This is a genomic window from Streptomyces fumanus (genome assembly GCF_014655295.1).
Taxonomy (GTDB): Bacteria; Actinomycetota; Actinomycetes; order Streptomycetales; family Streptomycetaceae; genus Streptomyces; species Streptomyces fumanus.
In genome coordinates this window covers 399,973-457,643 of record NZ_BNBI01000008.1, presented here as the reverse complement: position 1 = coordinate 457,643, position 57,671 = coordinate 399,973, and the positions used below count along the sequence as shown (strand labels likewise).

General features: G+C 73.9%; 38 protein-coding genes (2 of these 38 only partly in view). 17 read left to right on the top strand and 21 right to left on the bottom strand.

From position 1 onward, the window contains the following. A protein-coding gene (locus tag IE316_RS20010) for an AAA family ATPase (protein WP_190205782.1) crosses the window boundary here: on the top strand, positions 1-1,800 show its 3' portion. The gene continues 810 nt to the left of window position 1, outside the view; the window shows 1,800 of its 2,610 coding nt (coding positions 811-2,610); the start codon falls outside the window, past its left edge; its stop codon occupies positions 1,798-1,800. Between the two features lie 227 nt (positions 1,801-2,027). Here the strand turns inward: IE316_RS20010 and IE316_RS20005 are convergent, their stop codons facing one another. Together IE316_RS20005 and IE316_RS20000 are read right to left on the bottom strand one after the other, a co-directional pair. Next, positions 2,028-2,837 (bottom strand): class I SAM-dependent methyltransferase, encoded by an 810-nt coding sequence (locus IE316_RS20005; protein ID WP_190205781.1) that lies wholly within the window; start codon positions 2,835-2,837, stop codon positions 2,028-2,030. A gap of 127 nt (positions 2,838-2,964) precedes the next feature. Continuing rightward, positions 2,965-3,639 (bottom strand): TetR/AcrR family transcriptional regulator, encoded by a 675-nt coding sequence (locus tag IE316_RS20000; RefSeq protein WP_190205780.1) that lies wholly within the window; start codon positions 3,637-3,639, stop codon positions 2,965-2,967. Between the two features lie 64 nt (positions 3,640-3,703). Here IE316_RS20000 and IE316_RS19995 point away from each other — a divergent pair, with 64 nt between their 5' ends. Both IE316_RS19995 and IE316_RS19990 read left to right on the top strand, forming a co-directional pair. Next, entirely contained in the window at positions 3,704-5,143 is a 1,440-nt protein-coding gene (locus IE316_RS19995) for an aldehyde dehydrogenase (protein WP_190205779.1), read from the top strand. Between the two features lie 85 nt (positions 5,144-5,228). After that, complete coding sequence (locus IE316_RS19990; protein ID WP_190205778.1) at positions 5,229-6,242, top strand: aldo/keto reductase; 1,014 nt, start codon at positions 5,229-5,231, stop codon at positions 6,240-6,242. Between the two features lie 20 nt (positions 6,243-6,262). Here IE316_RS19990 and IE316_RS19985 read toward each other — a convergent pair whose 3' ends face one another. From IE316_RS19985 to IE316_RS36270, 6 genes are read right to left on the bottom strand one after another with little or no spacing between them, the layout of a single operon-like run. Further along, positions 6,263-7,351: a HoxN/HupN/NixA family nickel/cobalt transporter gene (locus IE316_RS19985; RefSeq protein ID WP_190205777.1), complete on the bottom strand. Its 1,089-nt coding sequence runs from the start codon at positions 7,349-7,351 to the stop codon at positions 6,263-6,265. Next, on the bottom strand, positions 7,338-7,763 hold the full coding sequence (locus IE316_RS19980) for a hypothetical protein (RefSeq protein ID WP_190205776.1): 426 nt from the start codon (positions 7,761-7,763) through the stop codon (positions 7,338-7,340). Before IE316_RS19980 ends, IE316_RS19985 begins: the two co-directional genes overlap by 14 nt. 4 nt (positions 7,764-7,767) lie before the next feature. After that, a complete protein-coding gene (locus IE316_RS19975; RefSeq protein WP_190205775.1) occupies positions 7,768-8,634 on the bottom strand; it encodes an MIP/aquaporin family protein in 867 nt (288 codons plus the stop codon). Further along, positions 8,631-9,305 carry a nitrile hydratase subunit alpha gene (gene nthA / locus IE316_RS19970; protein WP_190205774.1) on the bottom strand — a complete coding sequence of 225 codons (675 nt, stop codon included), beginning with the start codon at positions 9,303-9,305 and terminating at the stop codon, positions 8,631-8,633. Before nthA ends, IE316_RS19975 begins: the two co-directional genes overlap by 4 nt. A gap of 5 nt (positions 9,306-9,310) precedes the next feature. Continuing rightward, the gene (locus tag IE316_RS36275) at positions 9,311-9,622 is read right to left on the bottom strand and encodes an SH3-like domain-containing protein (protein WP_190205773.1); all 312 of its coding nucleotides are present in this window, start codon (positions 9,620-9,622) and stop codon (positions 9,311-9,313) included. Beyond that, entirely contained in the window at positions 9,619-9,954 is a 336-nt protein-coding gene (locus tag IE316_RS36270) for an SH3-like domain-containing protein (RefSeq protein ID WP_190205772.1), read from the bottom strand. The genes IE316_RS36275 and IE316_RS36270 overlap by 4 nt, the downstream gene beginning before the upstream one ends. A 291-nt stretch (positions 9,955-10,245) precedes the next feature. Here IE316_RS36270 and IE316_RS19955 point away from each other — a divergent pair, with 291 nt between their 5' ends. Next, entirely contained in the window at positions 10,246-10,566 is a 321-nt protein-coding gene (locus IE316_RS19955) for a MoaF-related domain-containing protein (protein WP_190205771.1), read from the top strand. A 199-nt stretch (positions 10,567-10,765) separates the two neighbouring features. On the opposite strand, the gene IE316_RS19950 is transcribed toward IE316_RS19955, so the two are convergent. The 4 genes from IE316_RS19950 to IE316_RS19935 form a co-directional block, all read right to left on the bottom strand. Continuing rightward, complete coding sequence (locus IE316_RS19950) at positions 10,766-11,959, bottom strand: L-dopachrome tautomerase-related protein (RefSeq protein WP_190205770.1); 1,194 nt, start codon at positions 11,957-11,959, stop codon at positions 10,766-10,768. A 164-nt stretch (positions 11,960-12,123) separates the two neighbouring features. Further along, positions 12,124-12,435 (bottom strand): putative quinol monooxygenase, encoded by a 312-nt coding sequence (locus tag IE316_RS19945; RefSeq protein WP_190205769.1) that lies wholly within the window; start codon positions 12,433-12,435, stop codon positions 12,124-12,126. Between the two features lie 48 nt (positions 12,436-12,483). Next, entirely contained in the window at positions 12,484-13,236 is a 753-nt protein-coding gene (locus tag IE316_RS19940) for an SDR family oxidoreductase (RefSeq protein WP_229910473.1), read from the bottom strand. A 163-nt stretch (positions 13,237-13,399) separates the two neighbouring features. After that, on the bottom strand, positions 13,400-14,332 hold the full coding sequence (locus IE316_RS19935) for an NAD(P)-dependent oxidoreductase (RefSeq protein ID WP_229910472.1): 933 nt from the start codon (positions 14,330-14,332) through the stop codon (positions 13,400-13,402). A gap of 282 nt (positions 14,333-14,614) precedes the next feature. Between IE316_RS19935 and IE316_RS19930 the strand changes: the two genes are divergently transcribed. From IE316_RS19930 to IE316_RS19900, 7 genes are all read left to right on the top strand, one after another. After that, positions 14,615-15,451, top strand: coding sequence for an alpha/beta fold hydrolase (locus tag IE316_RS19930; RefSeq protein WP_106411677.1), 837 nt, complete (start codon positions 14,615-14,617; stop codon positions 15,449-15,451). A 327-nt stretch (positions 15,452-15,778) separates the two neighbouring features. Further along, positions 15,779-16,258 (top strand): SsgA family sporulation/cell division regulator, encoded by a 480-nt coding sequence (locus IE316_RS19925; protein ID WP_190205767.1) that lies wholly within the window; start codon positions 15,779-15,781, stop codon positions 16,256-16,258. Between the two features lie 258 nt (positions 16,259-16,516). After that, positions 16,517-16,795 carry a hypothetical protein gene (locus IE316_RS19920; RefSeq protein WP_190205766.1) on the top strand — a complete coding sequence of 93 codons (279 nt, stop codon included), beginning with the start codon at positions 16,517-16,519 and terminating at the stop codon, positions 16,793-16,795. Between the two features lie 80 nt (positions 16,796-16,875). Continuing rightward, on the top strand, positions 16,876-17,487 hold the full coding sequence (locus IE316_RS19915; RefSeq protein WP_190205765.1) for a cysteine hydrolase family protein: 612 nt from the start codon (positions 16,876-16,878) through the stop codon (positions 17,485-17,487). A gap of 86 nt (positions 17,488-17,573) precedes the next feature. Continuing rightward, complete coding sequence (locus tag IE316_RS19910) at positions 17,574-19,259, top strand: FAD-dependent oxidoreductase (RefSeq protein WP_190205764.1); 1,686 nt, start codon at positions 17,574-17,576, stop codon at positions 19,257-19,259. 234 nt (positions 19,260-19,493) lie between these two features. After that, positions 19,494-20,258, top strand: coding sequence for an MBL fold metallo-hydrolase (locus IE316_RS19905; RefSeq protein WP_190205763.1), 765 nt, complete (start codon positions 19,494-19,496; stop codon positions 20,256-20,258). 171 nt (positions 20,259-20,429) lie between these two features. Beyond that, on the top strand, positions 20,430-21,266 hold the full coding sequence (locus IE316_RS19900) for an alpha/beta fold hydrolase (protein ID WP_190205762.1): 837 nt from the start codon (positions 20,430-20,432) through the stop codon (positions 21,264-21,266). 33 nt (positions 21,267-21,299) lie between these two features. On the opposite strand, the gene IE316_RS19895 is transcribed toward IE316_RS19900, so the two are convergent. Continuing rightward, a complete protein-coding gene (locus IE316_RS19895; protein WP_190205761.1) occupies positions 21,300-21,656 on the bottom strand; it encodes a winged helix-turn-helix transcriptional regulator in 357 nt (118 codons plus the stop codon). Between the two features lie 139 nt (positions 21,657-21,795). On the opposite strand from IE316_RS19895, the gene IE316_RS19890 reads away from it, so the two are divergent. Both IE316_RS19890 and IE316_RS19885 read left to right on the top strand, forming a co-directional pair. Further along, a complete protein-coding gene (locus IE316_RS19890) occupies positions 21,796-22,827 on the top strand; it encodes a zinc-binding alcohol dehydrogenase family protein (protein ID WP_190205760.1) in 1,032 nt (343 codons plus the stop codon). A 225-nt stretch (positions 22,828-23,052) separates the two neighbouring features. Next, positions 23,053-23,904: an MBL fold metallo-hydrolase gene (locus IE316_RS19885; RefSeq protein ID WP_190205759.1), complete on the top strand. Its 852-nt coding sequence runs from the start codon at positions 23,053-23,055 to the stop codon at positions 23,902-23,904. Positions 23,905-23,918: 14 nt separating this feature from the next. On the opposite strand, the gene IE316_RS19880 is transcribed toward IE316_RS19885, so the two are convergent. After that, positions 23,919-26,708, bottom strand: a complete 2,790-nt coding sequence (locus IE316_RS19880; RefSeq protein ID WP_190205758.1) for an ATP-binding protein — start codon at positions 26,706-26,708, stop codon at positions 23,919-23,921. Between the two features lie 458 nt (positions 26,709-27,166). On the opposite strand from IE316_RS19880, the gene IE316_RS19875 reads away from it, so the two are divergent. Next, positions 27,167-30,076, top strand: coding sequence for an AfsR/SARP family transcriptional regulator (locus IE316_RS19875; RefSeq protein WP_229910471.1), 2,910 nt, complete (start codon positions 27,167-27,169; stop codon positions 30,074-30,076). A 70-nt stretch (positions 30,077-30,146) separates the two neighbouring features. Here IE316_RS19875 and IE316_RS19870 read toward each other — a convergent pair whose 3' ends face one another. Further along, positions 30,147-31,568 carry a sugar porter family MFS transporter gene (locus IE316_RS19870; protein WP_190205757.1) on the bottom strand — a complete coding sequence of 474 codons (1,422 nt, stop codon included), beginning with the start codon at positions 31,566-31,568 and terminating at the stop codon, positions 30,147-30,149. A gap of 287 nt (positions 31,569-31,855) precedes the next feature. Here IE316_RS19870 and IE316_RS19865 point away from each other — a divergent pair, with 287 nt between their 5' ends. Both IE316_RS19865 and IE316_RS19860 read left to right on the top strand, forming a co-directional pair. After that, complete coding sequence (locus IE316_RS19865) at positions 31,856-32,320, top strand: SsgA family sporulation/cell division regulator (protein WP_190205756.1); 465 nt, start codon at positions 31,856-31,858, stop codon at positions 32,318-32,320. 489 nt (positions 32,321-32,809) lie between these two features. Next, entirely contained in the window at positions 32,810-33,373 is a 564-nt protein-coding gene (locus tag IE316_RS19860; RefSeq protein WP_190205755.1) for a GNAT family N-acetyltransferase, read from the top strand. Between the two features lie 17 nt (positions 33,374-33,390). Here the strand turns inward: IE316_RS19860 and IE316_RS19855 are convergent, their stop codons facing one another. Together IE316_RS19855 and IE316_RS19850 are read right to left on the bottom strand one after the other, a co-directional pair. Continuing rightward, positions 33,391-36,150, bottom strand: a complete 2,760-nt coding sequence (locus tag IE316_RS19855; RefSeq protein ID WP_190205754.1) for a helix-turn-helix transcriptional regulator — start codon at positions 36,148-36,150, stop codon at positions 33,391-33,393. A 211-nt stretch (positions 36,151-36,361) separates the two neighbouring features. Next, positions 36,362-36,937, bottom strand: a complete 576-nt coding sequence (locus IE316_RS19850) for a TetR/AcrR family transcriptional regulator (protein WP_229910470.1) — start codon at positions 36,935-36,937, stop codon at positions 36,362-36,364. Between the two features lie 399 nt (positions 36,938-37,336). Here IE316_RS19850 and IE316_RS19845 point away from each other — a divergent pair, with 399 nt between their 5' ends. Continuing rightward, positions 37,337-37,888: a hypothetical protein gene (locus IE316_RS19845; protein WP_190205753.1), complete on the top strand. Its 552-nt coding sequence runs from the start codon at positions 37,337-37,339 to the stop codon at positions 37,886-37,888. A 102-nt stretch (positions 37,889-37,990) separates the two neighbouring features. Here IE316_RS19845 and IE316_RS19840 read toward each other — a convergent pair whose 3' ends face one another. The 4 genes from IE316_RS19840 to IE316_RS19825 all read right to left on the bottom strand — a co-directional run. Beyond that, a complete protein-coding gene (locus IE316_RS19840; RefSeq protein ID WP_190205752.1) occupies positions 37,991-47,488 on the bottom strand; it encodes a Tc toxin subunit A-related protein in 9,498 nt (3,165 codons plus the stop codon). Positions 47,489-47,543: 55 nt separating this feature from the next. Continuing rightward, positions 47,544-55,166 carry a SpvB/TcaC N-terminal domain-containing protein gene (locus tag IE316_RS19835; RefSeq protein ID WP_190205751.1) on the bottom strand — a complete coding sequence of 2,541 codons (7,623 nt, stop codon included), beginning with the start codon at positions 55,164-55,166 and terminating at the stop codon, positions 47,544-47,546. A gap of 310 nt (positions 55,167-55,476) precedes the next feature. Next, positions 55,477-56,961 carry a cellulose-binding domain-containing protein gene (locus tag IE316_RS19830; protein ID WP_190205750.1) on the bottom strand — a complete coding sequence of 495 codons (1,485 nt, stop codon included), beginning with the start codon at positions 56,959-56,961 and terminating at the stop codon, positions 55,477-55,479. Positions 56,962-57,120: 159 nt separating this feature from the next. Continuing rightward, positions 57,121-57,671, bottom strand: the final stretch of a protein-coding gene (locus IE316_RS19825) for a radical SAM protein (RefSeq protein WP_190205749.1). Its footprint extends 769 nt past the window's final position; only the last 551 of its 1,320 coding nucleotides appear in the window; its start codon lies off the right edge, out of view; its stop codon occupies positions 57,121-57,123.

Below are 57,671 nucleotides of genomic sequence, written 5' to 3'. Positions count from 1 at the left end.
CGCGCCGTGGACCCGGCGGACCGCGCCCTGGACGCGGCCGAGGATCGTGGCCTGCTCCGGACGGAGTCCGCAACGGTCCGCTTCGGCCATCCGCTGCTGCGCTCGGCGGTGTACTGGGAGGCGTCCCGGGCCCGGCGGCGGCGTGCGCACCTGGCGCTGGCCGGACGCGACGGGCCGGGCTCGTACCGGCGAGCGCTGCACCGGGCCCTCGCCTCCACCGCCCCGGACGAGGCCACGGCCCGCGAGCTGGAGGACAGTGTGCCCGAGGACCTGCCCGAGGCCGCCGCCGTGCACGAACTGGCCGCCGATCTGAGCCCGCGGCCCGCGGACCGGGCCCGGGGACTGGTCCGGGCCGCGTGGGCGGCCCAGGTGCGGGACCAGACGGGGGAGGTGCGGCGGCTCGTGGCCCGTATCACCGCCCTGTCCGCCGGCCGGTGCCCCGAGACCGCCGCGGCCGTCGCCGCGCTCGGCTCGCCGGGGCCCGCCGGTGGGCCGGTCCTGCCGTGGCCGCCGTTCCCGCCGCCGGCCGCCGGACCCGCCCGCGGCGGGCCGTCCGCCCCGCGCGCGTCGGACGCCCGGCCGCCGGACCCGCGCACCGACCGGCACCCCGCCCTGCTGTCCGCGCTGTGCTGGACCGACCGGACGGCCCACGCCGACCGGGGCAGGGCCCTGCTGGCGACGGCCGGTGCCGCGCTCGCGCGGGGGCGGTTCCCGTTGGAGCCGCTCCGTGACGCCGCGCTGGTCTCGGTGGCGACGGCGCTGGACGACCCGCTCGCCGCCGAACGCCTGGGCGGGGCCGTGCTGGACTCGCTGACCGGCCCCGGGTACTTCGGTACCGCACGGGCGGTCCTGGCCCACCGCCAGCTCGCCCGGCTGCACCTCGGTGACCGGGAGGGCGTGCTGCGGGACGGCGACACCGGCGAGCGCTGGAGCCGGGCGGCGGACGATCCGCACGCCGCCGCCGTCTTCCGGTGCGGTGTGGCGCAGGTGCGGGCGTGGGAGGGCGCTGAGGAAGGGCATACGGCGCTCACCGACGGCATCCTGGCCTTCGCCCTGCCCCGCGGCCTGCCCCTGCTGGCGTCCAGGGCCCGCTGGGCGAGGGGCTCGATGGCGCTCGCGCACGGCCGGCCGGAGGACGCGTACGAGGAGCTGCGGATGCTGTCGGACCCGGGCGGTGACGCGCGGCACCCGGTGGTGGCGGCCTGGGCGCTGGGCGATCTGGTCGCCGCCGCGGTCGCCTCCCGCAGGGAGGACGCCGTACGGGACCGGGTGCGGTGGGCGGCCGAGGTCAACCGGTCGCTGCGGTCGGCTGCGCTGGAGCACCTGCTGGCCCGGTCGCTGGCACTGCTCGGCGAGGGCGACGCGCCCGAGGAGCACTTCACCCGGGCGCTGGCCGTACCGGGGACCGGTGCGCTGCGGTACGAACGGGCCCGTACGCGACTGGCGTTCGGGGAGTGGCTGCGGCGACGGCGGCGGGTGCTGGAGGCGCGGGACCAGTTGCAGCGGGCCCGGGACGCCTTCGCGTCGGCCGGTGCGGCGGTGTGGGTACGACGGGCCGACTCCGAGCTGCTGGCCGCCGGTGACGCGACGGCGGCGGACCCGCTGCGGGGCGCGGCCGGGCTGGGGCTGACGCCGCGTGAGGCGGAGGTCGCCCGGCTGGCCGCGCAAGGGCTGAGCAACCAGGGCATCGGGTGGCAGCTCGGGCTGACCCACCGGACGGTCGCCAGTCACCTGTCGCGCGTCTTCGCGAAAGCCGGGGTGACCTCCCGCAAACAGCTTCCGGCGGTCCTGGGGAGGTGACGTGCGCGGACCGGTGCGGGGCGGGCACGCGCGAGCCGGCGGCGGCCCTGGGGGGGGCGGGCCACCGCCGGCGGGACGCTCACCACCCGGCGTCACTCCGGCTCCACGGGCCGGGACGGATCCCGGTGAGGGCCGGGAGCCAGGTGGTCGCGGGGACTACTCCTTCCAGTCGGGGAACATCATGCCGATCACCTCCTTGCGGTCGACGTGCCTTCGGCAGGTGTCCGTCACGCGTCCGCGTGACCGGCCGAAGGAAGCGCGCGGGCCAGCACGAAGTACTTGCGGTGCAGGTCCTGGTCGGCCCACTGCGTCAGCTCTCCGTCGTACAGGCCGTAGACGTGCTCCACGGCGAAACCGTGGGCGGTGAGCAGTTCCGTCACCCGCTGCGGCGCGAACCAGTGCAGCCGGGCCCGCTCCTGGACGCGGGACCACGGGCCCGCCCGCCCGGTGGCCGTGAAGAGGTCGACGGTCAGCTCGGTCGTGTGCGCGGCCGGGTCGGCGGACCGGCCCCGCGTGAGGACCACCATCGCGTCCGTCTCGTCGATGGTCTGCCGTGCCGCCGCGCGGTCCTGGAACCCCGCGGTGGGCAGGTCGAACAGGAACAGGCCACCGGCCCGCAGGGAGCGCCGTACGCCCGGGAAGACGCGCGCCAGTTCGTCCTCACCGGGCAGGTAGGTCAGCGGTTCGCCCATGGTGACGACCGCGTCGAAGGTGCCGAGCGCGGGCAGCGAACGGGCGTCGGCCGTCACGAAGACCACCTGGTCGGCGCCGTCCTTGCGCCGCGCGGCCGCGATCATCTCCGGCGACAGGTCCACCCCGGTGACGGTGAAGCCCAGCCGGGCCAGTTCGAGCGCGGACCTGCCCGTCCCGCACCCCACGTCGAGCAGCCGGCGGCCCGGCACGCCGTGTTTCTCCAGGAGGTCTCGGTAGAGCCGGGCCCACCTCGTGTAGTCCTGGACCCGGGTGATCGCGTCGTAGTGCGCGCCGAGTCCCCGGTAGAAACTCTGGGCCGAGTCGTTGGAAGCGTCCGGGTGCACGGCGTCCCTCGCACATCTGTCGTTCGGTGGGTGTCCCCTCGTCCGGGACACCACTGTGCCGTGGCTCTGTGGAACGTCAGTGGAACGTGTGTGGAAGGACCCGGCGCGGGAGCGGACGCCGACGGGTTCAGCCGAGGCCGGCGCGGGCGGCCAGGCCGGCGGCCATGGTGCGGGCGGTCTGGGTGAGGCGGGGCAGGAAGTCGACCACCGCGTGGGCCAGGCGCGGCTCCTCGGCGTACAGCCGGGCGAGGGCCTCGGGCGGGGTGGAGATCTGCCAGAGGGAACCGGCGAGCAGGCTGACCGTGCTGACGAGGTCCCGGGTGGCGGCCTCGTCCAGGACCGGCTGGAAGGCGGAGCCGGTCCGTGCCATGTCGTCCAGGGCGCCGAGGGCGGCCAGCTTGTAGGTCAGGACCGCGTCGGCCGAGACATGCCGTTCCAGGTGGAGCGGGGCGTGGGCCAGGAGGTCGCAGAGCAGGGGCTGCTCCACGACCGTACGGGCCAGGGTCGCGGCCAGTTCGTCGGGGGTGCCGTCGGTGCGCCCGCCGAGCGCGCCCGCCAGCGCGGCGGCCCACCGGGTCCAGCACTCGGCGGTCAGGCGCAGGTAGATCTCCTCGCGGGTCTCGACGTAGCGCAGGACCGCGGATTTGTTGATGCCGGCCCGCGCGGCGATGTCGGTGAGCGTCACCTCGCGGACGCCCTTCTCCAGGGCCAGCGAGCGTGCCGCGTCGACGATCGAGGCAAGCCGCAGTTCCTTGTGCTCCGGCCTGCGGGCGCGCCGTACGTGAGGAGGCAGCCTGTCCATGCGCCCACTTTAACAGAACGGCGTTCTCTTGACTTAGAGAACGCTGTTGTCTTAAGTTCTCGGCATGCCTGATTACGAGAAGCTGTACATCGGCGGTCGCTGGACCGAGCCCGCCAAGAAGGAACTGCTGGAGGTCCGCTCCCCGCACGACCGGTCCCTGGTCGGCCGGGCCGCCGAAGCCACCGAACCCGACGTGGACCTCGCCGTGGCCACCGCCCGCAACGCCTTCGACCACGGCCCCTGGCCCCGGCTGGCCCCGGCCGCCCGGCAGGAGGTCATCGCCCGCTTCAACACCCTGTACGCCGAGCGCGCCGAGGAGATAGCGGACCTCACCACCGCGGAGAACGGCAGCGCCCGCTGGTTCACCGGCTGGACCGCCGCCGCCCTGCCCGAGCAGACCGACGCCTATCTGCGCGCCGCCGCGGCCCTGCCGTGGGAGGAGGAGCTGCCGCGGACCGAGGGCAGCACGGCCCGCACCCTGGTGCACCGCGAGCCGGTGGGCGTGGTCGCGGCCGTCATCCCCTGGAACGCCCCGCACCAGTCGGCGCTCACCAAGCTCGTCCCCGCACTGCTGGCGGGCTGCACCGTGGTCCTGAAGACCTCACCCGAGAACGCGCTGGTCACCTTGTTGCTGGGGGAGATCTTCAGCGCGGCGGGCGTCCCGGAGGGCGTGGTCAGCATCCTGCCGGCCGACCGCAGCACCAGCGAGTACCTCATCTCGCACCCCGGCATCGACAAGATCGCCTTCACCGGTTCGACCGGCGCCGGACGCACCATCGCGGCGATCGCCGGACGTCAGCTCAAGCGGGTCAGCCTCGAACTCGGCGGCAAGTCCGCCGCCATCGTCCTGGAGGACGCCGACCTGGACGCGATGGCGGAAGGGCTGAAGTTCCTCTCCTTCGCCAACAACGGGGAGGCATGCGTCGCGCACACCAGGATCCTGGTGCACCGCAGCCGCTACGACGAGGCGGTGGCCCGGTTGAAGGACCTGGTCGAGTCGCTGACCGTCGGCGACCCGGCCGACCCGGACACCTTCATCGGGCCGATGGTCCGGGCCGACCAGCAAGAGCGCGTCCGGTCCTACATCGAGACCGGCATCCGCGAGGGCGCCCGGCTGGTCACCGGCGGCCCCGGGGTACCGGCCGGTCTGGAGGGCGGCTACTACGTCACCCCGACCCTCTTCGCCGACGTCGACAACTCCATGCGCATCGCCCAGGAGGAGATCTTCGGCCCGGTTCTGGTGGTCATCCCGTTCGAGGACGACGAGGACGCCGTCCGCATCGCCAACGACTCCCCGTACGGCCTCGGCGGCGGGGTCTGGACGGCCGACGAGACCCGGGCCCTGGCCATCGCCCGGCGCATCCGCACCGGCACCTTCTCCGTCAACGGGGCGCCGCCCTCCCTCGACGGGCCCTTCGGCGGGTTCAAGGACAGCGGCATCGGCCGGGAGTTCGGCACGGCCGGGCTCACCCAGTACATCGAGTACAAGACGATCTCCGTCTGACCGGTCCCCCATACACACAGCGCGGTGGGGCAGGGCGTGCCCGAGCGGGCACGCCCTGCTCCACCGCGCGGACGGGAGCAACACCGTGCGCACCTCACACGTCACCCTCGGCGCCGGCGGCCTGCGCGTCGGCCCCATCGGCCTGGGCTGCATGGGCATGTCCCAGTTCTACGGCCCCGCCGACCGCGCGGAATCGATCGCCACCGTGCGGCTCGCCCTCGACCTCGGCGTGACCCTCCTCGACACCGCCGACGTCTACGGTGCCGTCGGGGCGGCGGCGGACACCAACGGGTTCGGCCACAACGAGACACTGCTCGGCGAGGCGGTCCGGGGCCGCCGGGACCGGGCCGTGATCGCCACCAAGTTCGGCGCACGGCCCTCGGGCGACGGCCGGGTGGTCTACGACGGCACCCCCGCGTACGTCCGCTCGGCCTGCGAGGCCAGCCTGCGCCGCCTCGGCACCGACCACATCGACCTGTACTACTGCCACCGGCTCGACCCGGCCGTCCCGGTCGAGGAGACCGTCGGCGCCATGGCCGAACTGCTCGCGGAGGGAAAGGTCACGGCGCTCGGGCTGAGCAACGCGGGCCCCGACGAGCTGCGCCGGGCGGCCCGTACCGCGCCCGTCTCCGCGCTGCAGAGCGAGTACTCCCTGTGGGAGAGGGGCGTGGAGGACGAGATCCTGCCGCTCTGCCGGGAACTGGGCATCGCACTGGTGCCGTACAGCCCGCTCGGCCGGGCCGCGCTGACCGGCCGGGTCGGTCCCGGCACCCGCCTGGACGGTGACGACTTCCGCAGCACCCTGCCGAAGTTCTCGGCCGCCAACCTGCCGCACAACCTGCGGCTGGTGGACGGACTGAAGCGGTTCGCCCGGGAGCGGGGGGCCACCCCGGGCCAGGTCGCCCTGGCCTGGCTGCTGGCCCAGCCGCACACCGTCGTCCCGGTCCCGGGCACGAAACGGGCGGAGTTCCTGAGGGAGAACGCCGCGGCGGCGGACCTCGCCCTGGACGCCGGCGAGGTCGCCGCGCTCGGCGCGCTGTTCGCGCCGGAGCGCGTGCGCGGCGGCCAGTACGGCGAACTGCCCGTGTCCGGGCGGTAGGCCGGCCGGGCGGACGCGGCTCATGCCTCCGGGTCCGGCGACGGGGTCAGGGCCCGCCCCCCGACGGTCCTCCAGTGCAGGAAGGAACCGAGCCAGGCCGTGAGGAAGAGGGCGCCGATCAGGTAGCCGACGGTGTTGAGGTCGATGCCGACCAGCCAGGGCAGGGCCCGGCCGAGGGAGGGGACGCCGTCGGCCAGCAGCGTCACCAGGTTCACGGCGGCGACCAGGAGGGCCGCGGCGGCCGAGAGGCCGGTGATGGTGAGGTTGTAGTGGATGCGGCGCAGCGGGTGGACGAACGCCCACCGGTACGCGGCCGACATGAAGGCTCCGTCGAGGGTGTCGAAGAGCGTCATCCCGCAAGTGAACAGGAGCGGGAGGAGCATCAGCGCCCACCAGGGGACGCCGGAGGCGGCACCCGCGCCGGACAGGACCAGCAGGGACACCTCGGTGGCCGTGTCGAAGCCCAGGCCGAAGAGCAGGCCGAGCGGGAAGAGGTGCCAGCCACGCGTGGTCGACGCGGTCAGCCGGCGCAGCAGGCGCGAGAGCAGTCCCCGGCCGTCCAGGACCTCGTCCAGGCGCGCCTCGTCGTGCTCGCCCCGGCGCGCGGACCGGTACAGGGCCGCTATGCGGCGCAGGGCCAGCAGGTTGAGGACGCCCAGCAGCAGCAGGAAGGCCGTGGAGACGGACGTGCCGAGCACGCCGAGGGCCTGGTGGGCGGCGGAGGAGTCGTCGGTCAGCCGGGAGGCCAGGCGGGCCCCCAGGGCGGTCAGCAGGCTGAGCAGCACGACCACCGAGGAGTGGCCCAGGGCGAACCAGAAGCCGAGGTGGGCCGAGGGCCGCCCCTCGGCCAGAAACCGGCGGGTGGTGTTGTCGATGGCCGCGATGTGGTCGGCGTCGAAGGCGTGCCGCACGCCCAGCATGTACGCCGTCAGGCCGAGGCCGGTGCCGAAGACCTGGGCGCCGACGGAGAAGCGGTGCCCGGACACGGCGCCGGCCAACCCGGCGAAGGCGGCGACGGTGACGGCGACGATCGCGCAGACCAGCAGGATCGTGCTCCGGTGGGTCGCGGGCGACCGGGCGGACCGGACGGCCGTCTCAGTCCGTGGCACCGGACCCCCAGGGCTGGACCTGGACCGAGTAGGAGGCGCCCAGCCGTTTGGCCCGGAAGCCCAGGGCCCGCACGCTGTCCAGCAGCGCGCACGTCATGAGGCCCTCGACGTGGGTGACGCGCGGGTCCAGCGGGGTGTACGCCATCTCGTGCGGGGCCCAGCTCACGAGGAGGGACCCCGGCCCGTAGTGTTCGGGGCAGGAACGGATCTCCACTCCTCCGGTCAGGGCGCCTCCGGTGGGGGTGTCGGCCTGGATGCCGAAGCCCGCGCGCAGCAGGGCGTGGACGAGGTCGGGTGCCAGTTCCACGTCGTGGAGGTCGAGGGTGGTGACGATGTGGCGCGCCTGCCGGCGCAGCGCGTCGTCGGTGTGGTCGGATACGGCCGTCGCGGGGCCGTGGTGGGTGTGGGGCATGGGATCACCGGGAGGAAGTGGGTAGGCGGTGCCGCGAGCGCGGCGGGCGCAGGTGGTAGCGGTGGATGTCGTGGGCGCAGCAGACCCGGTGGGTCCAGGCCCGGCGGGCACCGAGCAGGGCCGGTACGGAGGCGGCCACCGCGGCTCCGGCCAGGGGTGCCAGCATGTAGGCCCAGAACAGGTGGTAGTCGCCCGAGACGAGGTGCGGGCCGAAGTTGCGCGCCGGGTTGAAGGCGGCCCCGGTCCGGGAGCCGGTGGACGTGATCAGCGCCGCGACGACGGCGCCGAGCACCCAGGGTGTGGAGCGCGGCCGGGGCCGGCTGGTCATGGCGGCCAGGACTCCTAGCAGGACGGCGGTGCTGAGGGATTCGCCGAGGGCCACCGCCACGGGGTCGTCCCAGCCGGCGCCGGGCTGGATCAGCCCGTAGCGCACCTCGGCGACCCGCTCTCCCCACAGCGTCCGGGCGAGCAGCACCCCGAGGACGGAACCGGCCATCTGGAAGACGCCGTAGGCGATCAGGTCGGCGGCGCCGAGAGCGCCGCGCAGGGCCATGAAGAGGCTGATCGCCGGGTTGAGGTGGGCGCCGGACTCCTTGCCGGGCGGGGTGAGGGCGAACACCGCCACCGCGCCGCCCACCGAGACGCCGACGACGGCCAGGCGCGGCAGGAGCGGCCACGAGGAGAGGTAGGCGCCGTCGGTCCGCATGGTGAGGGAGACCGCGGTGAGCGCGGCCAGCACGAGCCAGGCCGAGCCCAGCGCCTCCGCGAGGTACGAGGACAGCGGCCGGCCCCGGACCGCCCACCGCGCGGTGGGCGGGCCGTGGGTGTCCGCCGCCGTGGGGCCGTCCGGCCGCCGGCGGAACCCGGTCACGGCGACCTGGGCGTGGTGACGCCGATCATCGTGTCCCGGGTGACGAGGGCGGCGAGTTCCTCCTCGCTCAGGCCCTCGGTCCCGGCGGGGCGCATCGGCAGGACCAGGTAGCGCATGTTGGCGTTGCTGTCGTGCACGCGGATGGTCACGTCCTGGGGCACGTCCGTGCCGAACTCCCGCAGCAGCGCACGCGGTTCACGGACCGCGCGGGCCCGGTAGGGGCGGCTCTTGTACCAGTCCGGGGGCAGGCCGAGCACGGGACGCGGGTAGCACGAGCAGAGGGTGCACACCACGAGGTTGTGCACCTCGGGTGTCTGCTCCAGCACGATCAGCCTGGTGCCGTCGTAGTTGTCGATGCCGAACTCCTCGATGGCGGCGGTGCCGTCGGCGAGCAGGCGTTCCTTGAAGTCGGGGTCGGTCCAGGCGCGGGCGACCAGGGCGGAGCCGAGGGCGGGCCGGTGCGCGTCGAGCGTCTCGACCATGGCGCGTACCTCGTCCGCGGTGATCAGGCCCTTGTCGACGAGGAGTTCGCGGATGGCCTGGTGCAGGACGTCGAAGTAGTCGGGTTCCTCGGCGGCCGTCTCGATGGGGGCGTGCGGGTCCGGGGCGCCCGGGGTGCCGTGCGTGTGGTCACCGTGGTCGACGGTGCCGGTCTCGTGGGCGTTCGTCATCGACGTCATCGTCCTTCCGCGCCGGAGCGGTCGTCGACCTGTTCCAGCCAGTGCTCGTAGATCTCCAGTTCCAGGACGTCGTCGGCCGGCCCGTCGTAGTCGGGCCAGAGGGCCGACTGCTCGATGCGGACCCGGTACAGGCGGACCTCGCCGCCCTCGTTGACGCCGTACGCCTCCCGCTCGGGGTTGAGGAAGCGGGGCAGGACGCGCTCGATCCGGCCCTCCTTGCCGCGCACGTAGACCGGGGTGCGGACATGGCCCGGAGCGTCGCGGTCGGCGATGCGGACCCTCTGGTCCGGTACGAAGCGGGTGCTCATGCGGCGGCCTTTGTGAGCCGGTCCCGGATCTCGTTCATCCTGGCGCCCAGTTCCTCCGAGGTGATGACGCCCTTCTCGATCAGCACCTTGGAGGCGGAGACGGCCCACCGCTCGTAGTAGGTGAGTTCGCCGATGATCTCGGCCCCGAGGTCCTCCACTCCCCGGCGCTTCTCCTCGGTGTTGACGAGCTTGTGCGCGGCGAGGACGTTGAGCAGCGCGTGGCAGCTCTTCTCGAAGGGCGTCATCTCGTGGTCGGACGGGACGACCGGTCCGGCCGGCAGCCCGCCCAGATCGTGTGCGGGGCGCACGATCATGTCGCGTTTGGTGGCCACTGCTCCTCCTTGGCGGGGTTCGCTTCTGTCGTGTTTGCCGGGAATAGCTTGCGAGCGGCGGGTGTTGCCGGGCATCCGTCAAACGACTACCGGTCCGGGCGGGACATGTGTGAGCGGGAAAGGTGTGCCGATGCGCCGTCCTCGGACCACCCGCCGCCGCCCGCCCGGTGGTGTCAGGCGGAGGGCGCGGACACCGGCCCGCGAGGCCGTACGTCGGATGACGGATGGTCCCGCCGCCGGGCGGCGTGATCCTGGCGGGGACCCGCTCGGGTCCCTACGGAAAGGCATGTCATGACACAGGATCAGGTGGCCGGCCGGCACATCTTCGTCGATCTGGGACGGCTCACCCTGGAGATGCGGTTCCAGGCCGGCGGGCGGATGACCTTCACCGTCGTCGAGGGCGGGGACCTGGTACCGAACGGCCACACGGAGACCGTGGACATCACCTCCGCGGAGATCCGTCCCGAGGTGTTCCTGACCTCGTGGAAGGAGGAGTCCGGTGCCACCATCACGCACCTGGAGGACTTCGAACGCGGCCGGGTCCACTCGCGCATCACCCTGCCGGACGGCACCCCGCTCGCCCTGACCGGAACCATCGAGGTCCTGGGCTGAAGGCCGTACCGCGGTCTCCCCCGTCATCAACCAGCGGGAGATTCCTGTCATGTCGTCTGTCCGCGCGGTCCTGGTGGACCAGCCGGACGGTGCGACCTCCCCGGCCCTCGAGGGGCTTGTGCCCGGCCTGGGAACACGGGACACACGACGACCGGCGGCCGCACCCACGGGTGCGGCCGCCGGTCGTCGTGCCGCCGGGTCAGCGGCGGGCGGGGCCGCTGCCGATGGGGAAGCGGTACAGCGCGTACGGCTTGACCCGCAGGTCCACGCCGCCGTTGTAGGCGGCCTGGCGGTTGAGCTGGTTGGCGACGACGTAGAGGTGCCGGTCGTAGCCGACGGACAGGGTGTCGGGCCACACCAGGCGCTCGTCACGGATCAGGGTGCGGTAGGTGCCGTCGAGTTCCCGGCGGACGATGGCGTTGTTCTCCAGGTCCCCGGCGTAGACGCGGCCGGCCCGGTCGGTCTCCAGGCCGTCGGACATGCCCTTGACGCCCAGGTCGCGGACGGGGACGGCGGACGCGCGGCGGTCCGACCGCGCGCGGATCAGGTCCCTGGTCCGCACCGCGTACAGGCGGCGGCTGGAGAGCGGGCAGTAGTACAGCCACTCACCGTCGGGGCTGAGCGCGATGCCGTCCGCGCCGATGTCGACGGGCGTGGCCGGTGTGGTGGCGTCCGGGCTGTTCGTCAGCGGGCGGCCCTCGACCACGGGGACGAACCCGGGCACCGGCCGGGTGGACGGCGCGTCGTCCAGGCACCGCCAGGAGGTGCCGCTCGCCAGGTGGACGACGATCAGGCCGTTGGGGCCGTCCGGGGTGGCGTCGGTGAGGTAGGCGTAGCCGCGGCTCAGGTCGAAGCGGACGTCGTTGATGAAGCTGCGCGGCCCGGCGACCGAGCGGGGCAGCGGGATGGTGCGGACGATCCGGTCGGTGGCGAGGTCGATGGCGACCAGCTTCGGCCCGCCGTAGGGCGCGTCGGCCCACTCGATGCGGCCGGTGTCCACGACCCACAGCCGTTCGGCGGCGTCGACGACCACGCTCTGCACGCCGAGGAAGTGCCGCTCGGGGCGTGAGGTGTCCGGCCGGTTGACGGCCCGGTCGGGGTAGGCGACGGCCTTGCCGTCCCGGATCTCGGCCACGGAGAACGGGACCTCGTCGCCCCAGCGCGGGAAGTTGACGAAGATCCGGCCCGAGCGGGACACCGTGACCCCGGTGGGCATCGCGCCGTCGAAGGTCGCGACCGTCTCCAGCCGGGGCCGGCGGTGGCCGCCGCCCGTGCCGGGGCGGGCCGCGGCCGGCGCGGCGCCGGCCGCCAGGGCCCCTCCGACCACGAGGGACAGGCCGAGGACCGCCCTGCGGCCAGGGCCGGTGTGCGAGGTGGGGGAGGGTGTGGACATGGGTGTCTCCAGTGTTTCTCGTCGCCCTCGTGACCGCGGGGGTCGTGAGGTGCCGGTCGGTACCGGTCCAGTGGACCGCGGGCGGACCCGGCACGCTTCCGTCGAATGACTGAGTGCCAGAACCCGTCGACCGCCGGGAGCTCGCGGTCCCCCGGCGGGACGGTCTACAGCTCGATCTCGGCCAGCCGCTCGATCTCGATGCCGTTCACCGTGAGCTCCGCCGCCCGTTCGGCGAAGGCCCGCAGGTGGGCGCTGGCGGAGTGGGCCCGCAGGTGTTCCTCGCTCTGCCACACCTCGTGCATGACGAGCAGGCCGGGGTCGTCCAGCCCCTGGTGCGGCACGTAGGTGAGGCAGCCGTCCTCCTGGCGGGTGGCGGCCACCAGGGCGGGCAGCGCGTCCCGCAGTTCCTGTTCCTTGCCGGGGCGGGCCTTCATGCGGGCGACGAGGACGATGGGCCCGGTGTGACGGTCGGTCATGTGCTTCTCCTGAGTGGGGTGGTCCGTCGGAAGGGGGCGGCCGGTGGATCAGGCCAGGCGTCCGCCGCCGTCCACGTGCAGGACGGTGCCGGTGACGTACGGGTTGTCGATGGCGAACAGCACCGCGGCGACGAGGTCGTCCGGGGTGCCGACCCGGCGGGCCGGGTTGCTCGCGGCCACCGACTGAAGGAACGCCCGCTTGTCCGCGCCGAGCTTGTCCCAGGCGCCGCTGTCGACGATACCCGGGGACACGGCGTTGACCCGGAGCGGCGCGATCTCCACGGCGAGGGCCTGCACCAGGAAGGCGAGGGCGCCGTTGGTGGTGGCCATCACGGTCCGCTCCGGTGCGGGGCGCCAGGCCGCCACGCCGGAGAAGAAGGTGAGGGAGCCGCCCTCCCGGGCCTGCCCGGCCAGGTGCTTGGCGAGGAACAGGGGGCCGGTCACCTTGGCCGCGAAGGCCCGCTGGACGTCCTCGGGGACGAGTTCGGACAGCGGTCCGTTGGCCGGCACGGCCGCCGTGGACACGAAGTGGTCGAAGGCGCCGGCCTCCTCGGCCAGGTGCGCGATCGACGCCTCGTCGGTGATGTCGAAGCGGACGGTACGGGCCGTGCCCGGCAGTTCGGCGGCCGTCTGCTCCAGCTTGGCGAGGTCGGGGCCGGCGAGGACCAGGTCGGCGCCCTCGGCGGAGGCGGTACGGGCGAGGTGGCGTCCGATGGCCGAGCCGGCCCCGACGACGACGAGACGCTGGCCGGCGCGCTTGAGGGGGGCGTCGGCGGGGGTGGTGGACGTGCTGCTGCTCACGGGGTTCTCCTTCGGCGGGACCGGCACCGGGCCGGTGTGCGGGGCGGGATCAACTCTCGCCCGGCTAGGGCGATGAGGCCAATGCTTGTTTTTGCGGGAATCCATGAACTGCGCGCATGGCAGCGGACACGTGTGAGCGGGACGGCAGGCGGGGGGGCGGTGGTCAGCCGACGACGGCGTTCAGCAGGGGTGCCCCGTCCGCGTAGCGCCGCAACTGCCGCACCAGGAAGGCCGCGGAGTCCTCCGCGAAGGCGTCGGTGAACGCGCCGACGTGCGGGGTGATCAGTGCCTCCGGCTGCTGCCACAGCGGATGCGCGTCGGGCAGCGGCTCGGGTGCCACCACGTCCAGTGCCGCCCGCAGCCGCCCGGAAACCACCTCACGGGTCAGGGCGTCGGTGTCGACCAGTTCGCCCCTGCCGACGTTCACCAGGATCGCGCCGTCCTTGAGCGAGGCCAGCCGGTGGGCGCCGAACATGCCGCGGGTCTCCTCGGTCAGCGGCGCGCACAGCAGCACGGCGTCCGCCGCGGGCAGCAGGGACGGCAGGTCCCGCGCGGCGTGCACGGGTGCGTCACCACCGGGCCGGGCGGAGCGCGCGACCCGGACGAGGTCGCAGCCGAAGGGTTCCAGCAGTTGCGCGACGGCGGTCCCGACGGCTCCGGCCCCCACGACGACCACCCGCTTGCCGCGCAGCGTCAGGCGGCCGGCCGGGGCCCGGGCACCTGTCCGCTGCCCGCGTGCGAAGCGGGGAATCCGGCCCGCCGCGGCCAGCAGCAGGGTCACCGCCAGCTCCGCGGTCGCCTCGGCGTGCACACCGCGCCCGGTGCACAGCAGGGCGCCCGGCGGCAGCAGGCCCAGGTGCGGGGTCAGGTAGTCATGGCCGGAGCTGAGGACCTGCAGCACCTCGAGACGCCTGGCACGGGCGACCATCGCGACCAGCGTCTCGTAGCCGCCCGCCCCGGGGTGACCGGTGAGGAAGCGGACCTCCTCGGGCGGCGTGGGACAGGTCTCCGTGCCGTCCCAGTAATGGCAGTCGAGTCCGTCGGGCAGCGCCGGCAGGTCCTTCGGCTCGTACGGGATCCACACCACCGGTCTCATGGGAAGACTCCTCGACAGGTCGTCGCACCCGGCTCCTGGGCATCGGCGTGCGCCGGGCTCCGATCCCCGGAGCCCGAGATACATGTTCTACGGGGACCGCCAAAGTGAAACACATGTGCCCCACCGGGTGTGCTCCTGGCCCCCGGCCCTGACCGTCCCTCATGAGTCACGCCGCCCCGGCCCGTAAGTCGTTAGACGGATTCCCGCGCCGCCGAGCCCCGTGAAGCTGGACCCGTACTCGGCGCCGCACCCGCGGCCCGCCCACCGTGGAGGGAAAGAACCATGCCGTTCATCACCGTCGGCCAGGAGAACACCACCGACATCGAGCTGTACTACGAGGACCACGGCACCGGCCGTCCGGTCGTCCTGATCCACGGCTACCCGCTGGACGGACACTCCTGGGAGAAGCAGACCGCCGCGCTGCTGGACGCCGGTTACCGGGTCATCACCTACGACCGCCGCGGTTTCGGCCGCTCCTCGCAGCCCACCACCGGCTACGACTACGACACCTTCGCCGCCGACCTCAACACCGTCCTGGAGACCCTCGACCTCCAGGGTGTCACCCTCGTCGGCTTCTCCATGGGCACCGGCGAGGTCGGCCGCTACCTCGGCACCTACGGCTCCGCCCGTGTCGCCAAGGCGGCGTTCCTCGCCTCCCTGGAGCCCTTCCTGCTGAAGACCGACGACAACCCCGACGGCGCCGCCGACCAGGCGTTCTTCCAGGACATCTCCGACACGGTCAAGAACGACCGCTACGCCTACTACACCGCCTTCTACCGGGACTTCTACAACCTGGACGACAACCTCGGCACCCGGATCGGCGAGGAGGCCGTCCGCAACAGTTGGAACACGGCCGCCGCCGGTGGCTCCTACGCCGCCTCCGCCGCGCCCCTGACCTGGCCGACCGACTTCCGTGCCGACATTCCCAAGATCGACGTGCCGGCCCTGATCCTGCACGGCACCGCCGACAACATCCTGCCCATCGACTCGACCGCCCGCCCCTTCCACAAGGCCCTCCCGCACGCCGACTACGTCGAGATCGACGGCGCCCCGCACGGCCTGCTGTGGACCCACGCCGCCGAGGTCAACGAGGCGCTCCTCGCCTTCCTCGCCAAGTGATCCGGCGCCGGCGGCCTTCCCGGGAGGGGAACGCCGCCGGCCGCGCACCGCGAGAGCCCCCCGGGACACCTGCCCGGGGGGCTCTCGCGGTGGGTGGCCGCTGGGGGGGGGCGGGCCGGCGCGTCGGGTACGCCGCCGATGGCCAGGATCAGCCCCTCGCCCACCAGGCCGGCCCGGCCTCCGCATGCGTCACGGGACCGGTGTTCGCACCGATTCATCCGCAGTCGTTCTACCGATGCGCGGCCGGGTGGGGGCTGCCCAGGATGGAGGACGTGAATACGCGCACCTGACCGAAAAGCGCGCACCCGACGGGAGAGAGAGCACCCGATGAGCGACAGAAGTGCCTTCGCCGGCCCCGGGACCCGGGACGGCCGTGTTCCGCCGGTCCTCGTCACGACGGTCCGGCGGCTGTTCGCCCCCACGGGTCCCGACACGTTGCGCTGCCGCCTGCGCTACACCCTGGACGATCCCTACGCCGTCGCCCTGGACCTCTTCGTGGACCCGGCGACCGACCTGCGCGTGACCTGGGTCGTCTCCCGCGAACTGCTGGACCGGGGAACGCGGGGCGCCAGCGGGGTCGGCGACTTCCGGGTCCGGCCGGTCGGCGACCGGTACGGGACGGCCGGTGCCCTCCGTCTCACCCTTCTGCGTCCCGAGGGCCGGGTGTGCCTGGAGACCGGGCTGAACGGTGTACGGCGGTGGCTGGACGCCACGTACGCCCTGGTACCGGCCGGCCACGAGAGCCGGCTGCTCGACTGGGACGCCCTGGAAGCCGCTCTGCTGGGACGCGGCGGACGTCCCGCCTGACCAGTTGCTGCTGCCGGGGGAAGCAGGCGGCCTGGGCGTTCCGTGGACGTGTGCCCAGGCCGTGTCCATCGTCGCCGATTCACACGTGTGTGCATAGAGGGGTTTGAGACATGTGCCCGTGCCAGGGGCACGGGTTTCGTCCGGTACGTCGGTCGATCGACCGAAGCGCGGTGATCCGCCCCCGGGTTCACTCGGTCCCGGATCACCGACGCGTCCGCCCCGGGTACGGGGCGGCCGACAGCCAGACGGGAGCCTTCCGTGCCCGCCCCCTCCGCCTTCTCCGCGCCGCCGCCCGACGGCCCCGGCCGCCGTGCCGTCCCGCGCCGCTTCTCCACCGCCCGGCGGCAGCTCGCCGCCCTCGGCGGCATCACCCTGCTCGCGGTCCTCGCGGCCACGGCCAACGCCACGGCCCCGGCCGCTCCGACGGCTCCCCCGGCACCGCACCGGGCCCGCCTCCAGGTGTCGCGTGGTGCGGAGACGTACGGCGTGGCACCGGTCGGCAGTCAAACAACCGATGCCGCTCCCGCCGCCCGCTGACACGGTGGCGGCGGCAGGCCCCCCCCCCGGGGCCGCCCGTCCGCACCGCGGCGGTGCGGAAGAACGAAAGGAACAACCACATGACCAGTACGTCCGCCCCGACCGGTCTCGTCCTGATCGACACCGTCAACGAGGTCTTCGCCGAGGGAGGCAAGGGCTACCCGGGCTTCAAGGCGGAGTTCGACCGCATCGGCACCCTGGACAACCTCAGGCGGCTGCTGGCCGGTTTCCGGAACAAGGGCTACCCCGCCTTCTTCTCGCCGATGTCCTACACCGACGAGGAGTACGACGACTGGAAGCACCGCTCCGGCATCCACCGCATGATGTTCGACAACCGCATGTTCGAGGCGGGTAGCTGGGGAGCCGAGTTCCACCCCGATCTCCGGCCCGGCCCCGGTGACGTGACGATCGCCCCGCACAAGAACCTCGACGTCTTCGCCACCACCGACCTCGACATCCAGCTCAAGCGCCGCGGCATCGAGCACATCGCCGTGGCGGGCATGATCGGGACGATGTGTGTGGAGTCCACCGCCCGCAGCGCCATGGAGCGGGGCTACCGGGTGACCCTCGTGAAGGACGCCACCGCGCCCGACGGCGGCGCCGACTCCTACGAGCAGATGGTGAACCGTTACGCGCTCATCGCCCACGACGTGCTCACCACCGAGGAACTGCTGTCCCGCGCCGGTTTCTGAGGCACGGACGCGTCCGTCCCCCGGCCGGCCCCCCTTCCCCGACAGCACGAGCAAGGCGCGCGACGCGCGTCGAAGGGATCACCTCCATGGCGACCTCCTTTCCCGAGATCGGCGACCGACCCGAGGACCTCGTCGGCCTGGCCTCGGTCCGGCTGACCGACGAGCAGCTCGCCCGGGCGGTCCGGTACGCGGAGCCGGAGGAGGTCGCCGGCGGACAGGTGCTGTTCGATGTCGGCGACGACTGCGGCGACCTCCTCCTGTGCGGCAGCGCCCGGCTGGAGGCGGTGCGGCCGTCCCCGGCGCCGGGCCGGGACGAGGTCCTGCTGCGGTACGGGCCCGGCCAGTTCGTCGGTGAGCTCGGGCTGCTCACGGGGCAGCGCCGGCACCTGCGGGTACGGGTGCGCAGGCCGGGCACCGTGCACCGGGTGGGCGCCGGGTCGTTCCGGCTGCTGATGGCGCGGGAGACCGAGCTGTCGGACCTGTTCCTGCGCTCCTTCCTGGCCCGGCGGCGGCTGCTGCGGCAGGCGACCGCCCAGACGCTGCGGATGGTGGGCGACCCGGAATCGGCCGAGGGCCTGCGGCTGCGCACCTTCCTGGCCCGCCAAGGGGTCGCCCACTCCTGGGTGCCGGACGGCTCAGCGGAGGGGACGGCCCTGCTCGGGGCCGCCGGACTGACCGCGGCCGACCTGCCGGTCGCCTCGATCGGGGCCGAGGTGCTGACGGGCGTCACCCCCGGCGCGCTCAGCGAGCGGCTGAACCTCTCCTTCCGCGACACCGGCAGCGGTACGGCCGACCTGACCGTGGTGGGCGCGGGGCCCGCCGGGCTGGCGGCCGCCGTGCACGGGGCCTCCGAGGGGCTGGAGACGGTACTGCTCGACGCGGTGGCCACCGGCGGCCAGGCCGCCACCAGCGCGCGCATCGAGAACTACCTCGGCTTCCCGTTCGGGCTGAGCGGCGCGGACCTCACCGCGCGCGCCGCCGTGCAGGCCCTGAAGTTCGGCGCCAGGATCGCCAGTCCGTGCACCGTCGTCGCGCTGGAGCCGGGCACCGGTGAGCACCTGGTCACCCTCTCCGACGGGGCACGGATCCGGACCCGGGCCGTGGTCCTCGCCACCGGCGCCGCCTACCGCGCCCTGCCGGTCGACCGGTGGAGCGAGCTGACCGGGCGCGGCATCCACTACTCGGCCACGGACATGGAGGCGCAGACGGTGGCCGGAGCCCCGGTAGCCGTCGTCGGCGGGGCGAACTCGGCGGGGCAGGCGGCGCTGCACCTCGCGCGCCACGCGCGGAAGGTCACCCTGGTGGTGCGCGGTGCCGGCCTGGGGACCCGTATGTCCGCCTACCTGGTGGACCGCATCCTCGGAGACCCGCGCATCACGGTCCTGACGGACACCCAGGTCTCGGCGCTGCACGGTGCCGAGCGGCTGGAGGCGGTGACGCTGGCCCGGCACGGCGGCCCGGTGCGCCGGATCTCCTGCGCCGGACTGTTCTGCTTCATCGGCGCGACCCCGGCCACCGACTGGCTGACCGGGGTCGCGCTGGACGACAACGGGTTCGTCCGCACCGACCTCGCGCTGTCGGACACGGACCTGGGGCCCCGCTGGCGGGACGCGGGGCGCGCGCCGCTGCCCTACGAGACGAGCGTGCCGGGTGTGTTCGCCGCGGGGGACGTGCGGACCGCGTCGCTGAAGCGGGTGGCCGCCGCCGCCGGCGACGGTGCGAGCGCCGTCCGGTCGGTGCACCAGTACCTGGCCCTGTCCGCCCGGACCTGACCGGTCACCGGCGCGCCGCCCCGGAGCGCCCGTGTGCCGGTGGGCCCCACACGGATACGTGTGTCACTTCGACCTCTGCACCGGGAGTAGGGCAAGCTCCCGGCCTTCGATACCTTCGCAGATACATATGCCGATACATAGGCGCCGTACGCACACGTGCCGGCTTTCCGGACGGCGTGTCCGCCGGCCTCGGCCGTGCGGTGTGCGTGCGGTGCGCCGACAGGAGGAGGGCTCATGCCCGACGTCCCGCTCAGTGAGAGCATCGTCCGCGTCGACGACCGGGTGTTCCTGGTCTCGGGGAGCAACACCAACTGGGTGATCGTCAAGGAGGGCGACGCGGCCCTTCTCATCGACACCGGTTACCCCGGTGACCACGACCGGGTCGTCGCCTCGCTCGGTGCCGTGGGTGTCCGGCCGGGCGGTCTTGCCGCGATCCTCGTCACCCACGCGCACAACGACCACATCGGCGCGGCCGAGCGGCTGCGCACCGCGCACGGCGTTCCGGTCCTCATGCACGAGCGTGAGGTGCCGCACGCGCGGCGCGAGTTCCTGCACCAGGTGTCGGTCGGCGCGGTGCTCGCCAACGCCTGGCGCCCCGGCGTGGTGCCGTGGGCGGTGCACGCCGTCCGCTCGGGGGGCACGGCGCACGTGCCCGTGGCCGAGCCCCAGGCGTTCGGTACGACGGGCGCCCTCGACCTGCCCGGCGCGCCGGTGCCCGTGCACACGCCGGGGCACACCGGCGGCCACTGCGCGTACCACCTCCCCTCGCTGGGCGTCGTGGTCAGCGGGGACGCGCTGGTCACGGCCCATCCGACGTCCCGGAAGACCGGTCCGCAGATGCTGCCCGGCATGTTCCACGCCGATGTGCCCACCGCCCTCGACGCCCTGTCGGCGCTGGAGACGCTGGACGCCGACACCGTCCTGCCCGGCCACGGGCCCCTGCACCGGGGCTCCGTCCACGACGCGGTCGCACGGGCCCGGGAGCGGGCCGCGTGGTAGGGACGCCCCCGCCCCCGCCTCAAGGCGCCGCCCACTAACCGTCCACAAGGCGGCTCCAAGCTGGTGGCACGTCCGGCGGGAGGGCGTTTCCCGCCCGGCCCGGTCGTCCGCCGGCGCACCGTGACCGCCCGGCCGCACGGCCGGGCACCATCCGAACCGACAGGAGATCCCATGTCCGCCTACCTGGCCGACCAGGCCGAGACCCAGTACGTGACGGGGCCGCGCGGCGAACGCTTCGCCTACCGACGCTTCGGACGGGCCGGCACCCGGCCGCTGGTCCTGCACATGCGTCTGCGCGGGACGATCGACCACTGGGACCCGGCGCTGCTGGACCTGCTCGCGGCCGAGCGGGAGGTCGTCGTCTTCGACAACCGCGGCACCAGCTTCTCCACCGGTGAGCCGCCGTCCACGATGGAGGGCCTGGTCGACGGCTCCCTGGCCTTCATCGGCGCCCTGGGGCTGACGGACATCGACGTCCTGGGCTGGTCGATGGGCGGCATCGTCGCCCAGGGCGTGGCCCTGACCGCCCCCGGTCTGGTGAACCGGCTGGTGGTGGCCGGCAGTTCGCCCGGCGGTGTGCCCGACCTGCCCGCGCCGCCGGCGCGCGTCGCGCAGATCACCGGCAAGGGGGCCAACGACGACGAGGATTTCCTCTACCTGTTCTACCCGGAGACGGAGAAGGCGCGGGCGGCCGGGCTGGCCTCGCTGCGCCGCCTGGACCGGCGGCTGAGGGAGTCGAAGGCCGCGGTGGGTCCCGAGGCGTTCCGCGGCCAGATCGCGGCCATCGGCGGTTTCCGCGGGTACTGGGACCGGCAGGCCGAGCTGACCCTTCCGGTGCTGGTCGCCAACGGCGCCCACGACGTGATGATCCACGCCTACGCCACGTACGCGATGTCCCAGCGGCTGCCGGACGCCAAGGTCGTCCTCTACAGCGACGCCGGGCACGGCTTCCTCTTCCAGCACGCCGAGGACTTCGCCCGCGAGGTCAACGGGTTCCTGGGCCGGTGACCGGCGCCGGACACCGGGGGTCGCGGGTGTCCGTCAGGCGATCTCGTCCATGTGGTCCTCCACCCAGTCGCGCAACTGCGCCAGGGGCTGCGCCACGCTGTGCCCGAGCGCGGTCAGTTCGTACTCGACGTGCAGCGGCACCGCGGGGTAGACCGTCCGCTCCACGAAGCCCCGCTCCTCCAGGCGGCGCAGCGTGGCGGTGAGCACCTTGGGGCTCACCCCTTCGAGCCGCTTCTGCAGGGCCCCGAAGCGCTGCGGTCCCTCCTCCATGGCGCCGATGGCCAGCGCCGACCACTTGTTGGCCAGGAGGTCGAGCACCTCGCGGCACGGGCACTGGGCGGCGTACACGTCGTGATGGTCGTGCCGCTGGGACTCGCAGAGCGTCACCATGGGGTCTCCCTTTCCTGAATCACCTGTCCCACCAGCTTACTTCCCCTGGGGAAGTAGTCTCCCTTGCAGGTTACTACCTCCTCAGAGCTACGTTACGGGCACGGCGGAAGCCCGCCGTGCCATACCAGGAGGAACAATCATGAACCAGCTCCCCGAGACCATGCCGGCCGTCGCCTACCGCAAGAGCCTGCCGGTGGACGACGCGGAGAGTCTCCTCGACACGACCCTGCCGGTGCCGCAGCCAGGGCCGCGCGACCTGCTCGTGCGGGTCGAGGCCGTCGCGGTCAACCCGGTCGACTACAAGATCCGGCAGAGCAACGACCCGGGCGGTGAGCCCAAGGTCCTCGGCTGGGACGCGGCGGGCACGGTCGTCGCCGTCGGCGCCGAGGTCGAGTCGTTCCAGGTCGGCGACGAGGTGTTCTACGCCGGTGCCCTCGACCGGCCCGGCGCCAACTCCCTGTACCACGCGGTGGACGAGCGCATCGTCGGGCACAAGCCCGCCTCGCTCTCCTTCGCGGAGGCCGCCGCCCTGCCGCTGACCTCGCTGACCGCCTGGGAGGGCCTGTTCGAGCACCTCGGGCTGCACACCGACGCCCTGAAGCAGTCGGGCACCCTGCTGGTCACCGCCGCCGCGGGCGGTGTCGGCGCCATGGTCTCCCAACTGGCCCGCGCCCTGACCAGCCTGACGGTGATCGGCACCGCCTCCCGCCCCGAGACCGTCGAGTTCGCCCGGCGGATGGGCGCCGCGCACATCGTCGACCACCGCCGGCCCCTCGCCCCGCAGGTGCGCGAAGTGGCCCCGGACGGCGTGGACTTCGTCTTCGGCACCACCGGCACGGAGCAGAACCTGGCCGCCTACGCCGACATCGTCAGGCCCTTCGGCCGGATCGTGGCCATCGACGACTTCGGCTCGGTCGAGATCGGCCTGCTGAAGTCGAAGAGCATCTCCTTCCACTGGGAGTTCATGTTCACCCGCTCGCTGCACCGCACCGCCGACCAGGCCGAGCAGGGCCGCATCCTGGACCAGATCGCCCGGCTGGTGGACGCCGGCATCCTCACCACCACGGCCACCACCGACCTCGGGAAGATCACCGCGGCGAACCTGCGGGAGGCGCACCGCGTCCTGGAGTCCGGCAAGGCCATCGGCAAGATCACGATGACCGGCTTCTGACGGTCCCGGGGCCGTCCTGGGCACCACGGGGAGGGCGCGGACGCGACACTCCACAGTCCTTCCACTTCCGGTGCCTAGGGTGGCCGAGGCGGCGCACCCGCGCCGTATCCCCCCGGCCGCCGCCCCGTGCGCGGCCGTCGGGGCCGACCCGGTCACCGCACCGTCCGCCGTCGGCGGACCGGCACCCGCGGCCACGCCGGTCCGCCGACGAACGGAGCCCACGCCATGCTGGCCATCGACGTCTTCACCAGTGACTACAAGCCCATCGCCGCCACGGCACCGGGCTGGGACAGCGGCGTGGGAGCGACCTGGCCGGCCAGTACGGCGACGCTCGTCCACGGCCGGCGGGAGGCCGTGCTCGTCGACGCGCTCATCACCGTCGCCGAGGCACACCGCCTGGCCGACTTCGTCCGCGCCACCGGCAAGGTCCTCACGACCGTCTACGTCACCCACGGCCACGCCGACCACTTCCTCGGCCTGCCGGTCGTGCTGGACGCCTTCCCCGAGGCCGTCGCGGTGGCGCTGCCCGAGGTCGTGCCGCACGCCGAGGCGCAGCTCACCGGGCCGGTCCTGGCGTACTGGGAGTCACTGTTCCCCGGGGCCCTGCCGGCCGCGCCCGTGGCACCCCGGGCGCTGACGGGGGACGTCATCGAGCTGGAAGGACACGAGCTGAGGCCGGTACGGGTCGGGCAGAGCGACACCGACCCGTCGACCGTCCTGCACGTCCCGGACCTCGACGCCGTGGTGGGCGGCGACGTCGCCTACAACGGCATCCACATGTGGCTGGCGCAGACAGACAGCCGAGCGCGCGAGCGCTGGCTCGGGGCCCTGGACACGCTGGAGGCGCTCCGGCCGGCCCGGCTGGTCGCCGGCCACCAGCCCCCCGGCGCCGACGACCGGGACGCCGCCGCCGTCATCGCCGCCTCCCGCCGCTACCTGACCGACTTCGAGGCGGCGGTGGAGGCCGGCGCCGATGCCCGCGACGTGGTCCGGGCGATGAACCGGGCGCACGGAGACCGCGGCAACCCCTACACCCTGTACGTCTCCGCAGCCGCCCAGTTCCCGCCGGGGGACTGACCTCCGCGGCGTCCTCAGGGCGTCCCCGTGTCACCGAGCGCGTCGCGCAGTTGCGCCCGGTTGGTGATGCCCAGCTTCGGATACGTCTGGTACAGGTGGAAACCGATGGTGCGGGCGGAGAGCAGCAGCCGCTCCCCTATCTGCCGGTTGGTCAGCCCCGTGGCCGCCAGCCGGGCGATCTGCAACTGCTGGGGCGTGAGCCGGTCGATTCCCCGCGAGGCACCGTCGCCCCCGCGCACGGCGACACCGCAGGCCCGCAGTTCGGCGGCGGTCCGCTCCTCCCACGGCCGCGCGTTCAGCGCTTCGAAGACGGTGAGTGCCCGGGACAGCTCCGTGCGCGCCTCCCCCGTACGCCGTCTGCGCCGCAGCCACTGCCCGTACTCGAGCTGGACGACCGCCCGCTCGAAGGGCCACTGTTCCGTGGCGGAATCGCCGAGCGCGGCCCCGAACAGCTCCGCCGCCCGGTCGTCCTCGGCGAGGACGGCCTCGGCCCGGCGGGTGAGCAGCAGCAGCCGCGGGGACATCCGCCCGTCCAGCCGCCGCCGCGCCGCGGCCAGCACCTTTGCCGCGTCCTGCCGCTTGCCGACCCGCACGGCGGCTGCGGCGAGATCACCGAGCGCGTAGTAGGACGCGTGGTAGTGCACGGGGCTCGGCTCGGGTCCGACGGTGAACAGTCCGCGCAGCAGTTCGTACTCCAGTGGGTGGTTGCCCTCGACGCCGGCCACGAGCGCGCGGACCCAGCGGGCGCGGACCCAGAGGGCGCGGCCCTGGGCCGGGTCCACCCCGGCCACGGCCCGGTCGATCATCTCCCTGGCCTCGCCGGCCCGGCCGCGCAGCGCCAGCAGGGCCGAGGTGACGTACATCGCGGCGCGGCCCGCCATGTCGAGGCCGTTCTCGGCGGCGACCCGCCGGGCGTCCTCGGCGCAGGACCAGGCGGCCTCCCAGGCACCGGCCTCGAACTGGGCCAGGGCGAGCGCCTGCCCGAGGGTGGCGTTGGACCCGGCCGTGGTCACGGCGTTGAGCCGTTCCATCGCCTCGCCGAGCAGCCGGACCGCGACGGTGGTCTCGTCCAGGACCCACGCACCGGCGCCCAGCACGGTCAGTTGCTCGGCGTTCCGCTCCGGCCGCGCCAGACAGTCCCGGAGGAACGCGAGCAGCCCCTCGCGGTCCCCGTGAGGGTCGCAGCAGGCGCGGGTCCAGAGCTGGTCGTGGTCGTTGCCCACGTCGACGGGGATGCGCGCCAGGAGCCCGAGCATGCGCTGCCGGTAGGTGTCGTCACCGGTGTTGTAGGCGATGATGGCGGCGTGCCCGAGGGCGACCAGCGCCGCGTCCGGCGCCCGGTCCACCGTCTCGTCCGCCAGGGGCAGCAGGTGGGACAGCGCGGCCTTCTGCCGGGTGGTGGCGGCGAGCGCCCAGCCCGTCCACAGGGTGGCCGACCTGAGCATCGCCCGGTCGTCGGTGGCCGCCGCGACCCCGCCCGCCAGCTTCTCCACCCACAGGGGCTCACCCGCGTTCATCGCCAGGTCGCAGGCGTCCAGCAGCCGCCGGGCCCGTGCCTGACCGTCCGGGCTCAGTTCCGCGGCCCGCTCCAGGGCCGCGGCGGCCACCCGGTAGCCGCCGCGTCGCCGTGCGCGCCCCGCCGTCCGCACCAGCGCCGCCGCGATGTCCTCGTCCGGGACCAGGGTGGCGGCCGCCCGGTGCCATGCCTGCCGGTCGGGGTCGTCGCTCAGCAGGCCGGCGAGTGCGAGGTGCGCCTGCCGGCGCTCCTCGAAGGGGGCCGAGCCGTAGACGGCCGACCGCACCAGCGGGTGCCGGAAGACGACCCGGCCGCTCTCCACCCGCACCAGGCCGGCCTGCTCCGCCACCGACCACGCGTCCGGCCCCCCGGAGGCGGAGGCGGCCAGGAGCGCGGCCGGCATGTCCGGGGCGTCCGCGGCGGCCGCGTACAGCAGGATCCGGCGGGTCAGCGGCGGCAGCCCCGCCAGCCGCTCGGCGAACACGCCCTCCAGGCGTTCGGTGAGCGGCAGGGCGCCGACCGGTCCGACGGGCCGGGCCGCCGGGTCCCCGGCGCCGGCCCGGGCCAGTTCCACCAGCGCCAGCGGATTGCCGTCGGCCTGCCGCAGGACGCGCTCGCGCAGCGGGCCGCGCGGGGCGTGCGGCTGGGCGTCGAGCAGCCGCTCGGCCGCCCGGTCGTCCAGTGGCCGTACCGGCAGGCGCACGAAGTCGGTCCCGAACTGCCGGGGCACGGTGTCGCCCCGTACGCCCGACAGCAGGGTCACCGGCTCACCGGTCACCCGGCGCGCGACGAAGGCCAGCGCGTCCAGGGAGCAGGCGTCGATCCACTGCGCGTCGTCGGCGACGAGGAGCACCGGCCGGCGGGCGGCGGCGTCGGACAGCAGGGTGAGCGCGGCGAGGTTGATCAGGAGCCGCTCGGGCCGGTCGTCGGCCGCCGGCGGCGCGTTCTCGGCGCGTCCGAAGGCGCCCAGCAGCGCACGGCGCTGGGCGTCCGGCAGACCGGCCGCCTCCGGCAGCAGGGGGGCCAGCATCTGGTGCAGCGCGGCGAAGGCGAGTTCCCGCTCGCCTTCGTGCCCGGTGCACCGCAGTACGCGCCTGCCGTGCGCCGCGGCCTCCTGGGCCGCCGCGTCGAGGAGGGTGCTCTTGCCGGTCCCGGCCTCCCCCAGGAGGACCAGGGACGGGGGCCCTTCCCGCCGGGGGGTGAGGACGAAGTCGCGCAGACGGGACAGTTCGGCGTCGCGGCCGAAGATCTCCGTCGTCGGCGGGGCCTGCTCGCCGCCGGTCACCATGGCTCCTTCCCGCCGCGTCCCAAAGGACTCGAAGATCGTTGGGGGCGCGACACTATCAAGCGGTTTTCTGCGGTTCGCCACCGCTCGCACTCTTCGGCGCTTACGCGGGGAACGTCCCTCCCCGCCTCTGGCGACCGGAGGCGCGGGGCCGGGACGCGGCCGGACGACCAGTGGGCCTCCCGGGCCGACGGCAGACCAGTCAGGTTACTTATACGGCCGCTGCCCGACCGACCTATATTCGCGCTTGAGGCCGGGGAAGCCGTACGCCCGCCGAGCGCGGACGACGGGGTCCGCGGCAGTGGCGGACCATTTGACACCCGTCAAACTGACCGGCCATATTCGCACTGTCACACTCGCGTTCACAGCACTGCCCGGCACGGCCGTCTCCGCCCGGTCGAACAGCGACTGTGCACCAGCCGACGTCCGAGGGGAGACCACCGTTGCCCAGGCCCCGATCCGTGACGGGCGATCCGGCTCCCGCTCCGGTGTCCTCCACCGCGCCCGCCGGCCCGGCACCGCGGGACCGGACGGCGGTCCGCTTCTCGGTCCTCGGCCCGGTCCGGGTCTGGCGCGGCGACGACGAACTGCCGGTCCGGCCGAAGCAGCAACGGCTCGTCCTGGCGGCGCTGCTCGCGCGCGGGGGCCGGCCGGTCCCCCTGGCCGAGTTCATCGAGCTGCTGTGGCAGGACCGGCCGCCGGCCAGTGCCGCGAACTCGGTGCACCGGTACATCGGCGCCCTGCGCCGGCTGCTGGAACCGGATCTTCCCGCCAGGTCGGCGGGGCGGTGGCTCACCCGGCAGGCCGGCGGCTACCGCCTCCGGGTCGACGCGGACAGCCTCGACCTGCTGCGGTTCAGGGACCTGGCCGACCGGGCCCGCGAGGCAGGCAGGGCCGGCGAACCGGCCGCGGCCGTGGACCTCTACGTCACCGCCCTCGGGCTGTGGCAGGACCGCTGCGCCGCGGGTCTCGAACCCGTCGGCCGGAGCCATCCCACGTTCGTGATGCTGGAGCACGAGTACGTGTCCGTGGTCTGCGAGGCGGCCGAGACGGCCGTCCGCTGCGGGCGCGCGCCGGCCGTCCTGACCCCGCTGCGCCAAGCCGTGGAGCGCCATCCGCTGGACGAGGCCCTGGTCTCCCACCTGCTGCTCGCCCTCGCCGACGACGGAAAGCAGGCCGAGGCCGTCTCCCTCTACCAGGACGTCCGCCACCGCCTGGCGGAGGAACTGGGGGTCGACCCCGGCCGCGAACTGTCCGCGGCGTACGAACACCTCCTGCGGGGGCGGGCGGCCACGGCGGCCGGGGCGGGCGGTCACGCCGACGGCACGGGCCGGGACGACCGGCCGGCCCAACGGCCCGCCGCCGCTCCCCTGACGCCCTCGCAGCTCCCGGCCGACCTGGCCTGCTTCACCGGCCGCCGGGAGGCGGTGCGGCAGGCGGTCGCACTGGCGGGAGAGCGCGGCGGTGCCCTGCGCGTCCTCGCCATCGACGGCATCCCCGGCGTCGGCAAGACCGCTCTGGCCGTGCACGTGGCGCACCGCGCCGTGCCCGACTTCCCCGACGGACAGCTCTACGTCGACCTGCGCGGCTTCACCCCCAACGGCGATCCGGCCGACCCCCACGAGGTCCTCGCCGGGTTCCTGGGGGCCTTCGACGTCCCCCGGCAGCGGATGCCGGACACCCTGGACGCGCGCGCCGCGCTGTACCGCAGCGTCCTGGCCGGCCGCCGGGTGCTGGTGGTCCTGGACAACGCCTGGAGCGCCGAGCAGATCGCACCGCTGCTGCCCGGCACGCCGGAGTGCATGGTCATCGTGACCAGCCGGGCCCGGCTGACCGGGCTGGCCGCCTCGCACGGCGCCCGGCTGACGACGCTGGAGGCGCTCTCCGCCGACGAGGCCGCGGCGGCCTTCGTCGAACGTGTCAAGGGGCTCAGGACGGACCTGGACGACACCTCCGTGCGGCGGATCGTCGACCGCTGCGGCAGGCTGCCCCTGGCCGTGGCCATCGTCGCCGCCCGCGCCGCGTCGTACCCGGAGCACCCGCTGCCGCGGATCGCGGCGGAACTGGCCCGCGCGGGCCGGAGCCTGGAGGGCTTCAGCGACGACCACCTCGACAACGACGTGCGCGCCGTCTTCTCGTGGTCCTACCGCACGCTGTCCGAACCGGCCGCCCGCCTCTTCCGGCTCCTGCCGCTGCACCCGGGCGACGACGCGAGCGTGAGCGCCCTGGCGAGCCTCGCGGGCACCACCCTGCCGGACACCGCCGCGGCCGTCGGCGAGCTGGTACGCGCCCGGCTGCTGACGGTGCTGCGACGCGACCGGTACCGGTTCCACGACCTGATCCTCGCCTACGCGAGCGAGCTGGGCGGCTCCGGCGGCGCGGCGCGCGCGGCCGCGCTGTCGCGGCTGCACGACCACTACCGGCAGACGGTGAGCGCGGCCAACCGGCTGCTGCGGTCCAGGGTGTACGAACCCGAGCCGCCCCCACCGCTGGACGGCGTCCAGGTCGAGTCCTTGTCCGACGAGGCCGCCGCCATGGCCTGGTTCGGCGCCGAGCGGCCGGTCCTCAACACCCTCGTGCAGGAGATGGCGGCACGCGGTGACGCCCGTGCCGCGTGGGAGACGGCCGTGTCGATGCAGCTCTTCCAGCAGCGGCTCGGCCTGTGGCAGGAATGGGCGGCCGGCATGGGCGGCGCCCTGGTGGCGGCCCGGCGGGCCGGGGACACCGAGGGGATCGCGCGGACGTGCCGGGGGCTGGCGGGCGCCCTGCTCTTCCGGGGCGACACCGACGCCGCGCTGCCCCTCCTGCACGAGGCGGAACGCGCGTTCGCGGGCCTCGGCATGACCCTCGAACTCGTGCACACCCTCCGCAACATCGGCTCCGTGTACATCGCCCGGGGCAGCTCCGGGCGGGCCCTCGCACACCTGGACCGGGCCCTGCGCCTGCTGCGCGTCCATCGCCATCCGTACCTGGAGGCGACCACCCTGGTCTGGGCGGGTGAGGCGCACCTGGACCTGGGGAACACCAACCGGGCTCTGGAGCTGGCCGAGGAATCGCTCGGCATCTCCCGGCGCTTACGCCTGGTCGACGCAGAGGGGCCCGCCCTGGGCGTGGTGAGCAAGGTGCACCAGCGGCGCGGGGACCTCGGGGCGGCGATCGCGGCCCGGCTGCGCGCCATCGAGCTCGCCCGTCGCCAGGGCCATGTGAGCGGAGCGGCGGAGGACCTGCTGCTCCTCGGGGAGCTGCATCTGGAAGCCGGCGCCCCCGAGGCGGCACGCCGCGCGTGGCACGAGGTGCTGGAGCTGACGGACGATCCGGACGCGCCGGTCGCCGTCACGGCCCGGGAACGGCTGGCCCGGACACCGCGTTGACGGAGACCGCGGCCCCGTCCCGGGCCGGTCCGCACGGGGGATATGAAGCACGGACCGGCCGGGGCCCGCCTCAGCCGCCGCCCAGCCTGGTGCCCTTGGTCTCGGTGACCGCGAAGGCCACGAAGAAGGCCGAGAGCAGGGCGAAGACAGCGTAGATCACGTACCCGGCCGACAGGTTCCACTCGGAGAGCGCCGGGAACGACTCGCTCACCGCCCAGTTGGCGATCCAGTTGAAGGCCGTGGCCACCGAGATCGCCGCCGCGCGGATGCGCAGCGGGAACATCTCGCCCACCATGACCCACAGCACCACGCCCCAGGACGCCGCGAAGAAGAACACGAAGGTGTGCGCGGCGACGAGCGCGACGCCCGCCTGGAGGTCCGGAAGAGCGATGTCGTCACCGCTGCCGGTGGTGCCGGAGAAGGCCCACGCCGCGAACGCCAGGGAGACGGCCATGCCCAGGGAGCCGGCCAGGGCCAGCGGCCGGCGGCCGACCCGGTCGATGAGCAGCATGGCGACGACCGTGCCCACGATGTTGATGACGGACGTGGACAGGCTGATCAGCAGCGACCCGGACTGGTCGATGCCGACGGACTGCCACAGCACGGACGAGTAGTAGAAGATCACGTTGATGCCGACCATCTGCTGGAAGACCGCCAGGCCGATGCCGGCCCACACCACCGGCAGCAGCCCGGCGCGTCCGCCGAACAGGTCACGGACACGGGGCTGGTAAGTGTCACGCAGCGAACGGGCGATCTCCGCCAGCCGGGCGTCCGCGTCGGTGTCCGGGCCCTCGATGTCCCGCACCGCCCGTGCGGCCTGCGCGAGCCGGCCCCGGGCCACCAGGTGGTGCGGGGACTCGGGGATGCGGGTGGACAGGACGAAGTACAGGACCGCGGGGACGAAGGCCGCGAGCAGCATCCACTGCCAGGCGTCGAGGGGGCCGAGCGCGCCCTCGCTGCGCCCGTCGGCGCCCTGGGCGATGGCCCAGTTGACGAGCTGGGAGGCGGTGATGCCGAGGACGATGGCGGCCTGCTGGAAGGAGGCGAGCCGGCCCCGGTACTCCGGTGGCGCGACCTCCGCGATGTAGGTGGGCCCGATCAGGGAGGCCAGGCCGATGGCGATGCCGCCGACGAAACGCCAGGCGCCCAGGTCCCAGGCGGAGAACGGCAGGGCTGAGCCGACGGCGGACACGGCGAAGAGGACGGCGGCCACCCGCATGACACGGAGCCGTCCGACGCGCTCGGCGAGCCGGCCCGCGACGGCCGCGCCCAGTGCCGAGCCGAGGAGGGCCACGGCGACGATGGTGCCGGTCCGTCCCGCGCCCACACCGAAGTGGTGCTGGATGCCGGTGACCGCGCCGTTGATGACGGCACTGTCGTAACCGAACAGGAAGCCGCCGAGGGCGGCCACGGCGGCGATGAACGTGACGCGGCCCAGCCTCGCGGTGGGCGGTGCCGCGACCGCGAGCGGCGGTGGAGGGGAGGAGACCATGGGTGACGAGCCTTTCGCTCAGGAGGCGGGGAGCCGGCGTCGGCGGTGGGACGCGCACGGCGTCCGGGCTGCCAGCCTGCGCGACCCGCGGTTCGCCGTGATCCGTCACATGACTGCGAAGCGACCGCCGCGCCCTGCCGGGGCACATGCCCCGGTACGTACCGCCCCGGGGCGGCGCTGCACACATGTGCCGCAAGCCCGGATGGGCAGTCGTTCAACCGATGCGCCCCCGGTCTGCACACCGGAGGATGACGTCCGTCATCAGCACACCGAAGGGCGGAGACCGCATGGGCACACAGGAGTCGGGGAACGAGCGCGGAAGGACCGCCGGCGGCTTCCGCCCCGTGCACCGCATGCGGGTACGCCGCCTGTTCACGAGCAGCGGGCCGGCCTGGCAGACCTGTTCCCTGCGCTACGACCCGGACGCCCCGTACTCCGTGCTGGTCGCCCTGCACCAACTGTGGCGGGCACCGGTCCGGTGGGAACTCTCACGGGACCTGCTGGCGCAGGCCGCCCACGGTCCCAGAGGGGCGGGGACCTACCGGATCTGGCCGTCGCGGCGCTCCTTCGCGTCCTCGCGGCCCAGGCTGTACTTCAGTTTCCAGACCCCCGCGGAGCGCGTCACCTTCGAGGCGGACCGGGCCGAGGTGCTGGACTGGCTGGACGGAACGTTCGCACGGGTGCCCAGGGGCACCGAGTCGGACCGGCTGGACTGGGACGGGCTGGAGGGGAAGCTGCTGGGCCGGCTGTGAGCGGGGCGGCCCGCCGAACCCACATGTGCGGGTTCCTCGGAAACATGCCACGTATCACCGGCGTGTCAGTCGTACGACCGATGGCAGGTGTGTGCCGGTCGCCTAAGGTGCGATCGTCCGGAAACGGCACCTGCAGCGGTGCCCCCGGTCACGCGATCACTCGGCCATGTCGACAACGCGGTGATGGGCAGATGAACACGGACTCGGCGCAGCCCCCCGAGGGGCCGGCGCACCCTCGACCTGGCGACGCGTCGCCGTCGTGTTCGCCGACGCGGCCGGAGACCGGACCTGCGCCCGGTCGGCGAGGCCACCGGTGACCCGGGCCGGCCGGTCCTGCTCGTGGCGGGCTCCATCGACGGGGACACGCTCTGGCGAGCGCTCTCCCTCGGCGTCACCGGAGCGCTGCGGGCCCGGCTCCACCCCGCCCGACCGGTGCGGCCGCCCCTTCCCCCTAGCGACTGGAGCACCGACGTGTCCCCCTCCGCCCCCGTGACCTGTCAGGTACCGTCCGGCCGGGTCTTCACCTTCTCGACCCACCGCGGTTCCGTCACCACCCGCCCGGCCGCGATCACCGACCACGAGGCCGTCGGTGCCATGCACACGCGCTCCAGTCTGGAGTCCCGCTACAACCGTTACCAGAGCGCCCGCGGTGGCCCCAGCCGACGTGAGTGGTCCGCCCTGATCCGCCCCGGCACCGGGGAGAGCTACGTCTCCCGGCCGGACACCGAGCCGCTGCGCGTCGTCTCGGTCTGCCACCTGCTGCACACGCCCACCGAGGGCGTCGGCGAACTCGGCATCCTCGTGGAGGACGCCTGGCAGGACCTCGGTCTGGGGACGGCCTTGGTACGGCACGTGCTGAACCGGTCCCGGTGCCTGGGCCTGCACACGGTGCTGGTGATGACCGGCTGGTCCAACCACCGCATGCGGGCCATCTGCCGCACACTCGGTTCCCGCACCCTGCGCGTCGACGGGGACATTCTCGAACTGGCCCTGCCGGCGGCCCCGTCGGCGACGGGTCCGTGTACGCGCGGACACGGCCGCCGGGCCCGGTGAGCCGCCCCGCCCCGGTGTCAGCGGCTGCGCTGCGGTGTCCCCCACGGCGTGCCGCAGGACTCGTCGTAGGCGTCCAGGGCGTCCCGGAGCGCGGCGCGCGAGGTGACGCCCAGCTTGGGGAAGACCCGGTAGAGATGCGCGCCGGCGGTGCGCGGCGAGATGTTGAGCTGGCGGCCGATCTCCTTGTTCGACAGCCCGCTGGCGGCGAGTTCGGCGATACGGCGTTCCTGCGCGCTCATCGCGACGCCGTTCCCCGAGTCGGGCACCCCGACGCCCACACCGGCGGCGCGCAGTTCGTTGCGGGCCCGCTGGGCCCACAGCGGTGCCTTCAGCCGCTGCTCGAACAGTTCCATGGCGGTGCTCAAGTGGACCCGGGCGGCCGTGTACTCCCGGCGGCGGCGCAGCCATTCGCCGTACAGCAGGCGCAGCCGGGCGTAGTCGTACGTCCACAGGTCGGCGTCGGGCAGCGCCAGCGCGGCCTCGTAGCGGGCGCCCGCCTCGTCGTCTGGGGCGGCGATGGCGGTGGCCAGGGCGAGGATGACCGCCAGGTGCGGGGAGACGGTGTCCAGTCGGGCCCGCTGTCCCGCCGCCACGTGTGCGCGGGCCTCGGCGGTGCGGCCGGTCCGCATCGCGGACTCGACGAGGTCCACGAACACGCGCTGGTAGTGGGGGAAGTGGGAGGGCAGTTCGCCCGGCGGGGTGACGGCGACCGCCTGCTGGTACGCCTCTTCGAAGTCGCCCCGGCCGATCGCGGCGCGGGCCCGGGTCTCCGGTACGGCCGCCAGCAGGAGCTGCATGCGCCGGGGCTGTGCCCAGGCGATGATGGTGTCGCAGTGCTTGCGCAGCGCCTCCTCGTCGCCGCGCCCGGAGGCGACCATGGCCAGGGCGTAGGTGAGGATGACGTGGATGAGCTGGTAGTCGTGTTCCGTGGCGTCCGCGATGCCCCGGGAGGCGATGGCCTCGGTCTTGTCCCATTCGCCCCGCATGAACGCTTCGTGGGTCCGTGCCACCGGCCCGAAGCGCAGGCTGTCGTACCGGGCGGGCCCGATGCGCTCCCGCCACTGGGCGTCGTAGAAGGTGAAGCAGTCGATGTACATCGCCGTGTAGATGAGCCAGTTGACGCGCCACAGGGAGGTGGTGGGCGACAAGGTGTCGGCCACTCGTTCCAGTCGTGCGCGGACGTCGTGCGCGGTGCGCGCGGGGTCGGCCACGGCGTCGAAGCACATGCGGGCGGCCTCGGACATCCTGTCGCGCACCTCGTACACCCCGGGCCACAACTCCGCCCGGCCGCCCCAGACGGCGGCGTTGAGCAGGACGTAGAAGGCGTCGTCCGACGCCTCCGGGTCCTCGGCGGACTCGCTCGCGGCGGCGGCCCGCATGAAGGGCAGCAGGATGCGGAAGACCGCGTCCACGTCGCCCTCGCGGTGGAACTGCACGTACGCCGCGGTCGTGGCGGCCCGGAACGACTCCGCGCTGTGCGCGGCGGCCAGTTCGTGCGCCGTCTCCAGCAGGCCGCCGATACCGGCGGCGAACGCGGCCTCGTCCACGCGGCGGGACCGTTCCGAGGGGTCCTCGCTCAGTTCGGCCGCCCGGCGGAAGGCCGCGGCGGCCTCCGCCGCGCCGCCGCGGGCCAGGGCCCGCTGGGCGGCCCGGGTCAGCTCCGCGGCGACGGCCTCGTCCGGTGCGTCGGCGGCGTGCGCCAGGTGCCACGCCCGGCGCTCCGGGTCGGTCTTGTGTGCCTCGGCCAGGGCCCGGTGTGCCGCCCGGCGCCGTCCTCCCGGGGACATGTGGACGACGCAGGAACGCGCCAGGGGGTGCCGGAAGGTGATCTGCTCGGCGAGGTGGTCGAGGCGGACCAGCCCGGCACGCACACATGTCTCCAGCATGCCCTCGTCCCACTTCTCACCGGCCTGGGTCGACGCGCCGAAGATGTCCCGCAGGTTGCCCCGGCGCTCTCCCGCGAGGGCGGTCAGGAGCAGTGCGAAACGTGCCTGGGGGGTGAGGGCGCGGATACGGTCGGCGAAGACGCTCTCCAGCCTGCTGCCGAGCGGCAGGGTCACCGGGAGGGACTCCTCGCCGTCCCGCTGCGCCTCGGTGAGCTGGGTCGGCAGTTCCACCAGGGCCAGCGGGTTGCCTTCCGCCTCGTCCAGCAGGCGTCGGCGGGTCGACTCCGCGAGGCCGGGGTGGTTGCTGTCCAGCAGTGCCAGGGCGTCCGCCGCCGGCAGCGGGCCGACGGGCAGGACACGCAGGCCCGTCGCGTCGAAGGCGCCGCCCGATCCGCTGCGGCCGGCCATGACGAAGGCCGCCCGGCAGCCGGTGAGCCTGCGGGTGATGAACGTCAGGACCTCGGCGCTGGAGCGGTCGATCCAGTGCACGTCGTCGACCACCACCGACAGGGGCCGGCGCCGGGCGGCGGCCTGGATCAGCGCGAGGGCGGCCGCCGAGATGGCGAAACGTCCGGGCGCCGCCCCGTCCCGGACGGAGAGCACCTGCTCCAGCACGCCGCGCTGGAAGTCCGGCAGTTCCGTCACGTGCTCGAACAGGGGGTGGAGCAGTTGGTGCAGGGACGAGAACGCCAGTTCCTGCTCGCTCTCGACACCGACCACGTGCAACAGGCGCAGCCCGCGCTCTCTGGCCCTGTCCGCCACGGCTTCCAGCAAGGCACTCTTGCCGACTCCCGGGTCGCCCTGGAGCAGTAGGGCCGCCCCTTCGTTCTCCGTGTCCGCCAGCACCGCTTCCAGCGCGCTGAGTTCGGACGCACGGCCTATCAAAGACACCGTTCCTCCCGCGCCGGCGGACGTCTTCCCCGCCGACACGCCATTGTGCGAGGGCCCGGGACCACGGCACATCTGTCAGTCGACTGGCGACTCCCACGGGGACGGATGGCGGGCGGCGCCTCGCGGTCACACCTACCCGCACGTTCCCGGGTTCAGCCGGGGCAGGGCCGGAAGACGCCGAACGGTGCCCGATGGGGCAGCCGGCGGGGACTCAGCGGGTGAGGACGCCGAGCGCCAGGTCCAGTGACCGCATGGAGGCGTCGGCGTCCCCGGTGACCTTGCCCCGCAGGGCACCGCCCTCGAAGGCGTCGATGAGGAAGGCCGCCAGGTCGCGGGCGGGCTCCGGAGAGGTGATCTCCCCTGCCGCGCGCCCTTGCTCGACGACGTCGGCCAAGGCGTCGGTCCATTCGCTGAGACTGCCGCGCACGGCCGAGCCGACCTCGTCGCCCGCCGTCGGCGTCTCACTGGCCATGGTGACCAGCAGGCAGCCGAACTCCACGCCGGTGTCCTTGGTCCGGGCCGCCTGTCCGGCGAAGTGGGCCCGCAGCCGCTCCACCGCCGGGCGGTCGTCGGCCGCCGTCAGCATGGTGAAGTCCGTGGCGTCGCTGTAGCGGCGGACGATCTCCGCGGCCAGCTCCTGCTTGCTCTTGAAGTGGTTGTAGAACGACCCCTTCGGCACCCCTGCCGCACTGGTGATGTCCTGCACGCTGGCGCCGTTGAAACCTTGGCGACGGAACACGGTCTCCGCGTGTTCGATCAGCTTTCCTTTGACGCTCACCTGGGGCATCTATCCAATATGGCCGGTCTGCTTGACTTCGTCAAGACTCCCGCCCGCCCCGGACTTGCACTGGACACCTCGGTGTCGCGCTCGGGCCGGCGGGGACGCGGAGCACGGCAGGCGACCTCCTGGGAGGCCCGGCGCGGCCGGTGACACGCCGGGGACGGACGTCGGCCGGAACATGGCTCCTGCTCCTCGGATGCGTCCAGCACACCTGACCGACCCGTGTCACCTACACGTGTGCCCGGCCTGCACGGACCGCTTCCCTCGCGACACCCTGAGGCCGCGGCCATGATGGTCGTGACAGACGAGCATGTCCGCAGTGTCACCCGCGCGGACACCGGCCCACGTGTGCTTCCGAGGTGGGTAGCATGCGCACCACCGTCCTTACCGAGGGAGTGAAACGTCGTGACCAGCCAGTCGACAGCCACCGTCCGATCGCGGCTGGTGGAGCAAGCCGCGTCGGACCTGGAGGAGAACCGCCGTCAGCAGCGTGAACTGACCGAGCGGATGGCGGTGCTGCAGCAGGAGGAAGCCCTCCTGACGGACATCCTGAACCTCGCCCAGCGTTACGAGGGCATCGCGGACCGGTCCCCGCTCCCTGAGCAACTGCGGGACGAGTCGGTCACCGCGAAGACCCAGCGGACGAGCGGGGGCACGGCTTCCCGACGCTCCGGCAGGACCGCCGCTCCGGTGAGCGGGAGGACGAAGACCGGTGCGAAGGGGAAAAAGCAGCGGCCCCTCCTCAGCGACCTGCTGCTGGAGCTGCTCGGCCGGCACGACGACGCCTGCACGGCCGCGGACCTGCGCGACGAACTGCTGGAGGCGCACCCGGATCGCAACCCGACGCCGCAGGTGGTGCGGAACACCCTGGAGTCGCTGGTCGCCAAGGGCCGCATCCGCCGCCACAAGGAGCAGCGTTCCGTCATGTACACCGCTGTGCCGGAGGCGAAGAGCTGAGGAGCGGGCTCGGACGGCGCTCACCCGGGCCGACGCCGGGAACCGTTCGAAGGGGCGGCTCCGGCGCGCGCGGACGCGCTGGTGTCGTCAGCCGGCGGTTGTTCAGGCCACCGTGTAGTTCAGGATCAGGAACACCTCCGTCACCGCGTCCACCGGCAGCGACCGGAAGTCCGTGGCGCCGGTGCGGCGCAGCCTCAGCGTCCAGTCGTCCAGGTCCGCCTCGCTGCCGGTGAGGTCCCGGGCGCCGCGGTGCAGCCCCTGGAAGGCGGGGTCGGGGAGGATCGGGAGCAGGTCCTGCGGGGCCGTGCCCAGGGGTGTGAGCTGGGCCTCGAAGGTCCCGGCCGGGTCCGCGGGGTGCACGACGACCTCGACGCCCCGGGCCTTGCGGGAGGCGAAGCCGCGGGTGAAGAAGGGCAGCCGGGCGGTCAGGTCGCCCAGGTCCAGTTGCTGGTCCTCGTCGGCGCCGGGCGGGCGCAGGAAGCGGTACCAGGCGTCCGGGTACTCGCGGCGCAGGTCGAGGACCCGGTACAGGCCGTGCCGGGACTCGGCCAGCGCCAGCTCCCCCAGGGTCTGGCGCAGTTCGGCGGCGGCCTGGGCGCGCAGCACCGCGCCGCCCTCCCGCGCGGTGTAGCGCAGGTGCAGCACGGCGTCGGAGATCGACGCGAAGTCGAACTGCGGCAGGTCCTTGCCCAGCCGCAGATGCCAGGAGCTGACCGCGCCCGCGCCCTCGAACGGCAGGTACCGCTCGTCGCGGAAGTTCAGCTCGAACAGGCCCTGGTCGGCCTGGGCGCCGCTGGTGGCGATGGACTGGACGGCGCCGATCTCGTCGCGGAAGCGGGGGTCCTCCCCGGCGGTGTCCCGCGCGTACTTCCCGGCCAGCAGGGTGGCGTCCTTGCGCAGCCGGTTGCCGGTGAGGGTGAGGGTGCAGGCGACGGTGGTGGCGGGGCCGCTGACGCAGGGGAGGGTCAGGCCGACGGTCTTCAGGCGGCGGAAGTAGTGGCCGGGGTAGTCCAGGTCGAAGGCGGACTCCGGGATGTCGATGAAGCACTCGCCGTTCTGCCGCAGCTTCAGCAGCGCCACCGGGTCGAGCTGGGCCAGCGAGACGTGCTTGGTGAGTTCGTACTCCCGGCGGTTCTGCTCGTAGTACGCGGTCTCCAGGCGGCGCAGGTCGTGGGCGAGCCGCTCGCCGGAGAGCAGGCCCTTGCGCAGGCTGTCCCAGGAGCCGAAGCGGACGTAGTCGGAGCCCGCGAGGCCGAGTTCGTAGCGGAAGCAGCGTTCGGCGCGGCGGGCCATGTCGTGGGCGAGCCGGTAGCTCTGAAAGTACAGCGCGGACAGTTGGGTGACGGTCCAGTCGTGCAGTTCCCGGTTGGTGAACTTGCCGCGCAGGAACTCGTCCTCGCTGGCGGCCTGTTCGATGCGCCGGTCGTGCTCGGTCAGTTCGTTCTCGGCGACGCGGATGCGCACCTGCGCCGCGGCGATCTGCCGGTCGGCCTGGGCGATCTCCTGGACGGCGAGGTCGCACTGGAACCGCCAGTCCTGGGCGCGGCGCTCGTAGGAGCCGATGGTGTTGGTCATGCCCGCGCCCATCTGGGCGATGTTCGACAGGCCCCGCAGGGCCTCGGCGGTCTTGCCGAGGGCGTCGCTGGCCTGCTTGCCGCTGACGCTGAGCGTCAGGTGCGGGGAGCCGCCGAAGCCGGAGGCGCCGGCCGTGACATGGGGGATGAGGGACATGGGCGAGGCGAGGAAGTTCAGGACGGTGGCGGCGGTCTCCAGGCCCATCGCGCCGACGGTCAGGCCGAGCCAGGCTTTCTCCCAGCCGTTCCAGCCGTCGGCCAGCAGGCCCTGGTAGTGGTCGCGGCGCCGGACGGCGACCTTCTGGGCCTCCTCCAGGCTCTCCCGGGCGCGGGTCTCCTCCTCGACGCGGGCGACCCGGACCAGCCGGGCCTGGGCGAGCACCCGCTGCTCGTGGGTGGAGCGCAGCCGGGCCAGGGCCTCCTCGTCCCGTTTCTCCAGGGCGGTGAGCATGGCGGCGCCGAGGGACTTGACCTCCTCGCACATCTCCTGGGCCCGCTGGTGCGTGAAGGTGAACCGGTACAGGGGCAGGGGCGCGTTGAGGTCGGCGAGGGCGGCCGGGACGTCGCCCCCGGCCGCGACCGCGCCGATCAGGGCACCGGGGTCGAGTTCGGGTTCGAACAGCGGCAGGGTGCGCTCGACGCCCGCCAGGTTCATGCAGTGGCGGATCTTGAACAGGCGGTCCTCGACGGTGTCCCAGAGGCCGAGCAGCTTGGCGTTGTTCGGGACGCAGAAGTACGGGACGTCCAGGCGGGGCAGTTCGGGTCCGTCCTGGTCGCCCTCGACGCCGCCGGGGTCGGCGTCCGCGAGGAGGTTCTCGATCTCCACGAGGGCGTTGCCGAAGTCGTCGATGTGCTCGGTCTGGAGCTGGTAGTACGTCCTGGTCGGGTCCGGGGTGGTGCGGGGCACGCCGCGCGGGCGGGGGCCGAGCACGGAGGCGGCCAGGACGTAGAGCTGGGTGGCCTCGTTGACGGTCTCCAACGTGTCCTGCTCGAACAGTTGGTCGGCCCAGGCGATCAGGGTCTGGATGTACTTGATGACCACGTTCTTCTGGTAGGCGACCGTGCGCATCCGGGCGATCAGGTGCGGGTTGAACGGGTTGTTCCGCCACTCCGCGACCTGGGCGCGCAGTTCGGCGTCGCCCTGGGCGACGGCGCGCAGGATGTTCTCGATCCGCTGGGCCTGGTACTGGGCGGTCGTGGTCTCGTAGAACTTCTTGGTGATCCAGAACTTCTGCTGCGGGGTGTCCGGATCGGGGGTGGCCGTGTCGGTGCTGGTGGGGTCGAAGATGTGGTGGAACCACTCCAGGGCTTCCTCGAACCGCTGGTTGGCGGCGAGTTTCTGCGCCAGCAGCAGCGGGACGTGGAAGAACAGCTCCCAGTTGTAGGGGGCGTAGGCGCCCTGGTAGCCGAAGTCGACGTCCTCGGCGGGCCAGGGCGCAGGGACGTAGAACTCGGTCGGCCGGTAGCGGCCGAAGTCGAACGGGGCGGGGGCTCCGGGCAGGCTGTGCGGGGCGGTCTGGATGCGCCGGTTGAGGACGCCCTTGACGCCGCTGGTGTTGAGTTCGCGCACGAACAGGTCGGTGTACGGGTGGTAGTGGATGGCGAAGCGGACGCTCGACCAGGTCCAGCCGACCCAGTCGAAGCCGAACCAGAACCACCAGGTCCAGGTGGAGAAGGACATCAGGTAGGTGTGCCGCGAGTCCCACAGGAAGGAGGTGCCGGAGCCGTCCCTGGGCATGTCCTGGGCGGAGGAGTCCAGCACGGAGTACGTGTTGCCGGGCTCGATGGCGCCGGCCAGCCACAGCGACAGGGCCTGGAAGTGCGCCGGGAGGGAGTGCGGCTTGCTGTCGGTCTCGAACTGCGAGTTGTACGAGAAGTACAGCGTCCCGGTGGTGTGCTGGATCAGTCCGTCGCGCAGCCGGCTGCCGGCCGGGGAGGAGAGGTGCTCGTAGAACGGGGCGAGGTCGACCGGGTCGATCTGGCGTCCGGTCTTGTCGAAGGCGAGGCTGCTGCGCGGGGCGGTCTCGGCGGCGTCCCGGCTGACGTGGAGCTGGGTGCGGATGCCGTCGGGCAGGGCACGGGCGCGCAGCGCGACGTTGTACGGGGTGTTCGCGCCCGCCGCGTACTGCCAGATGGTGCCCGACCGGTCGGAGAGCACCTTGGGGCTCCAGCCGCCCTTCTTCAGTTCGCTCCAGAACATGCGTACTTCCCAGTACCGGTCGGGCTGGGGCAGCGCGGCCGAGGAGTTGGCGCTCGGGGTGCGCATGGTGCTCGGCCCGACGGCCCGTTCCAGGAACTGGGGCCACAGCAGGTGGAGCCGGCGGTGGTGCACGGCGGTCACCAGGTGGTTGCCGTTGATCTCCAGGTCGATCCGCTCCCAGGGGGTCCAGCGGGCCCCGTTGACCTGGCGCCGGTGGTAGTACTCGGCGCCCTGGCTGGAGCGGGTGCGGCCGATGACGTGCAGATAGGTCTCGTCGGGGCCGGCCACCTCGGTGTGCTGGGCCCGGATCTCCAGGTTGGCGATCCGGTCGACGTTCTCCAGGTAGGTGCGGAAGGCGTCCTCGGCGCTCTCGGCGGTGACCTCGTTCTGCATCAGCTCCTGTTCCAGGTCGCGGAAGAACGGGGACTTCTCGTCGCGCAGCTCCGGCTCCAGCCAGTTCTCCGGGTAGAGGAAGACCTTCCGGTTGGCCTCCCAGACCCGGTAGCGCTTCATCCAGGTCCACTGCTTCCAGCGCGGGTCCAGGTCCGTGGCGGCCAGGATGTCGGTCTCCAGGTTCAACTGGACGCGCTGCACGAACAACTGGGCGGAGGCGGCCGCCTGCTTGAGGCGGGAGGTGAGCATGCACGGGCTCATCTCGACGTCGATGAGGAAGTGCGCGTACAGGCCGTTGCTGTCGCCCCAGCTCTGGCCGGAGCCCTCGTCGGGGTGGGCGACCAGCCAGTCCACGAGCGCCTTGCGCTTGCGTTCCCGGAAGACGTCCTGGAGGGGCCGGATGACCTCCTGCCACTGGCCGAGGTCGTACTTGGCCTTCACGGTCTGCTTCAGGCTCTCCGCGACCTCCTCCCCCGGCTCGGCGACGGCCCAGGCCAGGGCCCGTTCGGCGGCCACGCCCACCCGCCGGAGCACGGCGGCGGCACCGGCCAGGCGCAGCAGCGACGCCGAGTCGGCGAGCCGCTCCTTGACCACGTCCGTGCCGGTGCCGCGCCAGCCGAAGGCGGCCACCAGGGCGTCGAGGTCGGCGGGCGGCCAGCCGGTGAGGGCGGCCAGGTCGGCCAGGACGGCGGCGGAGGACACGGCGGGGTCCAGGACCCGGGCGGTGAACTCCAGCGCGGTGAGCGGGGCCGGGGGCAGCGCGGCCCGCCAGGTGAAGTACCGGGCCATGGCGACCCACTGCTGGAGCGGTACGGGCGTGCCGGTGTCGTCCACCGGGAAGTCCCCCGGGTGCGGCCAGCCGAGGGCCGCCGCCCGGCCGTCGGCCAGCCACCACCGCACGTCGTCCGCCGTCAGTTTCAGCGCGCCGACGAGCAGCGCGTCCTTGTGCAGCAGCCGCAGCGCCCCGAAGGCGTTCGGGAAGTCGGCCTCGGCGGGCGGGTAGCGGTAGCCGCCGTCGGGCAGCCGTTCCAGCAGGCGGGGGTCGTCGAGGTCGGCCAGCAGGGTGCCGGTGGCGCCGGGCCGGTGCAGCGCGCCGAGCAGGACGGTGGCCGTGGGCACGTCCAGGGCCAGCAGGTCGGCGCAGCTCTGGGCGATGTACGCCTCGCGCCGGGTGGTCAGCAGATACGTCTCCAGGGCGGGCTGGAGGTAGCCGAAGCGGGCGTCGACGGCCTGCTGGCGCTGGAGCGGGTCGAGCCCGGCGGGCAGGGCGGCCAGCCGGGCGCGGGCCTCGGTGAGATCGAGGACCCCGGTGAAGTACTGCCCGATCAGCGCGTCCCGCTGGGCCTGGGGGCCCTGCCAGGTGCCGTCGGCCAGGGCGAGGGCGGCGACCTGGTCGGCGTCGGTGACGAGCGCGCCGAGCAGCCCGAGCCGGGCCCGGACGTACGCCTCCGGGCTCTCCTCGGCGGCGCGCCGCAGCTCGGTGGTGATCTTCTCCAGGCCGGTGCGCAGCTCGGTGAGGAACGCGGTGACGGTCCTGGACTCCAGGGCGGTGGCGGAGTGCGGGACGATCCGGTGGGCCAGCAGGTGATCAAGCTGGGCCACGGTGAGGGAGGACCCGGCGACCAGGGCGGCGAGGTCGGCGAGGTCCAGCAGGTCGGCCGGGGCGCCGAACGGGTCCTCGTCCCAGAGCCGGACCAGCCGCAGGAACTGGTCCACGGTCAGCCGCAGCGCCTTGGCGGCCACGGCGACGCGGTGCACCCGGCCGAGCAGGGCCAGGTCGAGCGGGGTGGCGGCGGTGGCCCCCAGGTCGTCGAGGACGAGCTGGAGGTCGCCCTCGCGGATGCGGAACGCGGCGAGGATGCCGGGCACGTGGTCGCCGACCGTGCCGGTGATGTCCGCCGGGTCGGCGGGGAACCGGTCGACGGCGCCGACCAGCCGGTTGCGGAACAGCCTCTGGTACTGGGTCTCCGCCTCGGTCGCGCCCTCGTCGCCCCAGATCCGGTGCGGGCGGTGCTCGATGCCGCGGAAGAGGCTGCGGACCTCGGTCCAGTCCAGCGCCAGCCGGGTGCGCAGCTTCAGCAGGCCGGCCAGTTCGCGCAGCGCCCTGGAGGTGATCACTCCGGGTTCCGCGGCGGCGGTGTTCTCGTTCGGCGGCAGCAGCAGGTCGAGTTCGGGCATCGTCCACTCCCCCGCCCGCCACAGCCGCACGAACCGGTGGAGGCGGTCGAGGGCGTCGGTGTCCAGCTCCGTGACGACGAACGCGGAGACGTCGCACTCGGGTCCCGGGCCCTCGCCCGACCGGATGATCCGCAGCGCGCCCTGCGGGTTGACGTAGGCGGTCTCCAGCAGTTGCAGCAGCCCGGTGTAGGCCAGGCCGGTGCGGTGCAGCAGGACCGGGACGTGCGCGAGGACCTCGGTCCAGGTGCCGGTGACGCGGCGGGTGGGGTCGTCGGGGTCGGGGATGTCGTTGCCGGTCTCGGCGAGGCCGTAGAACTCCCAGGGGGCGCGGCCGGGCAGGGTGCCGGTGACGATCATCCGGGCGGTCTCGGTCAGGCCCAGCCGGGCGGCGGCGAGCTGGGTCGGTGAGAGGGCGCCGGGGCCGGAGCGGCGCAGCAGCTCCAGCAGGTCCGGGCGGGGTACGCCGAGGTGGTCGAGGTAGCTGCGGGTCTGGAGGTGGGCCAGGTCGAAGGGGAGGTGCAGCGGGAAGACCTCCTGGCGCAGCCTGCGGTAGGCCCCCTGGTTGGTGTACTCGGGGTTGGCCAGCAGTTCGGCGGCGGAGGCGAAGGTCTGGCGGGAGACCCGGACGCGCAGTTCCTCGCCGCCCTCGACCGGGTCGCGGGAGATCGTCCAGGCGTGGCCGCTGTCCCGGACGGTCCACCAGTTGCGGCTGTCCGGGGCCTGCATCCGGGCGTCGGCGGCGACGGTGACGCCCCGGGCGGCCAGCGCGTCGCGCAGGACCGGGGAGATCTGGCCGGCGCCGAGTTCCCCGGCGAGGGCGACGTCGAGGACGACGGGCGCCTCGGGGGCGACGACGTCCTCCAGGATCTCGTTGACCAGGTCGACGTAGGGCAGCGGTGTCTCGGTGTTCTCGCAGCCCAGTTCGAGGGCGCCGAGGTCGGGGCGGCGGGCCAGGAGCACGTCCCGTACGCTCCGGCCGGCGTGCGGGCCGGTGCCCTGGGTGCCGCGCTGGCCGAGGAAGCGCAGGACGTCGACGAAGTACGCGGCGGGGCTGTGCACCGAGCGGCAGCCCGCGCAGGCGCAGTAGTCGACGGAGCCGAACAGGGTGCGCAGGTTGGGCAGGGCCCTGATCCGCGCCTCGGTGGCGGCGTCGGGTGCCTGGTCGGGCAGGGCGAAGGGGGTGGCGCCGGTCAGGGCCAGGTTGTACTCGCCGTAGAGGGCGAGGGACTGGGCGTAGACGGTCTCCGCCTTGCGGTACAGCCGTTCGGCGGCGGTGTCGGACAGCGGGGCCGCGTCCTGTGCCGCGGCGACCCGGTCGGCGAGGAGGCCGGTGCGTGCCTCGGGCGCGCCGGTGACGGCGGCGACGAACTGGCCGCGGCCCAGGAAGTAGACGGCCTGCGCGGAGTCGAGTCCCCGGTCGCGCAGGGCGGCGACCGCGGTGTAGGTGGGGTCGAGCTGGAACGCCCGCTGCACCGACTTCAGATCGGTGACCAGGGCGTCGGGGTCCTCGATGCCGTCGAGGGCGCCCGGGGTCGCGTCGAGGTAGTGGTCGACGCGGACGCGGTCCAGCTCGAAGCCGGGGTTGTGGTCGAGGAAGTGGACCAGTTGCTGGTCCCCTCCGGCCGCCAGGGCCCGGCCGGTGGCCTGGGCGCGGTCGAGTTTGCCGGTGAACGAGGCGGTGGGGAAGGCTCGTTCGAACTGTCGGTCGAGGGTGGTGGCGTAGGCGCGGCGCTTCTCCTCCTCGGTGTCGCCCTCGGTGTCCTCGGGGACGCCGATGGGCCCGCCGCCGAGGGCGGGCTGCTGGAGCTGCCGCTCCCAGTCGTCCCGGGAGAGCCGGGCGAGGGACCGTTCGAAGGCGGTGCGGTCGTCGGCGGCCGGGGCGGTGCCGGCGCCCCCTTCGGTCCGGTCGCTGAACCGCTCGGCGAGGGCGCCGACCAGGGGGACGTGGTTGCGGGTGAGGCCGCCGAGCTCCAGGGAGAGCCGGACCCGGGGCACGGTCGCCGGGGGGATCACCTCGTCCCGGCTCACCTGGTCCCAGAAGTCGTCGGCCGACCCGGAGAACGAGGTGAACGCCTCCAGGAAGGCCGTCTTGTGCTCGGCGGCGCCGGGGGTGAGGTCGATCAGCTCGCCGACGGTGCCCTGGCCGTCGCCGAGCACCGTGTCGCCGGTGTAGCGCAGCTTGATCCTGGCGAGGGTCTCCAGGATCGCCGGGACGCGGTCCTCGACGGCGACCGGTACGAGGTTGTCGGCGAGCGCCTTGTCCAGCAGGGCCTGCTGGGTCTCGGCGGTGAGGTCCGCCAGGGCGCGCAGGGTCCGGTCCTCCAGCCGGGCCATCCGCTCGGGGTCCTTGAGGTCGTCCAGCAGGCTCTCGCTGAAGATGGAGGGCTGGCCCTGGCCGAGGAAGGCGAAGAGTTCCTCGGGGGCGAGGGGGACCTCCTCCCGGGTGGTCTTGGCCGCGAGCCGGTGGCAGCCGGCCCATACGCCGATGCCGAGCGGGGTGCGGCCGGTCTCCCCGGCCAGGAAGGAGACGTCCTGGAACCGGTCGTCCTCGCGCAGGTCCACCGGCGCGACGGAGTCCAGCAGCGGGGTCAGTTCCGCGGTGAGGGTCTCCCACTCGGAGGGGCCGGGGTAGTCGCGGGGGCCGAGGGTGAGGTTCCACTCCAGTTCGTCGGGGACGTTGAAGCGGACGGGGGTGCGCAGCAGTTCGGTCCCGTCCTCGCCGAGGACCTTGAGCACCAGGTCGGCGCTGTCCTTCTCGGAGCGGCGGAACTGGTCCGGGCCGTAGCGGATCTCGTACCGCCCGTCGCACAGCTCCGCCCGGCCGAGCGGCTCCTCGCCGCGCAGGTCCCGGTCGGCGGCCTCGACGGCGCCCTCGGTCAGCGGGGCGCCGGTCCGGTCGCGGACCTCGCCGTACACCCGCAGCGGCCGCCGGGCCGGTTCGCGGTCGACCGTCAGGTCGATGACGGTGTCCTCCTCCAGTTCCTCGTACGGGCTCTCGCCGAGCTGCTCCTCCCCGTCGAACGCCTTGACGCGGCACAGGAACCGGGGGGTCGCCGCCCCCTTGCCGCCGCCCAGTCCCTGGAAGGAGACGACGTAGCGGCCGTCCTCGTCGGTGGTCGCGGGTTCCCCGGCCTCGCGCTCCTGCGCGGAGTTCCCGCTCTTGACGAAGACCCGGACGGTCAGACCGGGGAAGGGCACTCCGGAGACGCTGATGACACGTCCCCTGACATGGAATCTGTCGGTCGTCGTCCGCATCGGTCGCTCTCCCAGCCTGACGGGTGCTCAGTTGTTCGGTCGTGGTGCTGTGCGCTCACAGCCACTTGCTCAGCGCGTAGCCGGCCACCCCGATCAGCGCGCCGATGCCGGCTCCCACCGCCGTGCTGACGCCGGGGATCGGCACCAGCGTGCCGATGGCCGCGCCCATGAGGGCCGCTCCGGCGACGGCCGCTCCCAGGGAGACCGCCTGGCCCGCCCCCGCCCCGCGCAGCGTCTCCTCGACGGCGGTGCCGGCGGCCGCGCCGCCCATGGCGGGCAGGGTGACCGCCCAGGCGAAGGTGGCCGGCGCGGCGGAGATCGCCGAGGCCACGGCGGGCAGCGCGCCCGAGGTGTAGCCCAGGGTGCCGATCACGAAGGACTCCGCGTACGTGCCGACGAGCACCGCCTCGCCGAACCCGGGGACCACCGCCTCGGCCAGGGTGTTGCCCACGCCGCTAGCTCCGGCCCCGAACCGCCGCAGACGGCTGGGGGCGAGGCCGGAAGCGGAGCCGGGGGCGGTGCCGCCGCCGGAGCCGCCGCCGGTGTGCGCGGCGATCTTGTCCTCCACCTCGCCGAGCCGCTCCTCCTGGAACTTGTAGCCCAGTTGCTCCAGCGTGGCGCGCTCGGCGGAGCCCTTCGGGACCGGGGAGCCGTGCGCCTGGTTGGCCTGGTTCATCCGGGCCAGGCTGGGCAGGGCGATGTCCTCGACCTCGTCGACCGGCTTGCCCGCGGCGAGCTGCGCCTTCAGCGCCCGGGTGGCCGCGTTGTCGCCGGGGGTCTTGGTGTCCGACACCGCCTTCGGCGACACCATGGTGGGGGTGGAGCCGGACTGGGCCCGGGCGGCGTCGCCGACCAGCGCGTCCTGGGCGCGCGGCGACACATGCTCCTTGATCGTCTTGATGGTGCTCGGATCGCCCGGGGTGCCGTACTCGGGTGGGTGCTGGCTCGACCAGGTGGCCACGTAGCCCGGCTCGCCCACCCGGGGCAGCCGTGGCTTGCCGGTCTCCGGGTCGAGCCACTCGGCGTTGAAGATGGGGACGCGCACGCCGCCGCTTCTGGTCTCCCAGCGCACGAAGACCGCGCTGCCCGGGGTGTACGGGTGCTGGGGGTTGTTCGGCGGCAGGATCTTCTCGAAGTCCGCTCCGGTCAGTACCGGTGCCTTGCGTCCCTTGGGCAGCTTGTAGAGGAGGTTGGTGACGTTGCCCGCCGGGTTGAGGTCGCCGGGCTGCGGCTTGCGTTTCTTGCCGTGCCCGTCGGGGTCGGTGAACATCACCGGGTTGTTGCCGCAGTACCGGTACAGGTTCAGCCCGTCGGCGAACCCCGCCGGGTCCGGGCTGGTCCACCGGCCCAGCCAGGGGGCGTAGTACCGGGCGCCGACGCGGTACAGGCCGGTCTCCTCGTCGCGTTCCTTGCCCGCGAAGCGGTAGCGCTTCAGGCTCAGGTCGGCGTCGGGGCGGCCGCTGCGGTAGGCGGTGGTGCCGTAGGGGTGGTACTCCTCGTAGGAGACGGGGCGGCCGGTGTCGTCGGTCTCCAGGACGGCGGAGCCCAGGTGGTCGCCGTACTGGTAGCGGACCAGGGGCACGTCGAGGGGGTTGGCCGGGTCCGCTCCGCGGTCGTCGCGGCGCTTGATGTCGACCTGGGCGACCCGGCCGGTGTTGTCGGACAGGTGCAGGGTGTGCCGCTCGTAGAAGGGGGCCGCCGTGCCCTGCCGGCGGCGGCGGATCTCCAGCGGGCCCAGGTAGAGGTGTTCGACGACCTCCCCGCCGGGGCGTTCGGTCACCTTGCGGGTGCGCTCGCCGCCGGCGCCGTAGCGGTAGTACGCCGTTCCCCCGCCGCCCAGTTCGACCCGGCGCAGCCTGTCGAACGCGTCCCAGACCAGTTCGCCGGGGGCGGTGCCGCTCAGCCGGGTCATGCGGCCGAGGGCGTCGTGGTCGTAGGTGGCGGTGTACGGGCCGGCCTCCGGGTCGCCGGGGCAACTGGTGGCCAGCAGGCGGTTGGTGCGGTCGGCGGGGTCGTCCTGGTAGGTGTAGCGGTAGCGGCGGGTCCACAGGTCCTGGGCGGCCCGGTGCCGCAGGACGGTGAGGTTGCCGAGCGGGTCGTACGCGTAGGTCTCGGTGTACGCGCGCACCGCCGCCGCGTCGTTGGCGTGCGGCAGCCCGCTGACCGCCTCGGTGTCGGTGTCGGTGCGGGTGGTGTCGTTGGCGCCGCCCGCGTGCTCCCGGCCGGTGGCCCGCACCAGCCGGTAGAGGGCGTCGTAGGTGTAGCGGCTGCCCGGGGCGACGACCTGATTGGCGAAGAAGTGGGTCTGCTGGGCGTCGTCGCGCACCTCGGTGATGTTGCCGACCGGGTCGTAGGTGTAGCGCAGGTCCTGCAGCGGGGCCGTGGCCGGGCCGGTGAGCACGCCGGTCAGGCGGCTGGTCGCCGGGTCGTAGGCGAAGCTGGTCGGCACGCCGTTGCCGAACCGGGCCGAGCGGCGGCGGCCCAGGGCGTCGTAGTCCTGTTCCTGGAGGAAGGTGACCGGCTCGGCCCGGCCGGGCAGATGGGCCGCGAGGGAGGCGGGCAGCCCGGACTCGTCGTACCGGGGGACCAGGGCGGTGCCGTCCGGGAGGGTCAGCCTCACCGGGCGGCCGAGGGCGTCGTGAGCGGTGGTGGAGGTGAAGGCGGCGCCGGTGTCCAGCAGGGGGGCCGCGGCCGACTGGACGGCCTGGTAGCCGGTGGCGGCCGTCACCGGGCGCCAGTCCGGGTCGGCGGTGTGGTCGCGGGTGAAGACGCGCTCCACCTCGGTGGGGATGCCGTGCAGGTCGGCGCGGTGCACCCGGGTGCTGCCGTCGGTGTCGAAGACCTGGTGGACGGTGCCCAGCAGGTTGCGTTCGGCGGCCTCGGGGTGCCGGTCGCCGTAGACGGCGTGCTGGAAGACCGTCTCCGGGCCGCCGCCGTCGGAGCGCAGCCCGGTCACCGGCCGGCGCAGCGCGTCGTACTCGGCGCGCAGCACCTGGCCGTGCTCGTCCCAGGTGCGCACCAGGTGGCCGGCGATGTCGGTGAAGGTCCAGCGGCGGCCCCGCTCGGCGCTGTCCAGGACGACGGGGGTGCCGGCCATGCCGGTGAAGCCGGAGGCGACCGTCCGGCCCAGGGCGTCGAAGAGGGCGGTGCGGCGGCCGGTCAGGTCGGTCTCGGTGCGGGCCGCGACCGTGGTGCCGTCCTCGTGCCGCTCGACGGTGAGCACCGGGCGGCCGAGGCTGTCCAGGTGTGCCTCGGCGGGTGTGCCGGCGTGCCGGGCGGCGAGCCAGGCGGCCCGCCGGCCGGGGTCCTGCGGTTCGGGCTCGGTGCGCGGGTCGGGGCGGCCCCGCTCCGCGTACCAGCGGCTGTCCAGAACCGTGTCGTTGGCGTCGTGGGAGACGGTGGACCACTGCCGGAAGCCGGTGCGGGTGAAGGTGCCGTCCGGCAGGTCGGTGCGGACCGGGCGGCCGACGGGGTCGTAGTAGCGGATCGCGGTGGAGCCGATGGCGCGCATCGCCTCCTCGGGGTCGTACTCATGGGTGGGGCTGAAGTACGGCTCGTACTGCTTGACCGGCAGGCCCTTGTTGGTGACGACGGTCCGTCCGGTGCCGATCCAGCGCGGGGACGCCTGGACCGTGCCGGGGGTGCCGCCGGGGCCCGGGACGAGCGCCTCGCCCGGGGCGGTGCGGGTCTTGACCAGGGCCGGTGTGCCCGCGCCGTCGAGGTGGGTGTACGACTCGCGCAGCGGTGAGCCGGGGTCGCCGTGCCGCTCCCTGGCGAGGACGCGGGTGGTGTTCGGGGCGCGGTGCCGGTCCCACCGGAAGAGGTCGTACTCCAGGCGGGTGGTCGGGTCGTCCAGGGTGTCGCCCTCGCCCGCGCCCTCCTTGCCGAGCAGCGCGGTCCGCACCACCAGGCCCAGTTCGTCGTAGGCCACCGCGGAGCGGTTGCCGTTGGGGTCGGTGAGCCGGACCGGGGCCAGCACCCGGTAGTCGTTGGCCAGTTCGACGGTGTTCCAGTCGGCCTGGAGGACCCGGCGGCGGACCGGCAGCAGGTCGTGGGCGTCGAAGTCGGCGACCGTGGTCACGCCGAAGGGGTCCTTGGTGCCGACGGTGCGGTAGAAGCGGCCGGCGGGGTCGCCGGGCGGGTGGACCCCGGTGCCGGACGGGATCCACCAGTCGTCGCCGTCCGGGAGGCGCACGTACCCGGCGGCGGTGAGATCGGCGTCGGTGATCTGCCCGCCGTACCGGTCCGCCACCAGGTGCGCGGTGAAGGCCAGCCGGTACTCCTCGTACGGCAGGGCGAGCGTGTCCCAGTGGCCGAGCGGCAGCGGGGCCAGGGCGTCGTCGCGGAACAGGGCGCGCCGCACGGCGAGCGGGCGCCGCTGGACGCCGGTGCCGTCCGGGTCGTCCTCGTAGGCGAGGGGGGCGGCCCGGTCGATGCCCTCGCGCAGCTCGCGCAGGGTGAAGGCGGCCCCGGCCGGGACCAGGCCGGTGATCTCCGAGCTGCGGGTCTCGAACGGCCGGCCGAGCCGGTGGACCGGTACGGGCGCCTGGGTGTCGAGGTCGGGGGTGTACCGCGTCTCGGTGCAGACGATGTGGGTGCGGCACTGGTCGCGGGTGACCTCGGCGGGCAGCGCGGGGTCGGCGACCCGGCGGCCGTGCACCACGGACGCCGATCTGAGGACCTCGCCGTGCGGGCCGTGTTCGAGGACGACGGTGTGGGTGACGCGCGGGTCGGCGGGGTCGCGGTCGTAGCCGCGGGTCATCGTGGCCCGCTCCTCGACCAGGAAGACCGGGCGGGCCGGGCCCCGGGGCTGGAGCCGCTCCACGGCGTAGGCGGTCTCGGTGACCGTGTAGGGGTGGTCCTGGTCGGGGGAGCCGTCGAAGCTGTAGACCTCGGTGCGCAGCGGGTGGCCCCGCAGCGCCCGCAGGCACTCGCGCAGTTCGCCCGGGTCGAGGCCGTCGGGGAGTTCGGGGTCGGGCAGGTGCCGCTGCCCGAGGTAGAACCCGGCGGTGAGCTTCTCCAGGAGCCCGGGGCCGTCGGGGTGGGCGCCGGTGTGGAACCAGCTCCGGGTGGTGACCGGCGGCTGGTAGAGGGCCGGGTCGGTCTCCTGGGCGCCGCCGGTGCGGGCCACTTCGGCGGCGTACCCCTCGTACGCCTCGGTGTCCTGCCGCTCGATCAGGGCGAAGCCGGCGAACTCGCGCTCCACGCCGTCGTAGTGGCCGTGGTGGTAGGAGTAGCGGGTGGTGAAGCGGGTGCGGCGGACGTGGTCGAGGTGCTCCTGCTCGGCGACGACGTGGACCGGGAACGGCAGGCGGGTGTGCCAGGGCCGGCCGGCCCGCCGGTCGGCGAGGTAGAAGGCGGTGGACGGGGCGTAGCGGACCCGGGTCTCGGCGCCCATGTGGTTGTCGGCACCGGTCAGCAGGTGGGGTTTGGTGCCGCCCATGAGGTCGATATAGCGCAGCGGGTCACCGGCGTCGGCGGGCAGCGGCGAGGACCAGACCAGGCAGGCGGTGCCGTTGCCCAGCAGGTCGGCGACCCGGACCTGGGCGGGGTGGCCGAGGTGGGGCAGGTCGGGCAGCCGGTTCGCCGGGCTCCAGCCGTTGCCGGAGCGGTTGTACCAGAGCCGTACGCCGTCGGGGGCCAGGTAGAGCAGGTCGGTGGTGCCGGAGCCGTCGACGTCGGCGAGCCGCACCCGGCGGGGGTCGTACTCCTCGGGGGTGGCCAGCGGCGGGGCGTCGCTCATGACGACGGGGGCGCCGAAGCGGCCGTGGCCGAGGCTGGGCCAGTAGCGGATCTCGCCGTTGCCGATCCGCACCAGGTCGGTGAGGCCGTCGCCGGACATGTCGGCGAGGAACAGCGTCCGGGTGCTGTCGGCGAGCAGCGGGCGCGGGCCCGTGCCGTCCTCGTCGGGGTGCGGGGCGCCGCGCGGTCCGCCGAAGCCCCGGGCGCCCAGGGACGGGTACCACACGACGCCGGTGTCGTCGGCGGTCAGCAGGTCCGCGAGGCCGTCCCCGGTGAGGTCGACCAGCCGCGGGGGCGCAGCGCCCGTGCCGGGTTCGGCGGCGAGGACGGGCGCGGGGGCGGAGGCGAACGGGGCGAACGGCTCCCAGTCGCCGTCCGCGGTGCGGGCGTGGAAGCCGCGCGGCTCGCCGTCGAGGCGGACCAGGTCGAGCCGGCCGTCGCCGTCGAGGTCGGTCAGCTCGCGGCCCGGCCCGGCCGGCGGGGACGGCAGGGTGGCGAGGCGGCGCAGCGGGCCGAGGCTGCCCCCGCCGAGGTTGGGCTTGTAGTACCAGGCGTCGTCCCGGACGCTGAGCGCGCCGGACAGCCCCTCGCCGTCGAGGTCGACCCAGTCGTACGCCGTCTCGTCCAGGCCGGCGGGCAGGTTCTCCAGGCTGCCCGCGTCCAGGCGGCGGACCCGGGTGTCGATCTCGGCGCGCGTGTAGGTGAAGGTGAGCGGCGGCAGGGACCGGGTGGTGTATCCGCCGCCCGGGGCCCGCCGGAAGCCGCTGACGGTGACCGATTCCAGGAAGGAGCCGCCGACGTGGCCGCGTGCGGTGTCGCCCGGTACGCCCTGCGCGTCGGGGCCGGCGCGGTAGCCGAAGGCGGTGGCGGCGACCAGGCAGTCCGCGCCCACTCCGGGTTCGCCGGGGAAGTGGTGGAACATCAGCGCGCGCCGGCACAGCCGGTAGGTGCGCACCTCGAAGCCGGGGCGGTGGGTGGAGAACGGATCGGCGCGGCACGCCCACGGCCCGGTGGGGGCCGGGGTGGGGGCGGCGTCGTCGTGCCCGCCGTAGTCGAGGACCAGTTCGAACATCCACCGGGCGTCGCGCAGTTGCTCCGCGGACACGTCCACCGGGCGGCGCCCGTCGGCGTCCAGCAGGGGTACGCGGTTGCCGTAGCGGACGCTGTACGGGTAGCGGGCCACGTGCCGCCGGGGGTCGTCGGCGGCGCCCCGGCCCCGCTCGTGCGGTGCCGTGCGGTCGACGCCCGTGGCGTCCTCGGCCAGGTAGCGGTAGTGCACGGCGTTGCCCCGGTCGTCGCGGGTCTCGCAGAGCAGCCAGCCGAAGACCCGGCGCGGGTCCGCGGGGTCGGCGATCCGGCTCGCGGTGTCACGGCCGTAGACGTTGAGCAGGTTGTCCGCCGACAGGGTGCGCCAGTGCACGTCGCCGTCCGCGGTGCGGGTCCAGCGCTCGATCCGGGTGAAGTCGCCCTCGACCCGGGGCCGGTAGCGGCGCACCCGGTAGCCGGGGTGGGCGGTGCCGTCGCCGTCCGGCCCGGGCGGCACCGGTACGAGGTCGTCGGCGCCGGTGAGGAGGAAGACGTCGGCGGTGGTCTCCGCGTCGGGGTCGTCGTCGAGGTAGCGGGGCAGGCCGTTGTCGGTGCGGCGGGTGACGGCCGGCAGGGACAACTGCCAGCCCATGCCGAACGGCCCGTTGCCCGCGCCGGAGTCGTAGGTGAGCGTCAGGGCGGGGGTCAGGTCGCGGGCGGCGCTGAGGGTGAGCGGCACGGTCATCCGGCCGGTCCCGCGCGCCGGGTCGGCCGCGAACTTCTCCCCGATCGCCCGGATCGCTCCCCCGCCCTTCGGGAGCGATCCGCCGGGCACCGCGTCGCCGACGCGCACCGCGCGGAAGGCGTCCTCCGGGTCCGTCGCTCTCGCCGCTGTCCTGGGCTCGTCCACGAGACCCCCGTTCCCGCAGGCGCCCACGGTCCGGAGCGCCTGCTCACGGCCAGGCTCCGGCAGCCGGGCACCCCCGGTACAGGGAAGAACCGGGCAACCGGTGCCGGCCGCGGGGTCGGTCGCGGACGCGCAGAAGTGGCCCGAAGCCCGCACGGAACGGGCCGGGGGCACACCGCACCGGTCAGCCCCCGCACCCGGCCGCCTCGGTGGTCGGTCCATTCACCGGGTCCGGGGCGGAGCGGAACGCTTCCATTCCGGCCGGGGGTGTCCGGTTCCGTTCGCACGGTCCCGTTCGAGGTGGGCGGGGGTGTCAGTCGGCGGCGCAGGCGCGCCCGTTGAGGGTGAAGTCGCGCGGCGGGGAGTTGCGGTCCCGCCAGGAGGCGAGGAAGCCGAAGCCGACCTTGCCGCCGGCGGGGACGGCGCGGTGGTAGTCGGCGGCGTCGGCGGTGACGCGGGGGCCGTCCTGGTCGGCGGTGGCGTCCCACATCCGGGTGACGCGCTGGCCGTCGGGGAAGGTCCAGCTCACCCGCCAGGTGTCGAGGGCGCGGGCGGTGGTGAGGGTGACGGCGGCCTGGAAGCCGTCGGGCCACTGGTCGACCAGTTCGTAGCGGATCCGGCAGTCCGGGGAGGCGGCCGGGGTGGTCGCGGGGCCGGTGGCCGGGGGCGGGGCGGTGGCGGTGTCCCGGGGCGCGGGGGCCGGGTCGGGGTCGGAGGGCCGTCGGCCGGGGGTGGCCTCGGGCGCCCCGGTGGTGCCGGCGGCGGACGGGCGGGCCCGCGCGGTGACCGGCGGCGGCGGGGGCGCGGCCTCGGGCTCGGCCCCGGTGCGGCGGCCGGTGGTGCCGGCGGGCTCGGCGCCGCCCGGGCCGGCGGCGGAGCCGAAGGGCATCAGGGTGACGCCGAGGGCCAGCAGGGACACCAGGGCGGCGGCGCCCAGCAGGCCCCCGCGGCGCAGCTTGGCGCGGTGGCCGCCGGGACCGGGCCGGTCGTGGTGGTCGTCGCCGGGGCCGGCCGGGCCGGGTCCCGGCGTCCCGAGGCGGGCGTCGGCGGCGCGGCGGCGGCGCTCCAGGTAGGCCGCGCCGTTCCAGCCGACGACGCCGGAGGCCAGCGCGGCGGCCGGGGCGGTGCCGTGCGGGCGCAGACAGGCGGCGGCCTCGGCGCAGTCGGCGCAGATGGCCAGGTGGCGGGAGAGGTCCTCGGGCAGCCCGGCGCCGGGCGTGCGGGTGGCCGCGTCCAGCAGCGCGGCGTAACCGTGGCAGGGTCCGTCGGCGGGGGTGTCGAGGTGGGCGCGGCGGCAGCGGTCCCGGAACCGGGCGCGGGCCCCGTCGAGCCGGCCGGCCGCGGTGGCCGGGTCCAGGCCGAGGCGGCGGGCCACCACGGTCAGCGGCAGCGCCTCCACGTCGGCCAGCCAGAGCAGTTCGGCGTCCGGGGCGCGCAGTTCCCCGAGCGCGCGCAGGGCGAGCGGGCGGCGCCGGGGCGGGCCGGTGTACCGGGCGGCCCGCGGGGAGTGCAGCCACAGCTTCAGGTCCGGGTCGAGGTCCTGGCCGCGCCCGGCGGCCTCCCAGGACGCCGCGGTGGCCCGTACCGCGGTCAGCAGCAGGGGGACGCGGGGCAGTCTGGCCGGGCGGCGGCCGGTGGTGCGGGCCTCGCGCATGCCCCGCGCGAACGCCTCCGCGGCCAGCCTGCCCGCGGCGGCCGACCCGGCCGTGCACAGGTCGGCGTAGGAGAGCACGGCGTCCCAGCACTCGGAGAACAGCGCTGCCTCGGCGGCGTCCTCGGGGATCGGCAGGTCGGGCATGGGTCTCCCGCGTCCACGAGCGAGGCCAACTCGCCAGGGCGGCGACGGAGTTGGGGGGAACCTCGCGGCAGGCGCCGAGCCTTTCACGTCCCCGTCGGGACTGACAAGCGCCGTACGGGCGAGCGCGCGGGTGCCGCCCGCCCGCCCCGGGGCGTCCGGTCAGACCTCCACGGGCTCGTCCGCCGGGAGGCTGTCCATGAAGGAGCTGACCGAGAAGACCGCGTTGCCGGCGCCGGGCGGGCCGTAGCCGGGCGGCGAGGAGAGACCGAAGTCCTCCATGGTCTGCCGGTACGCCTGGAGCAGCCGGATGTGGTACTCCAGCGGGGCGCCCTGCGGGTTGGCCTTGCCGAGCGGGGTGGTGGGCTCGGGGCACCAGGTGGTGAACCGGGGCGTGATGCCGTGCGACATGAAGAAGCGCAGGCCCTCGGTGGTGGAGGCGATGGCCTCGTCGACCGTCTTGAAGCCGAAGGGCTCGGCCATCTCCACGCCGGCCACGAAGTTCGGGATGACGTTGCGGGCGCCGAAGATCTCCGCGGAGTCCAGGATGCGCCGGTGCCACTCGTCGCGGCCGACGTAGCGCTCCTTGCCGGGGCAGTACCGCTTGAACAGGTACTCGTCCCACACCTCGAAGTTGGGGTGGTAGATCTGCACGCCGTAGTCCTTGAACCGCTGCACGTCGTCGCGGGGCAGCGCCTGGGCGACCACCTTGC

Coding starts and splice junctions, on each gene's coding strand:
- IE316_RS20000 (WP_190205780.1), bottom strand. CDS start 3,639: ATGGACAGGCTGCCTCCTCACGTACGGCGCGCCCGCAGGCCGGAGCAC.
- IE316_RS19995 (WP_190205779.1), top strand. CDS start 3,704: ATGCCTGATTACGAGAAGCTGTACATCGGCGGTCGCTGGACCGAGCCC.
- IE316_RS19980 (WP_190205776.1), bottom strand. CDS start 7,763: ATGCCCCACACCCACCACGGCCCCGCGACGGCCGTATCCGACCACACC.
- nthA (WP_190205774.1), bottom strand. CDS start 9,305: ATGACGAACGCCCACGAGACCGGCACCGTCGACCACGGTGACCACACG.
- IE316_RS36275 (WP_190205773.1), bottom strand. CDS start 9,622: ATGAGCACCCGCTTCGTACCGGACCAGAGGGTCCGCATCGCCGACCGC.
- IE316_RS19955 (WP_190205771.1), top strand. CDS start 10,246: ATGACACAGGATCAGGTGGCCGGCCGGCACATCTTCGTCGATCTGGGA.
- IE316_RS19950 (WP_190205770.1), bottom strand. CDS start 11,959: ATGTCCACACCCTCCCCCACCTCGCACACCGGCCCTGGCCGCAGGGCG.
- IE316_RS19945 (WP_190205769.1), bottom strand. CDS start 12,435: ATGACCGACCGTCACACCGGGCCCATCGTCCTCGTCGCCCGCATGAAG.
- IE316_RS19935 (WP_229910472.1), bottom strand. CDS start 14,332: ATGAGACCGGTGGTGTGGATCCCGTACGAGCCGAAGGACCTGCCGGCG.
- IE316_RS19930 (WP_106411677.1), top strand. CDS start 14,615: ATGCCGTTCATCACCGTCGGCCAGGAGAACACCACCGACATCGAGCTG.
- IE316_RS19925 (WP_190205767.1), top strand. CDS start 15,779: ATGAGCGACAGAAGTGCCTTCGCCGGCCCCGGGACCCGGGACGGCCGT.
- IE316_RS19915 (WP_190205765.1), top strand. CDS start 16,876: ATGACCAGTACGTCCGCCCCGACCGGTCTCGTCCTGATCGACACCGTC.
- IE316_RS19910 (WP_190205764.1), top strand. CDS start 17,574: ATGGCGACCTCCTTTCCCGAGATCGGCGACCGACCCGAGGACCTCGTC.
- IE316_RS19905 (WP_190205763.1), top strand. CDS start 19,494: ATGCCCGACGTCCCGCTCAGTGAGAGCATCGTCCGCGTCGACGACCGG.
- IE316_RS19900 (WP_190205762.1), top strand. CDS start 20,430: ATGTCCGCCTACCTGGCCGACCAGGCCGAGACCCAGTACGTGACGGGG.
- IE316_RS19895 (WP_190205761.1), bottom strand. CDS start 21,656: ATGGTGACGCTCTGCGAGTCCCAGCGGCACGACCATCACGACGTGTAC.
- IE316_RS19890 (WP_190205760.1), top strand. CDS start 21,796: ATGAACCAGCTCCCCGAGACCATGCCGGCCGTCGCCTACCGCAAGAGC.
- IE316_RS19885 (WP_190205759.1), top strand. CDS start 23,053: ATGCTGGCCATCGACGTCTTCACCAGTGACTACAAGCCCATCGCCGCC.
- IE316_RS19880 (WP_190205758.1), bottom strand. CDS start 26,708: ATGGTGACCGGCGGCGAGCAGGCCCCGCCGACGACGGAGATCTTCGGC.
- IE316_RS19870 (WP_190205757.1), bottom strand. CDS start 31,568: ATGGTCTCCTCCCCTCCACCGCCGCTCGCGGTCGCGGCACCGCCCACC.
- IE316_RS19865 (WP_190205756.1), top strand. CDS start 31,856: ATGGGCACACAGGAGTCGGGGAACGAGCGCGGAAGGACCGCCGGCGGC.
- IE316_RS19850 (WP_229910470.1), bottom strand. CDS start 36,937: ATGCCCCAGGTGAGCGTCAAAGGAAAGCTGATCGAACACGCGGAGACC.
- IE316_RS19840 (WP_190205752.1), bottom strand. CDS start 47,488: ATGCGGACGACGACCGACAGATTCCATGTCAGGGGACGTGTCATCAGC.
- IE316_RS19830 (WP_190205750.1), bottom strand. CDS start 56,961: ATGCCCGACCTGCCGATCCCCGAGGACGCCGCCGAGGCAGCGCTGTTC.